47 protein-coding genes, 1 pseudogene and 2 riboswitches (1 of these 50 running past the window's edge) are annotated in these 57,671 nt (G+C 47.1%); of the genes and pseudogenes, 30 read left to right on the forward strand and 18 right to left on the reverse strand.

Annotation, left to right across the window (positions count from 1 at the left end; genetic code table 11):
• From B0181_RS05565 to cobU, 4 genes and pseudogenes are all read left to right on the forward strand, one after another.
• Nucleotides 1–206: pseudogene (locus B0181_RS05565) on the forward strand (IS1595 family transposase); the annotation flags it as partial.
• A gap of 60 nt (nt 207–266) precedes the next feature.
• Nucleotides 267–1,124, forward strand: a complete 858-nt coding sequence (locus B0181_RS05570) for a hypothetical protein (RefSeq protein ID WP_078276525.1) — start codon at nt 267–269, stop codon at nt 1,122–1,124.
• A 64-nt stretch (nt 1,125–1,188) separates the two neighbouring features.
• Nucleotides 1,189–1,833, forward strand: coding sequence for a 2'-5' RNA ligase family protein (locus tag B0181_RS05575; protein WP_078276526.1), 645 nt, complete (start codon nt 1,189–1,191; stop codon nt 1,831–1,833).
• The gene (gene cobU, locus B0181_RS05580) at nt 1,830–2,345 is read left to right on the forward strand and encodes a bifunctional adenosylcobinamide kinase/adenosylcobinamide-phosphate guanylyltransferase (RefSeq protein ID WP_078276527.1); all 516 of its coding nucleotides are present in this window, start codon (nt 1,830–1,832) and stop codon (nt 2,343–2,345) included. The genes B0181_RS05575 and cobU overlap by 4 nt, the downstream gene beginning before the upstream one ends.
• Before the next feature lie 129 nt (nt 2,346–2,474).
• Here the strand turns inward: cobU and truD are convergent, their stop codons facing one another.
• Nucleotides 2,475–3,629: a tRNA pseudouridine(13) synthase TruD gene (gene truD, locus B0181_RS05585; RefSeq protein ID WP_078276528.1), complete on the reverse strand. Its 1,155-nt coding sequence runs from the start codon at nt 3,627–3,629 to the stop codon at nt 2,475–2,477.
• 314 nt (nt 3,630–3,943) lie between these two features.
• Here truD and metH point away from each other — a divergent pair, with 314 nt between their 5' ends.
• The 7 genes from metH to B0181_RS05620 all read left to right on the forward strand — a co-directional run bounded on the left by metH (nt 3,944) and on the right by B0181_RS05620 (nt 15,706).
• Complete coding sequence (gene metH, locus B0181_RS05590; RefSeq protein ID WP_078276529.1) at nt 3,944–7,711, forward strand: methionine synthase; 3,768 nt, start codon at nt 3,944–3,946, stop codon at nt 7,709–7,711.
• A 113-nt stretch (nt 7,712–7,824) separates the two neighbouring features.
• Nucleotides 7,825–8,313, forward strand: coding sequence for a hypothetical protein (locus B0181_RS05595; RefSeq protein ID WP_078276530.1), 489 nt, complete (start codon nt 7,825–7,827; stop codon nt 8,311–8,313).
• A 169-nt stretch (nt 8,314–8,482) separates the two neighbouring features.
• Nucleotides 8,483–8,632: a hypothetical protein gene (locus B0181_RS12080; protein ID WP_158078937.1), complete on the forward strand. Its 150-nt coding sequence runs from the start codon at nt 8,483–8,485 to the stop codon at nt 8,630–8,632.
• 48 nt (nt 8,633–8,680) lie between these two features.
• Nucleotides 8,681–10,519: an acyl-CoA dehydrogenase C-terminal domain-containing protein gene (locus tag B0181_RS05600; protein WP_078276531.1), complete on the forward strand. Its 1,839-nt coding sequence runs from the start codon at nt 8,681–8,683 to the stop codon at nt 10,517–10,519.
• A 165-nt stretch (nt 10,520–10,684) separates the two neighbouring features.
• Entirely contained in the window at nt 10,685–12,460 is a 1,776-nt protein-coding gene (locus B0181_RS05605) for an acyl-CoA dehydrogenase C-terminal domain-containing protein (protein ID WP_078276532.1), read from the forward strand.
• A gap of 389 nt (nt 12,461–12,849) precedes the next feature.
• Nucleotides 12,850–15,156: a site-specific recombinase gene (locus B0181_RS05615; protein WP_078276534.1), complete on the forward strand. Its 2,307-nt coding sequence runs from the start codon at nt 12,850–12,852 to the stop codon at nt 15,154–15,156.
• A 163-nt stretch (nt 15,157–15,319) separates the two neighbouring features.
• Nucleotides 15,320–15,706: a DUF6636 domain-containing protein gene (locus B0181_RS05620; protein WP_078276535.1), complete on the forward strand. Its 387-nt coding sequence runs from the start codon at nt 15,320–15,322 to the stop codon at nt 15,704–15,706.
• Nucleotides 15,707–16,311: 605 nt separating this feature from the next.
• On the opposite strand, the gene gcvP is transcribed toward B0181_RS05620, so the two are convergent.
• The 5 genes from gcvP to gcvT form a co-directional block, all read right to left on the reverse strand.
• Nucleotides 16,312–19,167: an aminomethyl-transferring glycine dehydrogenase gene (gcvP, locus tag B0181_RS05625; protein WP_371829195.1), complete on the reverse strand. Its 2,856-nt coding sequence runs from the start codon at nt 19,165–19,167 to the stop codon at nt 16,312–16,314.
• Nucleotides 19,168–19,335: 168 nt separating this feature from the next.
• Entirely contained in the window at nt 19,336–19,716 is a 381-nt protein-coding gene (gene gcvH / locus B0181_RS05635) for a glycine cleavage system protein GcvH (RefSeq protein ID WP_078276538.1), read from the reverse strand.
• Between the two features lie 154 nt (nt 19,717–19,870).
• The gene (locus B0181_RS05640; protein WP_078276539.1) at nt 19,871–20,449 is read right to left on the reverse strand and encodes a hypothetical protein; all 579 of its coding nucleotides are present in this window, start codon (nt 20,447–20,449) and stop codon (nt 19,871–19,873) included.
• A 17-nt stretch (nt 20,450–20,466) separates the two neighbouring features.
• Nucleotides 20,467–20,727 carry a hypothetical protein gene (locus tag B0181_RS05645; RefSeq protein WP_143821577.1) on the reverse strand — a complete coding sequence of 87 codons (261 nt, stop codon included), beginning with the start codon at nt 20,725–20,727 and terminating at the stop codon, nt 20,467–20,469.
• A 144-nt stretch (nt 20,728–20,871) separates the two neighbouring features.
• Nucleotides 20,872–21,972 carry a glycine cleavage system aminomethyltransferase GcvT gene (gene gcvT / locus B0181_RS05650; protein WP_078276541.1) on the reverse strand — a complete coding sequence of 367 codons (1,101 nt, stop codon included), beginning with the start codon at nt 21,970–21,972 and terminating at the stop codon, nt 20,872–20,874.
• A gap of 104 nt (nt 21,973–22,076) precedes the next feature.
• Nucleotides 22,077–22,219, reverse strand: a riboswitch (glycine riboswitch).
• Nucleotides 22,220–22,236: 17 nt separating this feature from the next.
• Nucleotides 22,237–22,373, reverse strand: a riboswitch (glycine riboswitch).
• A 5-nt stretch (nt 22,374–22,378) separates the two neighbouring features.
• Here gcvT and B0181_RS05655 point away from each other — a divergent pair.
• The 7 genes from B0181_RS05655 (at nt 22,379) to B0181_RS12085 (ending at nt 25,372) form a co-directional block, all read left to right on the forward strand.
• On the forward strand, nt 22,379–22,591 hold the full coding sequence (locus B0181_RS05655) for a hypothetical protein (protein ID WP_078276542.1): 213 nt from the start codon (nt 22,379–22,381) through the stop codon (nt 22,589–22,591).
• 70 nt (nt 22,592–22,661) lie between these two features.
• Entirely contained in the window at nt 22,662–22,982 is a 321-nt protein-coding gene (locus B0181_RS05660; protein ID WP_078276543.1) for a YcgL domain-containing protein, read from the forward strand.
• Between the two features lie 143 nt (nt 22,983–23,125).
• Nucleotides 23,126–23,629, forward strand: a complete 504-nt coding sequence (locus B0181_RS05665; RefSeq protein WP_078276544.1) for a hypothetical protein — start codon at nt 23,126–23,128, stop codon at nt 23,627–23,629.
• Nucleotides 23,630–23,914: 285 nt separating this feature from the next.
• A complete protein-coding gene (rpsF, locus tag B0181_RS05675) occupies nt 23,915–24,316 on the forward strand; it encodes a 30S ribosomal protein S6 (RefSeq protein WP_078276546.1) in 402 nt (133 codons plus the stop codon).
• Between the two features lie 17 nt (nt 24,317–24,333).
• A complete protein-coding gene (rpsR, locus tag B0181_RS05680) occupies nt 24,334–24,561 on the forward strand; it encodes a 30S ribosomal protein S18 (RefSeq protein WP_049235696.1) in 228 nt (75 codons plus the stop codon).
• A 16-nt stretch (nt 24,562–24,577) separates the two neighbouring features.
• Complete coding sequence (gene rplI / locus B0181_RS05685; RefSeq protein WP_078276547.1) at nt 24,578–25,054, forward strand: 50S ribosomal protein L9; 477 nt, start codon at nt 24,578–24,580, stop codon at nt 25,052–25,054.
• 141 nt (nt 25,055–25,195) lie between these two features.
• Complete coding sequence (locus B0181_RS12085) at nt 25,196–25,372, forward strand: hypothetical protein (protein ID WP_158078938.1); 177 nt, start codon at nt 25,196–25,198, stop codon at nt 25,370–25,372.
• Nucleotides 25,373–25,499: 127 nt separating this feature from the next.
• On the opposite strand, the gene B0181_RS05695 is transcribed toward B0181_RS12085, so the two are convergent.
• Together B0181_RS05695 and B0181_RS05700 are read right to left on the reverse strand one after the other, a co-directional pair.
• Entirely contained in the window at nt 25,500–28,136 is a 2,637-nt protein-coding gene (locus B0181_RS05695; RefSeq protein ID WP_174900344.1) for a lipase family alpha/beta hydrolase, read from the reverse strand.
• Nucleotides 28,137–28,475: 339 nt separating this feature from the next.
• On the reverse strand, nt 28,476–29,303 hold the full coding sequence (locus B0181_RS05700; RefSeq protein ID WP_242620098.1) for a tetratricopeptide repeat protein: 828 nt from the start codon (nt 29,301–29,303) through the stop codon (nt 28,476–28,478).
• Nucleotides 29,304–29,433: 130 nt separating this feature from the next.
• Here B0181_RS05700 and B0181_RS05705 point away from each other — a divergent pair, with 130 nt between their 5' ends.
• Nucleotides 29,434–29,628 carry a hypothetical protein gene (locus B0181_RS05705; protein WP_078276549.1) on the forward strand — a complete coding sequence of 65 codons (195 nt, stop codon included), beginning with the start codon at nt 29,434–29,436 and terminating at the stop codon, nt 29,626–29,628.
• A 159-nt stretch (nt 29,629–29,787) separates the two neighbouring features.
• Here the strand turns inward: B0181_RS05705 and B0181_RS05710 are convergent, their stop codons facing one another.
• Complete coding sequence (locus B0181_RS05710) at nt 29,788–31,119, reverse strand: MFS transporter (RefSeq protein ID WP_078276550.1); 1,332 nt, start codon at nt 31,117–31,119, stop codon at nt 29,788–29,790.
• A 481-nt stretch (nt 31,120–31,600) separates the two neighbouring features.
• On the opposite strand from B0181_RS05710, the gene B0181_RS05715 reads away from it, so the two are divergent.
• Together B0181_RS05715 and B0181_RS05720 are read left to right on the forward strand one after the other, a co-directional pair.
• Complete coding sequence (locus tag B0181_RS05715) at nt 31,601–34,849, forward strand: autotransporter assembly complex protein TamA (RefSeq protein ID WP_242620099.1); 3,249 nt, start codon at nt 31,601–31,603, stop codon at nt 34,847–34,849.
• A 242-nt stretch (nt 34,850–35,091) separates the two neighbouring features.
• Nucleotides 35,092–40,158, forward strand: a complete 5,067-nt coding sequence (locus tag B0181_RS05720) for a translocation/assembly module TamB domain-containing protein (protein WP_078276551.1) — start codon at nt 35,092–35,094, stop codon at nt 40,156–40,158.
• Between the two features lie 127 nt (nt 40,159–40,285).
• Here the strand turns inward: B0181_RS05720 and hemP are convergent, their stop codons facing one another.
• Complete coding sequence (gene hemP / locus B0181_RS05725; RefSeq protein ID WP_242620127.1) at nt 40,286–40,447, reverse strand: hemin uptake protein HemP; 162 nt, start codon at nt 40,445–40,447, stop codon at nt 40,286–40,288.
• A 423-nt stretch (nt 40,448–40,870) separates the two neighbouring features.
• On the opposite strand from hemP, the gene B0181_RS05730 reads away from it, so the two are divergent.
• From B0181_RS05730 to B0181_RS05750, 5 genes are all read left to right on the forward strand, one after another.
• Entirely contained in the window at nt 40,871–41,947 is a 1,077-nt protein-coding gene (locus B0181_RS05730; RefSeq protein WP_078276553.1) for an NUDIX domain-containing protein, read from the forward strand.
• A gap of 106 nt (nt 41,948–42,053) precedes the next feature.
• Nucleotides 42,054–42,470, forward strand: coding sequence for a hypothetical protein (locus B0181_RS05735; protein ID WP_078276554.1), 417 nt, complete (start codon nt 42,054–42,056; stop codon nt 42,468–42,470).
• Nucleotides 42,471–42,611: 141 nt separating this feature from the next.
• Complete coding sequence (locus B0181_RS05740) at nt 42,612–42,893, forward strand: SH3 domain-containing protein (RefSeq protein ID WP_207384360.1); 282 nt, start codon at nt 42,612–42,614, stop codon at nt 42,891–42,893.
• Nucleotides 42,894–43,116: 223 nt separating this feature from the next.
• Entirely contained in the window at nt 43,117–43,404 is a 288-nt protein-coding gene (locus B0181_RS05745) for an SH3 domain-containing protein (protein ID WP_078276555.1), read from the forward strand.
• 160 nt (nt 43,405–43,564) lie between these two features.
• Nucleotides 43,565–44,908, forward strand: coding sequence for a glyceraldehyde-3-phosphate dehydrogenase (locus B0181_RS05750; RefSeq protein WP_078276556.1), 1,344 nt, complete (start codon nt 43,565–43,567; stop codon nt 44,906–44,908).
• Nucleotides 44,909–44,992: 84 nt separating this feature from the next.
• Here the strand turns inward: B0181_RS05750 and B0181_RS12260 are convergent, their stop codons facing one another.
• From B0181_RS12260 to B0181_RS05765, 3 genes are all read right to left on the reverse strand, one after another.
• Entirely contained in the window at nt 44,993–45,238 is a 246-nt protein-coding gene (locus B0181_RS12260; RefSeq protein WP_207384359.1) for a PIN domain-containing protein, read from the reverse strand.
• Nucleotides 45,239–45,384: 146 nt separating this feature from the next.
• On the reverse strand, nt 45,385–45,600 hold the full coding sequence (locus tag B0181_RS05760) for a hypothetical protein (protein ID WP_078276557.1): 216 nt from the start codon (nt 45,598–45,600) through the stop codon (nt 45,385–45,387).
• 97 nt (nt 45,601–45,697) lie between these two features.
• Nucleotides 45,698–46,225: a GNAT family N-acetyltransferase gene (locus tag B0181_RS05765; protein WP_078276558.1), complete on the reverse strand. Its 528-nt coding sequence runs from the start codon at nt 46,223–46,225 to the stop codon at nt 45,698–45,700.
• A gap of 227 nt (nt 46,226–46,452) precedes the next feature.
• Here B0181_RS05765 and B0181_RS05770 point away from each other — a divergent pair, with 227 nt between their 5' ends.
• The 3 genes from B0181_RS05770 (at nt 46,453) to proB (ending at nt 49,566) form a co-directional block, all read left to right on the forward strand.
• Nucleotides 46,453–47,043 (forward strand): hypothetical protein, encoded by a 591-nt coding sequence (locus tag B0181_RS05770; RefSeq protein WP_078276559.1) that lies wholly within the window; start codon nt 46,453–46,455, stop codon nt 47,041–47,043.
• A 135-nt stretch (nt 47,044–47,178) separates the two neighbouring features.
• Nucleotides 47,179–48,390, forward strand: a complete 1,212-nt coding sequence (gene cgtA / locus B0181_RS05775; RefSeq protein ID WP_078276560.1) for an Obg family GTPase CgtA — start codon at nt 47,179–47,181, stop codon at nt 48,388–48,390.
• Nucleotides 48,391–48,453: 63 nt separating this feature from the next.
• Nucleotides 48,454–49,566 carry a glutamate 5-kinase gene (gene proB / locus B0181_RS05780; protein ID WP_078276561.1) on the forward strand — a complete coding sequence of 371 codons (1,113 nt, stop codon included), beginning with the start codon at nt 48,454–48,456 and terminating at the stop codon, nt 49,564–49,566.
• Nucleotides 49,567–49,661: 95 nt separating this feature from the next.
• On the opposite strand, the gene B0181_RS12265 is transcribed toward proB, so the two are convergent.
• The 5 genes from B0181_RS12265 to B0181_RS05805 form a co-directional block, all read right to left on the reverse strand.
• The gene (locus tag B0181_RS12265) at nt 49,662–51,554 is read right to left on the reverse strand and encodes a hypothetical protein (RefSeq protein ID WP_174900345.1); all 1,893 of its coding nucleotides are present in this window, start codon (nt 51,552–51,554) and stop codon (nt 49,662–49,664) included.
• A gap of 375 nt (nt 51,555–51,929) precedes the next feature.
• Nucleotides 51,930–53,189 (reverse strand): lipid-A-disaccharide synthase, encoded by a 1,260-nt coding sequence (lpxB, locus tag B0181_RS05790; RefSeq protein ID WP_078276562.1) that lies wholly within the window; start codon nt 53,187–53,189, stop codon nt 51,930–51,932.
• A gap of 145 nt (nt 53,190–53,334) precedes the next feature.
• A complete protein-coding gene (locus B0181_RS05795) occupies nt 53,335–54,186 on the reverse strand; it encodes an enoyl-CoA hydratase-related protein (protein ID WP_078276563.1) in 852 nt (283 codons plus the stop codon).
• 183 nt (nt 54,187–54,369) lie between these two features.
• Complete coding sequence (locus B0181_RS05800) at nt 54,370–55,077, reverse strand: Smr/MutS family protein (RefSeq protein WP_078276564.1); 708 nt, start codon at nt 55,075–55,077, stop codon at nt 54,370–54,372.
• A 240-nt stretch (nt 55,078–55,317) separates the two neighbouring features.
• Nucleotides 55,318–56,412: a 3-deoxy-7-phosphoheptulonate synthase gene (locus B0181_RS05805; protein WP_078276565.1), complete on the reverse strand. Its 1,095-nt coding sequence runs from the start codon at nt 56,410–56,412 to the stop codon at nt 55,318–55,320.
• A gap of 668 nt (nt 56,413–57,080) precedes the next feature.
• Here B0181_RS05805 and B0181_RS05810 point away from each other — a divergent pair.
• A protein-coding gene (locus B0181_RS05810; RefSeq protein WP_078276597.1) for a polyprenyl synthetase family protein crosses the window boundary here: on the forward strand, nt 57,081–57,671 show its 5' portion. Its footprint extends 399 nt past the window's final position; 591 of the gene's 990 nt are visible here — the first part of the coding sequence; it begins with the start codon at nt 57,081–57,083; the stop codon falls past the right edge of the window.

Raw genomic sequence — 57,671 nt, forward strand, 5'->3', positions numbered from 1 at the left:
CAAAAGAATTTGTTCACAAAAATGATGTTAAAAACCACATCAACGGTATTGAAAACTTCTGGAACCAATCTAAACGCATTCTTAGAAAATATAATGGCATTGACAAGAAAAACTTCCATCTTTTTATCAAAGAATGCGAATTTAGATTTAATTACGGCACACCATCACAAAAGCTAAAAACTTTAAGAAAATGGTGTGAAATTTAGGGCTAATCTAGTACAGCCCCTTTATTTTTCAACCTTAATTCATACCAAAAGTGGTGCGTTATGCTAGATAAATCAGAACTGCTGAATATGTATCCTGTCATCATGACTCCCAGTCATGATGGTAAATATTTTTATAATTACACCTTATCTTTATTGAACCTTGTGCATAAAGCGACCTCCATGGGCATGAATATACAAGTGGCACTACAGCGTGGTGAGAGTCTCATCACCCGTGCGCGCAATAACTGCGTGGCGGAATTTATGGCAAATCCTGAGTGGACGCATTTGTGTTTTATTGATTCAGATATCGGTTTTTCGCACGATGCGTTTTTCCGCTTATTGCTTGCCGACCGTGATGTGGCGGCAGGCGTGTATCCGCTAAAAAAGGAAGACTGGCCAAAAGATGGCTTGCCAAAAGGCATGACCCAAGAGCAATTTAACACGCAGTACGCACATTACACGGTCAATTATGACCGCCCTGATCCTGAAATTCACATCAATGTGGATAAAGATGGGTTCTTATCCATTGACCAAGCGCCGACTGGTTTTATGGTGATTAAGCGTGCGGTGTTTGAAAAGATGATGAAGGCTTATCCTGAGCTGGCGTATCGTCCTGATGATGATTACAGTAAAGACCAAGGCTTTCATTACCGCTTTTTTGACTGCATGGTACACCCAGAAAGTAAGCGCTATTTGTCAGAAGATTATCATTTTTGCTATCTGTGGCAGCAGCTGGGCGGTGAGATTGCGCTGGACGTATGCTCAAATCTTACCCATCAAGGCGCAAAAGTATACACAGGCTCGTTTGCCAACAGTTTGGTGGAAAATTTAGCGCGTGCCATCACCAGTCCAAAAGGCATAAAAATGCACTTAAATTTAGAAGCGCCGCTCACCCCAAATGAGCGTATTGGCGGATAATGGTTTGATTTGCCAATGCTTTAGTTAGTCTTGCCATCAAATCGTAAAAATTCACCCAAGCACCATGCCAAATTCCAAGCAAGATTTTAGCTTAAAAGATGCACGTCTGACGGCAAGCGCAGCGGATTTTAAGCCTGATGATTTTACCGCTTGGCATAAATCACGCACACGCTTTGGGGTGTGGTATGCACTCATCGATGACGCAGGCGTGCAGCATTGTCAAAAAATGCAGGCGCAGTTTGATAAATGGTTGCACCACGATTACCGTCGCCAATTTCACATCACGCTGTTTGTTAATGGTTTTTATGTGCCAAATGCGCAGAGTTTTGATGAAGTGGATGATACGCTCATCACACGGCAGCTTGCTGCATTACACGCGCAAAATTTAGCGTCTTTTGATGTGCCAAGCGTGGGCGTGGGTGCTTTTATGAACAGCCTGCATTTGCGCTTGAGTTATCATCATAGCTTTGATGTCATTCGCCGCACACTTGCTGCCACGCACGCAGAAATCTCGCCCAGTGAGTATGTACCGCACATCACGCTGGGGCTGTATCGTGGGCGGTTTTTGCTTGATGATGTGCTAAGCGACATTTGCCGTACGCTCACACCGCAGGCGACTTTTAGCGTGCGTGCGCTGATTTTTGGCAGCTATGATCCGTGTGATTTACAAGGCGTACTCACCCCGCATTTTACGCTGGAGCTTTCATGATACATCTGATTTTGGGCGGCGCACGCTCTGGCAAATCACGCCACGCCGAAACCTTGGCAAAAGCCAGTAACAAAAAAGTCATCTATATCGCCACCGCTCAAGCCTTTGACGATGAAATGCACGTACGCATTAGCCATCATCAAAATAGCCGCCCAAAGCACTGGCAAACGCTAGAAACGCCCATCAAACTTGCCGAAACGCTGACAAAGTGGGGCGATGACGACTCGGTACTGCTGGTGGATTGCTTGACTTTATGGCTGTCAAATCTGCTTTTGGCAGGCGATGATGTGTTTGAAAGTGAAAGCCAAGCCTTTTTGGACGTGCTGGCAACCTACCAAGGCGAGCTGATTTTGGTGAGTAATGAGACTGGGCTTGGCGTGGTGCCGATGGGCGAGCTGAGTCGCAGGTTTGTTGATGAAAGTGGGTTTTTGCACCAAAAACTTGCGCAAATCGCCGATGAAGTCGTCTTTTGTGTGGCGGGCTTACCCATGATGCTAAAATCCGCAAAATAAGTGTGTCTTTGCGCCAGCTATTTTGACTTTGATGATGTAATAACTATAATTTTAAAAAACAATTCGTCTGGTCGGTTTGTTTAAAATACTTGCAATAATTCCTTGTTTTTATTAAGGTAATCTTAATAATTATCCATCATTTCCCACCGCTGCATTTTCACAAATCGCATCTATCACCACAGTCGCAAAGCTGCCCTTTGGTAGGGTAAATTCCATAAATAGCGTGCTGTCGTCTTGCCATTGCCACGTCAAATCTTGCAATAAAAGCCGTGTGGGGCGACGTGCGCTTTTCACACCAACTTTTAGCAATCCTTTGGTGAGTGTGGCGAAGCATTCTTGGCTGATGATGCTATTTTCAAGCTGGGCGCAGTCTTGGCTGGCAAGGCTTTCACCTGTGCCAAAAAGGACAGCAGTAGGGTGAATGTCGTTACTTTCTATGCGTGCGTTTAGTTCGGCAAGGTCTGCGCTCGGGTCGGTGAACAGTGAGCCTGTACCGTTTAGATTGAATACATCGCCAGCCATGGCTTTATCCCACACACCAAGGCGTACACGCTCACCAAGCATGGCGTTAAATAGTGCACTTCTTGCTGCAGAAATGTACAGCGCATGGCGTTCACGGTCTTTTTTGTGCGGTTTGTAAGGCTTGTCTATGGCGATGAGTTTGGCGAAAAATTGCTCGGCTTTGGCGATGTTTGCGCCATCATTGCCAAAGCGCTGCTCGCCAAAATAATTCGGTACGCCTGTGTTTTTAAGCCTGTGCAGTCTGCCATCAATGATAGATTTTGCGCTTGCGTCATTGCTGTAATTGTGCTGAATGCAGCGCAGAGTAATGCCAAAGCGGTTGCTTCTGTGTGAGCCGCGCCCAAGTTTTTTATTGTGCCAACACTGCCGCAGAACTTGCAGCGATTCACCATCATTTAGGCGATTTGTCGTGCCGCTGTCTGGATTTTCTGAATTTTTATTATTTAGAAAATCTACAAAATTACACTCAGGAAGCGCGCCTGTGGGAATGCGCAAGCTGAACCATTGGCGAGTGATGGCGTGGCGGTCTTTTAAGCCGCTAAATCCCACATCACGAACAGGGATATTCGCCCATGCGGCAAGCAATTTGGCGACGTATTGGGTGTTGAGTCCTGTTTTTTGGACGTAGAGCCATAAATGTTCGCCTTGATTGGTGGGCGTGAATTCAAAGTTTTCGGTAACTAAAAAATCCTGCGGCGTGCTTTTTATCACGGCATGGCTGATGACGGCAGGGGTGGGCTGCGGCTTGGCAAAATGGGTCATAAGACTGGCTTGGTGTAAATTTGAGTATTTTTGAGTATTGTAGCACGGATTAAAGTTTTGTGATAATCAGGGCTTTGTGATAGATAATTATGGCTGTGATAATTGCGGTGTTGTGATGAGTGTGTTCTGCGATTGTGCTGATTATTGGTTGTGCTTTGTCAAATTTACAGATTTAGCGCCTTGAAAATTGAATTGACGGCAATTTCAATTTAAAGCCATGCCAATTTAAGACAATCCGAATTTAGAACAAAAATTTAGCCCAAATCTGTGCTAAAATAAGGGCATTTATTTCTATCTTAATTAAAAAGCACGCTATGAAACTGGACAACACCCAAACCACCCACGCACCGCACGACCCTGCCAATTTTGCACTCACTGCACCAAGCGTTTTGCCATTTGCTGAAGCGCAAAAAACCGCCAAAGCAAGAATCACTGCCGAACTTGATAAGCGCATTTTGATTCTTGATGGGGCGATGGGGACAGAAATTCAAAATTATAAACTTGCCGAAGCGGATTATCGCGGTGAGCGTTTTGCCGATTTTCATCGTGAAATTAAGGGCAATAACGACCTACTAGTGCTGACCCAGCCTGACATCATCACCGACATTCACCGCTCGTACTTAGAAGCTGGTGCGGACATCATTGAGACCAACAGCTTTAACGGCACGCAGATTTCCCAAGCTGACTACGCCATGCAGTCTTTGGTGGTGGAGATTAACCGTGAAGCGGCGCGCCTTGCTCGCATTGCGTGTGATGAGTATAACGCCAAAACGCCAGACAAGCCTCGTTTTGTGGCAGGGGTGCTGGGCCCAACGTCTCGCACTTGCTCCATTTCGCCTGATGTCAATGACCCAGCGTATCGCAACGTTACCTTTGATGAGCTTGCCGATAATTACCGTGAAGCGACTTTTGCGCTCATTGAAGGCGGTGCGGATATTATTCTGATTGAGACGATTTTTGACACGCTCAACGCCAAAGCGGCGATTTTTGCGGTGCTTGGGGTGTTTGCCGACATCGGTTTTGAGTTGCCGATTATGATTAGTGGTACGATTACTGACGCATCAGGACGCACGCTGTCAGGGCAAACTGCCGAAGCCTTTTATAATTCAGTGCGCCACGCCAAGCCAATTTCCATCGGTCTAAACTGCGCTTTGGGTGCGGACGCCCTAAAACCGCACATCAAAACTTTGTCAGACGTGGCAAGTATGTATGTGTCTGCGCACCCCAATGCCGGCTTGCCCAACGAATTTGGCGAATATGATGAAACCGCCGATGAAACCGCTGGTATGCTGGACGGCTTTGCCAAAGATGGGCTGCTTAACATCGTGGGCGGCTGCTGTGGTACAACGCCTGCGCACATCAAGGCGATTGCCAATGTGGTGGCAAAATATCCGCCACGCAAGCTGCCTACCATTGCGCCTGCTTGCCGTTTGTCTGGGCTTGAAGCCTTTAACATCACGCGTGATAGCTTGTTCGTCAATGTGGGCGAGCGCACCAACGTTACAGGTTCTCGCAAGTTTTTACGTCTGATTAAAGAAGAAAAATACGCAGAAGCCCTAGATGTGGCGCGCGACCAAGTGGAAGGCGGTGCGCAGATTGTCGATATTAACATGGACGAAGGCATGCTTGATTCTAAGCAGGCGATGATTCATTTTATGAATTTGGTGGCGTCCGAGCCTGACATCAGCCGTGTGCCTATTATGATTGACTCGTCCAAATGGGACATCTTAGAAGAAGGTCTAAAACGCACGCAGGGCAAGCCTGTTGTCAATTCGATTTCTTTAAAAGAAGGCTATGATGAATTTGTAGAAAAAGCACGACTGTGCCAGCGTTATGGTGCGGCAATTATCGTCATGGCGTTTGATGAAGTGGGGCAGGCGGACACCGAAGCACGCAAGATTGAGATTTGTAAGCGTTCTTATGACGTGCTGGTCAATGACGTGGGTTTTCCGTCTGAAGACATCATTTTTGACCCAAATATTTTTGCCGTTGCCACAGGCATTGAAGAGCATAATAACTACGGCGTGGATTTTATCAACGCAACCAAATGGATTACGGATAACCTACCAAACGCCATGGTGTCAGGCGGTGTGTCAAACGTGTCGTTTTCTTTCCGTGGCAATCCGATTCGTGAAGCGATTCATGCGGTGTTTTTGTATCACGCCATCAAAAACGGCATGACGATGGGTATCGTCAATCCTGCCATGCTTGAGCTGTATGACGACATTGAAATCAACGCCAGAAATGCCATTAAAGATGTGATTTTAAACCGTAATCAAGGCGAAAGCGGCAATGACGCCACCGAGCATTTGATGGAAGTGGCGCAAAATTATCAGCAAGGCGCCAAAGCCAAAGACGATAAGGCGGATTTGGCGTGGCGAGAAGAGTCGGTTGAAAAACGTATTGAATACGCACTGGTCAAGGGCATCACCACTTTTATTGATGAAGACACCGAAGAAGCACGCCAAAAATACCCACGCCCGCTTGATGTGATTGAAGGGCCTTTGATGGACGGCATGAACGTGGTGGGCGATTTGTTTGGCGATGGCAAGATGTTTTTGCCGCAGGTGGTAAAATCTGCCCGTGTGATGAAGCAGGCGGTGGCGTGGCTTAATCCGTACATTGAAGCCGAGAAAGTCGCTGGCGAGTCTAAGGGTAAAGTGCTGATGGCAACGGTCAAAGGCGATGTGCATGACATTGGCAAAAACATCGTGGGCGTGGTGCTTGGCTGTAATGGCTATGAAGTGATTGACCTTGGGGTGATGGTGCCGTGCGAGAAGATTTTACAAGTTGCCAAAGATGAAAACGTGGATGTGATTGGCTTGTCAGGGCTGATTACGCCAAGCCTTGATGAGATGGTGTACGTTGCCAAGCAAATGCAAGAGCAGGGCTTTAATTTGCCGCTGCTTATCGGCGGTGCGACCACGTCAAAGGCGCACACAGCAGTGAAAATTGAGCCAAATTATCAAAATGACATCGTGGTTTATGTGCCTGATGCGTCTCGTGCGGTGGGCGTGGTAACGACTTTATTGTCTCAAGAAAAACGTGGCGAGTACATTGATGAAATTCGTGCGGAATACAGCCAAGTGCGTGAGCGTTTGGCAAGCCGCAAGCCTAAAGCCGCCAAGCTCAGCTATGCTGAGAGTGTAGAGCTTGGTTTTAAGGCGGATTGGGAAAATTACACACCGCCTGCGCCAAATACCATGGGGCAAGTGGTGCTGGACGATTATCCACTGGAAAATCTTTTGCCGTACATTGACTGGACGCCGTTTTTTATTTCGTGGGGCTTGGTGGGTAAATATCCGAAGATTTTTGATGATGAAATTGTGGGCGAAGAAGCCAAAGATTTGTTCGCCAATGCCAACGCCATGATTGATAAACTCATCAAAGAAAAGCTGGTAACTGCCAAGGCGGTGATTCGTCTGGAAAAAGCCAAACGCATCGCCCCTGACACGGTGGTGGTGTATGACGACAAGGGTGATGTTACGCATCATTTTGAGCATTTACGCCAGCAGTCGGATAAAGCCAGCGGCAAGCCAAATTATTCGTTGGCGGATTTTATTTCGCCAAATGGTGATGATTATTTGGGCGGATTTACCGTATCTATTTGGGGTGCAGAAGAGTTGGCGGACGCTTATAAGGCAAAAGGCGATGATTATAACGCCATCATGGTGCAAGCGGTGTGCGACCGTTTTGCCGAGAGTTTTGCCGAGCATTTGCATGAATTGGTGCGTAAAAACTACTGGGGTTATCAAGCGGACGAAAATCTTAGCAATGACGAGCTGATTCGTGAAAAATACGTTGGCATTCGTCCTGCGCCCGGCTATCCTGCCTGCCCTGAGCATACCGAAAAAGGCAAGCTCTTTGATTGGCTGGACACGACAAAGGCCATCGGCACTTATCTGACCGAAAGCTACGCCATGTATCCGCCGTCGTCCGTGTCGGGCTTTTATTATAGCCACCCTGAGAGCACCTATTTTAACGTGGGCAAAATCAGCAGCGAGCAAGTGGAAGATTACGCCAAACGTAAAGGCTGGGATTTGGCAACGGCACAAAAGTGGCTGAATCCAAACTTGGAGTAAGGCGTTGTAAAAGGCGTGTTGTATTTATGTAGCTTTCATTGGGCTTTGCTTGCACGCTTGGCGCTTTTATGATGTAATGGCGCAGATTTTATTGATTTTCATTGGAGAATACAATGTTTAAAAAATTGCTGTGCGCAGCGTGCGTGCTGGCGGTGAGCGCGACTGCGGCGAATGCCACAGCCGAAGTGTCTGAGCCCGTTCAAACAACTGACCTAACAACCAATGTTGATGTTGCTAATGCCGCAAGTCATGCCCAGTGGATTCAAGTTACTGGAAATGAAGTGGTTAATGTGCATATGTCGCCACAATTTATTGCCAAACTTTCAGAAGATCAGCAAGATAAGCGTGTAGAAGCATTGAGCGTCATTGAATACACAAAGAATATAGAAACGATGTCGGCAGGCGATTCGGCAAGTCTGACTTATGTCTACGATTGCGATGCACGAACAGCTGGCGTTAAACACTTTATTGAGTTGTCCAATTCAGGTGTGGTAAGAAATATTGTCAATGTGGCAGATCATGAAATCAAAATGCAAAACGTTGTGCCGCGCTCTTTGGACGAAGCACGCCTAAATTACGCTTGCTCGCAAATGGGCTGGTAAATTTGGCGGTATTTGCAAGAATCATCTGCGCAAAAATTATCCGCATAAAAACCATCTGTTTATAACAGGTGGTTTTTATGTTTTTGTGGGGCTAATTAAGTGGTGAGTGTGGCAAATACGCCTGAAAATTTAGAATTTATGCCTTTATGCCAAGCAAAATAAGATTGCAATGCCAAAAAATGACTATCCAGTCTGCTGTGCATCTTGCGCCTTGGCAGGCTTTATCTTACATTGGCAAGTATTGATGGGCTTGGTGAGCTGTCTTGAGTTTAGCTGGGATTTGGCTTGGCTAAACGCTGGATTTATCAATTTGCCTTGACCCATCGGCAGTTCATTTTATTCATCATAGACAGATTAAGGAAAATTTATGCAATATACCGCACCACTTCGTGATATTCGTTTTGCCATGCATGAGCTTTTGGATTCTAAGGCGCATTATGCACGCCTAAGCGACCATCAAGAGCTGGACACCGACACGATTAACAGCTATCTTGAAGCGGCGGCGGATTTTGCGCAAAGCGTCATTGCACCGCTAAATCGTACTGGCGACATGGAAGGCTGTCGTTTTGAGAATGGTGAAGTTTATACGCCTACAGGTTTTAAGCAGGCGTATGAGCAGTATTGCGAGCTGGGTTTTCCTGCCATTGCTGCTGACCCTGCCTTTGGTGGCATGGGTTTGCCAACGTCCATCGGTAGTGCGATTAACGAAATCATGGGTACGGCAAACTGGTCGTTTTCTATGTATCCGGGGCTGTCGCACGGGGCGATTGCCACCATCGAGCATCACGGCACGGACGAGCAAAAAGCGACTTATCTTGAAAATATGAACACGGGGCGCTGGTCTGGGACGATGTGCCTGACCGAAGCGCACGCAGGTTCGGATTTGGGATTGATTAAGACACGTGCCGTGCCAAACGCAGACGGCAGCTACGCCATCACAGGGCAAAAAATCTTTATCTCGGCAGGCGAGCACGATTTGACCGAAAACATCATTCACATCGTGCTGGCACGCTTGCCAGACGCACCTGCGGGCACGAAAGGCATTTCGCTGTTCATCGTGCCAAAATTTATCGTCAATGCGGACGGTTCATTGGGCGCAAGAAATGGCGTTACTTGTGGTTCGATTGAGCATAAAATGGGCATCAAGGCATCGGCAACGTGCGTGATGAATTTTGATGGTGCGACAGGCTATCTGATCGGGCCAAAAAACCGTGGCCTAAATTGTATGTTCACCTTTATGAACGTGGCACGCATTGGCACGGCAATTCAAGGTTTGGCGGCGGCAGAATTTGCTTTTCAAGGTTCGCTTACCTATGCCAAAGACCGCACCGCCATGCGTTCGCTGTCTGGTGCAAAAGATGCCGATAAGCCAGCTGACCGCATCATTCATCACCCAGCCGTGCGCAATATGCTGATGACCCAAAAGGCGTTTAGTGAAGGCGGACGTGCGCTGGTGTGCTATTTGTCGCAATTTGCCGATGTGGTGGCGCAAGGTGAGAGCGGCGATGTCAGCGCCAAAGACGTCAAATACGCCGATGAAATGCTGTCGCTACTCACCCCAATCGCCAAGGCATTTTTGACTGAAACAGGCTATGAAGCGGCAAATCTAGGCGTGCAAGTCTATGGCGGACACGGCTTTATCAGCGAATGGGGTATGGAGCAAAACGTGCGTGATACACGCATTGCTTGCTTGTACGAAGGCACGACTGAGATTCAGTCGCTGGATTTGCTGGCGCGCAAGGTGCTGGGTTCGCAAGGGCGCTTGCTGGCGAATTTCACCAAAATTATCCATAAATTCTGCGTAGAAAATGCCGAAAACGATGACGTGGGGCAAATGATTCGCACGCTTGCTAAGCTAAACAAGCAGTGGGGCGATTTGACCAGTCGCATTGCGCTGCAAGGCACGCAAAACCCTGAAGCCATCGGTGCGGCAGCGGTGGATTATCTGTACTTTAGCGGTTATGTAACGCTTGGTTATCTGTGGGCGCGTGCGGCGGTGCTTGCCAAGGCGAAACTTGCCCAGCTGGACGATGATTTGTCAGCGGATACATCGCTGCATTCTGAATACGGCTTTTATGACGCAAAAGTGAAAACGGCAGAGTTTTATTTTGCTAAGCTCATGCCGCGCACAGCCGTTCATGTGGCGCGCATCAATAGCGGTGAGAGCAGCTTGATGGCGATGGATATTGAGCAGTTTGCGTTTTGATGGTTTGGGTGTGAAAATTTGAATTAAGTATTTGAATTGAATGTTTAAATCAAATATTGATAAACTGGCTAAAATCTTATAAAGTACGAATTTACCAACAATTTTTAGATTTTAGCCAGAAAAAAGCCAAAGTATTTCAATCATTGATTTTAAAAGGAAGTAATTATGACTTTGCAGTATCATGCGCCATTAGATGAAATGCGTTTTACGCTCAAAGACGTATTTGACGCGCCAAAATTTTGGCAAAGTACGCCAAAACTTGCTCACGTTGATGAAGAAACGGTGGACATGATTTTGGACGAAATGGCACGGTTTAGCAGCGAAGTGCTGCTGCCGCTTAACCAATCTGGCGATGACGAAAGCGCACAATATTTGGGCGATGGCGTGGTAAAAACGCCAAAAGGCTACAAGGAGGCCTTTGCTGCTTATGCCGAAGCAGGCTGGATTGGGCTTGGTGGCGATGAGCAATATGGCGGTCAAGCCATGCCAAAGATGGTTACCATGCTGACCGAAGAAATGCTGTTTGCCACCAACCAAGCTTTTGCGCTGTACCCAAATCTGACCGTGGGCGCAAGTCTGTGCCTGATGGCGGCAGCCAGCGATGAGCAAAAGGCGCTGTATTTGCCGAAGCTGTACTCTGGCGAATGGGCAGGGACGATGTGCCTAACCGAAGCGCACGCTGGCACGGATTTGGGAATCATTAAGACCAAAGCCGTACCAAATGCGGACGGCAGCTACGCCATCACAGGTACGAAAATTTTTATCACAGGCGGTGAGCATGATTTGGCGCAAAATATCGTGCATTTGGTGCTTGCCAAATTACCCGATGCACCAGCAGGTTCTAAGGGGATTTCGCTGTTCATCGTGCCAAAATTTTTGGTGAATGCTGATGGTTTGATGGGCGAGCGCAATGCGGTGCAGGCAGGCTCTATTGAGCATAAAATGGGCATCAAGGCATCGGCAACGTGCGTGATGAATTTTGATGGCGCAACGGGCTATCTGGTGGGTGAGCCGAACACTGGGCTTGCGGCGATGTTTGTGATGATGAATTATGAGCGCGTAACCATGGGGCTGCAGGGTCTTGGCGCGAGCGTACTGGCTTATCAAAATGCTTGCGCTTATGCCCAAGATCGCTTGCAAGGGCGTGCGGATACAGGCGTAAAAAATGCCGATAAAGTGGCGGACAGCATTATCCATCATGGCGATGTGCGCCGAATGCTGCTAAACGCCAAGGCAAACAGTGTGGCGGCGCGTACCTTTGCGATGTATGTGGCACGCCAGTTGGACGAAGCCAAATTTGGCGAAAATCCAGAGGCCAAGGCGGCTGCCCATGCGAAAGTTGCGCTATTAACCCCAATCGCTAAGGCGTTTTTGACCGACCGAGCTTTTGCGGCGGCGGTGGATTGCCAGCAGGTGTTTGGCGGACATGGCTACATCAAAGAATGGGGCATGGAGCAAATCGTGCGTGATGTGCGTATTTCGCAGATTTATGAAGGCACGAACAGCATTCAGGCGCTGGATTTGTTGGGACGTAAGACCGTCAAGGATAATGGCGCAGCGATGTTTGCTTTCATTGACGAAGTACGCACGGCAGCAGCGGCATTACAAAGCGAGCATAGCATTAAAGAAGCGACTTTAAATGCTGCCAAGCGAGTGCAGGATTTGACCGAGCATTTGCTGGCAAGTGCTAAGAGCGACCCAAGCGCCATCAATGCTTGTGCGGTGGATTATCTGGGCGCGGTGGGTTATTTGTGCTATGCCTATATGTATGTGCTGATTGTGGCAGCAGCGACGGATAAGACAGGCGAGTTTTATGCTGATAAGCTCAAACTGGCGCAGTATTTTAGCGAGCGCAACCTGCCGCAGCTGTACGCCCATGCCGACATGGCGCAAGCAGGCTCAAAGTCCATCATGCAATTTGACGCAGGCTTTTTCCAGTAGTTTTGTTGGTTTGATGGTGTTTTGACTTGTAAGCGTAAGGTGCGCGTAAAAACCGTACTTGCTAAAACCGCATTTATCAAAAACACCAAAACAAAGCACGCTCTTGATGGGCGTGTTTTTGTTTGCCTTTTCAGACTTAAAAATTGGCTGCATGATTTGAATTCTGGACAGATAAGGGATTTGCCAATACAGCTTGTCAAGGAATGTTTTCACTGTGGTTTATTGTCTGATTTCTTATTAAACCCTGCTTTTTGCAGGGTTTTGTGCTAAAATGGTGCGTTTGACGCTGGATTTTCTATACAATTTTACAAAATCCAAGACAAGTTTTTCAAAATAAAATCTATAAAAACAAACAGTTATGATTAAGACGACAACCAACGGAGCGCAGCATGAAAGGTGAGCTGACGGATTTGCAGCACATTTTACAGCACATCGCCATGCTCAGTGATTTGCCAGAGCCAAGCTCGCTTAAGCGCTTGGTGGGCGCATTGCGTGTGGCGGATGGCGATGAAGAAGCTGCCAACGCCAAGATTGACGAGCTGATTGAAGTGCTGCGTGAAAACCCTGAGTATGGCGCAGGGCTTGCGGCGTTTGTGCTGCGGCTGACCAATCAGTACAACCAAATGCGCCTGTACACCGACACAGGCATTGCGTCTGATCACAGCTTTTCGCACAGCATGAATCGTTTAATTGGTCATCGGTTTTTGCCGCTGCTGCCTGATGAAAATTCGGTGGTGGAGCTTGCCGATTATTTGTTTGATCATCGCAATGATTTGCGCTGGCTGCGCAGCATTAAAGAAGAGCGCTGGGACAGCTTGGTGGAGCTTTTGCGTGTGGACGCCAAGGATTTGGGCTTGGTGGCGACCGCCAAAAACAGCATTCTAAACGCCATCGTGATTTTGTCTTATCGTATCAGCGGCATGGGGCTGCACCCTGATTTGATGGACGCTTATCCACAAATGCTTAATCATTCAGCGGCGTTTGTGGCACAAAACCAAGAAGCTGTGCTGTTTGTCAATCAATACCGTAAAGCGCACGAGCTGGATTCTTTGACAGACGTTAAGCCTGAAGAAGACGTCAGTCCTGCGCCGCTTTTGGTGATGCTTGAGCAGTGCGAAAACATCGTTACCAATGTCAGAAAGCGCATTTATAAAACGGGCATTTCCATTCGTGTTACCAATATTTTGGTGCGCCTTGAGCAAAGTTTGCACCGCTTGGAGCTTTTGATTGAGCTGGTGACGGATTCGCAAAAACGCCGTGATACTGCGGTGGTGGAGCTGATGGGGCAGGTGGCTTATACCGCCAAGACACGTTATAGTTTTGGGCGTTTGATTGAAAACAACACCAAACTTTTGTCGCGTAAAGTTACCGAGAACGCCAGCCGTGTGGGCGAGCATTACATCAGCACCGACAAAGCAGGCTACCGCAAAATGTATAAAAAAGCGGCGATTGGTGGCTTTTTTATCGCATTTATGGCGACGATTAAGATTCTTGGCTCACGCTTGGTGCTGGCACCGATCGGCAATGCCTTTATGAACAGCATGATTTATGGCTTGGGCTTTGTGGTGATTCACATTGCGCACGGCACAGTGGCAACCAAGCAGCCTGCGATGACGGCAGCGGCAATCGCCTCCACCATCTCAGAAGGCAAGGGTTCTGGCAGCCGTAAAACGCAGCAACTCACCAAGTTATCCGAGCTGATCGTGGATATTTTGCGCACGCAATTTGTGGCGATTTTGGGTAACATTTCCATCGCTATGCCGTTGGCGTTTGCCATTGCTTATGGCTGGCTGCATTATTATGGCGTGCCGATGATTGACGGCAAAAAGGCGGCGCATTTATTGCACGACCTAAATCCGTTTGAGTCGCTGTCTTTACCGCACGCAGCGATCGCAGGCGTGTATTTGTTCTTATCGGGACTCATCAGCGGCTATTATGACAACTTGGCGGCGTACAATAAAATCGGTGAGCGTTTGCGCCGTCATCGATTGTTGTCGTATTTGATGCCAAGCACTTGGCAAACCAAGCTGGGCGATTTTGTGGAAGCGAACCTTGGCGCCATCATGGGTAATTTTATCTTTGGTTGCTTTTTGGGTAGCACCGCCACCATCGGCTATATGCTTGGCTTGCCGCTCGATATTCGTCACATCGCCTTTGCGTCCGCAAACTTTGTGCATGGGTTGTTTTACTTATCACCTGCTGATTTGACGTGGCAATTGGCGCTCATTTCGTTCATCGGTGTGCTGCTTATTGGCATGGTGAACTTGATGGTGAGTTTTTCGCTGGCGTTATTTGTGGCGCTGCGCTCTAAAGAAGTGGAATTTTTTGAGTGGAAAAAACTCAACGGCTTGGTATTTGCGCACTTTTTGGTGCGTCCGTTTGACTTTATTTTGCCGCGCAATGAATCGGTGAAATACTCGCAGATTGACAGCGAAGGGCGTGTGATTTACGAAGACACGCCAGACGAAAAAGAGCCGCAAACGCGCGTGCTGTCGGATAATTATGTGGTGCGCCGTTTGGGCATTCTGGGCAAGAAAAAAGATAAGGAAAAGGAAAAAGAAGCGGAGAAGGCTGCCGATGTGCCAGCCGAGCTTGCCGAGCAGACGGACGGCAAATCTGAGCAAAAAAGCGAAGATTATGCAGGCGCAACCAATCATTTGCCTAAGCCTGATAAGCCACCGAAATTACCGAAGTGATTTTTATCTGAGCTAAACACCAAAACCACTGCTTTTATTAGGCGGTGGTTTTTGTTGGTTTGTAAAAATTAAAGCGCAAAATGCCAAATTTCGCTTGATTTTGCGGGGGGGGGGGTGAGCTATACTAGCTGATGTGATTTGTTGTTTTTATTAAGGAGTTGTTATGAAAAAAGTATTGGCGGCTTGTGGATTATTGCTCAGTTCTACGGCCTTTGCTGGTTTCGGTGCTGATTCGGAAGCAGCGTTTAACTTTCAAACGCCAAGCGGAAATATTTATTGCGTTGGCGATGAGTATGGCGAAGAAAGTTTTATTTTGTGTCAAATTGCTTCTGTGACCACAGGATATTTTAACTATGGCGTTAATGCGCGCCGCTCGTATGCGAATGTGGTAACCAACTATGCATTTAGTGAAAATCGTGCCACCTTGGGTTATGGTCAAACCGTGCGTGGTGGAGTATGGTCTTGCACCAGTCAAAAAACAGGCTTAACGTGCAAAAATAAAAAAGGCAACGGATTTTTCCTGAGTCGCAAATCTCAGAAAAAATGGTGATTTGACGAATTTGTGTATTGAATGAATTTTTAAAGCAAGCAGCAAGGACTGCAGGTTGTTAGCATAAGCATAACCCAACATTCTGTGCGGTAAATTTTATTCTAAACGTTGGATTTTTATTCCGTTTAGTTCAACCTGCATTTTAAGCTAAAAAACCGCCCATGGTTCGACAAGCTCACCACGAACGGTTTTTTCATTTATGGTTTGATGCACTCACCATGAATGGTTTTTTAATATCCCATGTATTTTCTGTTCATTTTTAGTTTGCCAAAGGGTAAAAGCTGTAGGCTGGGTTAGCGTAAGCGTAACCCAACAAATTTAAAGACAGCTTCTTAAATTTGTTGGGTTTTTACTCCGTTTAGTTCAACCCACATTTTAAGCTAAAAAACCGCCCATGGTTCGACAAGCTCACCACGAACGGTTTTTTAATTTACGGTTTGGCGTGTCCGCCACAAACGTTTTTAGGGATAACTCATTGAATTTGTTGGGTTTTCGTTTCACTCAACCCAACCTACATCTCACCACCTAACTCAATTTTTACAAACCCATAAAAAACCCAGCCTTTGAAAGACTGGGTTTTTTAGTTGGCTTTAAGAATTTATAAATTACTCTTCATAATTCTCAATGCTTGGGCAAGAGCAAATCAAATTCTTATCGCCGTAGACATCGTCTACACGTCCCACGCTTGGCCAGAATTTATGCGCACGCACATAATCCAGCGGGAATGCGGCATAATCACGGCTATAAGGACGCGCCCACTCATCGGCAGTTACCACGCTTGCGGTGTGTGGTGCGTTCACCAGTGGGTTGTTGTCGCTTGGATATTTGCCAGCTTTAACGTCCAGAGCTTCTTGCTTGATTTGTTTTAAAGCAGCGATAAAACGGTCAAGCTCATCAATGCTCTCAGATTCAGTCGGCTCAATCATCAGCGTACCAGCAACAGGGAAGCTCATCGTTGGTGCGTGGAAGCCGTAGTCCATCAGGCGCTTGGCGATGTCGGTCTCGGTGATGCCAGTTTCTTCTTTTAGCGGGCGAATGTCAATGATGCACTCGTGCGCCACATAGCCGTTTTTGCCTGTGTACAGCACTGGGTAGTCGTCAGACAGTGATTTGGCGATGTAGTTGGCATTTAGTAGCGCACGCTTGGTGGCTGACACCAGACCATCACCGCCCATCATGGTGATGTACATCCATGAGATTGGCAAAATGCTGGCTGAGCCATAAGCCGCTGCTGAAACTGCAGTTTGACCGTCTTTGGCATTAAACACACCTGTTACGCTGTGGCTTGCGATGAATGGCGCAAGGTGCGATTTTAGACCAATCGGACCCATGCCCGGGCCGCCGCCGCCATGTGGGATACAGAAAGTTTTGTGCAGGTTCATGTGTAGCACGTCTGCGCCCACGTCTGCAGGCTGCATTAAGCCCACTTGAGCGTTCATGTTCGCACCGTCCATGTACACTTGACCGCCGTGTTTGTGAATCAAATCACAAATATCACGAATGCCTTCTTCAAACACGCCGTGCGTTGATGGATAAGTAATCATCAGCGCGCCCAGATTTGCCGAATGTTCTTCGCATTTTTTCGCCAAATCGTCCAAATCCACGTTGCCGTTGTCATCGGTGGCAACCACCACCACTTTCATGCCCATCATCTGTGCGGTAGCAGGGTTGGTGCCGTGCGCTGAGCGTGGGATCAGGCAGACATTGCGGTTGGTTTGACCTAGGCTTTCATGATAACGGCGAATCGCCAAAAGACCTGCGTATTCACCAGATGCACCAGAGTTTGGCTGCATACTGATTTCATCAAAGCCTGTGATGGCTTTCAGCTGAGTTTGCAGGCTGTCAATCATTTCAATGTAGCCTTTCACTTCATCGCTTGGCGCAAATGGGTGAACGTTGGCAAACTCATTCCAAGTAATCGGCAGCATTTCGCTCGTGGCGTTTAGCTTCATGGTACAAGAACCCAGCGAAATCATGCTGCGGTTCATCGCCAAGTCTTTGTCTTCCAGCGATTTTAGGTAGCGCAGCATTTGATGCTCGGTATGGTAGCTGCTGAAAGTTGGGTGTGTCAAGATGGCGTCTGTGCGATTTAGATCGCCAAGCACGTTTTCAGCGGTGTCAAGCGCACCTGCTGCACCGAAAAATTCGCACAGTTTGGCAAAGTCGGCTTGCTCGGTCAGCTCGTTAAACGCCACAGATAGGGCGGTTTCGCTGGCACGCCACAGGGTGTAGCCGCTGTCTTTGGCGGTGTTATAGATGCTGTCGGCTTTTGCTTTGTCGCCACATTCTACATACACGGTGTCAAAAAATAGGTCGTGCTTGACGGTGAAGCCAGCGCCTTTTACCGCTTTAGCAAAGGCGACCGCCAATGCGTGAATGCGAGTGGCGATGCGTTTTAGACCTTCGGCACCGTGGTACACTGCGTACATGCCTGCTAGGTTGGCAAGCAAAACTTGTGATGTGCAGATGTTTGAGTTGGCTTTTTCACGGCGAATGTGCTGCTCGCGTGTTTGTAGTGCCATGCGTAGGGCGGTGTTGCCTTGTGCGTCTTTTGATACGCCAATGATACGGCCGGGGGCAGAGCGTTTGTCTTTGTCAGCAAAGGCGAAGTAAGCGGCGTGCGGGCCACCAAAGCCCATTGGAATGCCGAAACGCTGCGTGCTACCAAGGGCGATGTCTGCACCCATTTCGCGTGGTGATTTTAGCAGTACAAGGCTCATGATGTCCGCAGCCACGATGGCGTACGCGCCTTTTGCCTTGACTTTGGCGATGATGTCGGTCAAATCCACCACATCGCCTTCTTTGCCCACATATTGAAAATACGCACCGAAATATTCGCCGCTTTCAGCCGTGGCAAAATCGCCCACCACTACGTCAAATTCAAAATATTTGGCGCGCGTACGAATTACGTCAAGCGTTTGCGGATAAGTGCGCTCGTCCACAAAAAAGACGTTTGATTTAGACTTGCTCACACGCTTTGCCATTGCCATTGCTTCAGCGGCAGCGGTGGCTTCGTCCAGCAAACTTGCGCCTGCCAAGTCCATGCCTGTCAAGTCAATGCACACTTGTTGGAAGTTTAGCAAAGCTTCTAGGCGACCTTGGGCGATTTCGGCTTGATAAGGGGTGTAAGCGGTGTACCAGCCCGGATTTTCTAGTACGTTGCGCTGGATAACTGCAGGTAGGCGAGCGGGGGCGTAGCCTTGACCGATGTAGCTTTTTGACACGGTGATGTTATCCGCCATGGTACGCAGTTTGGCAAGCGCTTCATGCTCGGTGGTGGCGTTTGGCAAATCCAGCGCTTTATTTAGGCGCACGGCTTTTGGCACAACTGCGTCCACAAAGCTGTCCAAGTCATTAAAGCCGACTTTCGCCAAGAGTTTATCTTGTCCGTCTTGTCCGCTTTTGCCCAAATGACGCTCAACAAAGGCGTTTTGGTTGAATAGGGTGTTGAAAGTTGTCATAACCATTCCTTATCTAAGTTTGACATAAAACACAAAATTTGCTCGCCAAATGGTGCGGTTTTTGCGGTTATTTTGGTGATCGCGCGCAACATTGGGCGAAAAAACTTGACTGCAAACCGACTCTTGTCAGTTTGCAGTTTTGTCATCGCTGACTTGGCAGGCTTTAAATTATAGACTGCTTTCGTACTCATCAGCCGTCATCAAACCATCATAATCGGCAGGGTTGCTTGGCTTGATTTTAAAGAACCATGCTTTGCCGTATGGGTCTTCGTTGGCAAGCTCTGGGCTGTCTACCAGCTCTTCGTTGATTTCTACGATTTCACCGCTAATCGGTGCGTACACGTCAGACGCTGCTTTTACGCTCTCAACGACAGCGATTTCGTCATCAGCGCTTACTTCCGCGCCCACTTCTGGCAAGTCAACGAACACCACATCGCCAAGTAGGTCTTGGGCGTGGTCAGTGATACCAACGGTGATGATGCCGTCATCTTCAAGTTTTAGCCATTCGTGGCTGGCGACGTATTTTAGATCGCTTGGGATATTGCTCATGGGGTTTTCTCCTTTGAGTGGTTAAGGTTAAAATTTAATTGTGTAAAGCTTGTGAGTTGGGTTTGTGGTATAAACTTAACGTAATTTAAGAGTTGTTTGTTTTAAAATGTTGATTTTTTCCTTGCTAACCCAACCGATAATTTGGTGATTGGCGTTAATTTGACAAATCGCACATGATTATTGTTTTACTGCTATTTGTTGGGTGTGCAAAAACTTCCATTTCTGGGTATGGATTATCGCCAGATTCACTATAACCTTTTTTAATGTGGGCTTTTTTGCGCAACACCGCTTGTGCTTTAGAATGCGAGGCATTTACAGTAAAGTAATGTATCTGAACACCTGATCCCATTAACCCAAGAAAGCCGATTTCATCCATAGGCAGTCCATAATATGTGCCTTTGACTTTAATTTTGCTTTGGAATAAATTATCGTCCCAGGTTTGACCAAACTCTTTTCCATTGCTGACAATGGAGATGTTTTTTGTTACAGCTGCGCGATATTTGGCTGGCAAAATCAGTTTTTGGGGCTTGTATACGTTTTTGTTTTGCTTCTGGTAAGCGTTGTCCCAATGATCGTAATCTGGAGTTAGGCTCCTGAAGAGATTTTCATTGCTTGGGGTGAAATCACATCCATTTTCCCAGCTTTTAAAAAATGGCGTCCAATCAGGATTGGTATTCGCAAAAGCTGGCAATGATAGTGCGCTCAATAATAAACCAATCGCTAGTTTTTTCATTTTACACCTTCTTAAAACTAAAACCAAATCCCAACAATGCCGCCTGCAATCACCGATAAAATATAAGCCATGCTTAGTATGGTATCTGCTTTTTGCGGATTGACCTGTGTTTTTTGGCAAAGATATTCAAACAACCACACGCCACACACTAAAAATATAAACGGCGTGAAAAATTTATCTTTTACCACAGGATTGTCGCACATTAATGCCATAATCGTATATGCCATGGCATAAGCAAAGGCGATACTGATAGCATTGTTGCTTTTATTTTTTGTCATTGCCGCACCCAATCTTACTAGGTCAAGCAAAGCAAAACCCAATAACTTTAAAAATTCACTTTAAAATACTGAGTTTTGCCTTGCCAGCCCAACCCGTAAGCTGAGCGTTTTATGCAAATTTGCCAAAATTACAGCAAGATTGGCTTAGTCAAACTGCTTCTCACCATTTCTTACAAACGGCAATTTTAGCACACGCACGTCCACTTCTTTGCCGCGCATGATGACTTTGGCGGTGTCGCCTGTAAAGTCAGCTGGCACACGAGCGATGGCGATGGATTGTTTTAGACTTGGGCTAAATACGCCACTGGTGGTTACGCCATTGCCTGCGTCTGTTACCACTTCCATGCCATCACGCAGCACACCACCTTTGCCAGTTTGTAGTAAGCCTACTTGCTTGACTTTCACGCCAGCATTTTTTAGGGCAAGTAGGGCGGTTTTGCCGATGAAATCACGGCTTTCGTTTTTCAAATCTACCGTCCACGCCATGCCAGCTTCTAGTGGGCTGACGTCATCGTTCATATCGTTGCCGTATAGGTTCATGCCAGCTTCCATGCGCAAGGTATCACGTGCGCCCAAGCCACACGGCGCAACGCCTGCCGCTGCCAAGGCTTCGAAAAATTCGTCTGCGGCAGTGGCTGGCAAAATCACTTCCACGCCATCTTCGCCTGTGTAGCCTGTGCGTGCCACAAACCAATCATCGCCCAAATCCACGCCCACAAATGGTTTTAGGGCGTTTACTTTTTCTGCCCAGTCAGGCTTGATAGAAAGCAGCTTTTCAATGGCTTTTGGACCCTGCACGGCAATCATCGCCACATCAAAGCGTGGGGTGAGCGTTACGCCAAATTCTGCGCCAACTTTGGCAAATTGAGCAGAGTCTTTTTCACGAGTTGCGCCATTTGACACGATGCGATAGGCGGTTTCGGCTTCGTTCATGCGATACACAATCAAATCGTCAATCACGCCGCCATTGTCATTGAGCATGGCTGAATACAGTGCCTTGCCCACAAAGCCAAGTTTGGCAACGTCATTGGCAAGCAGTTTTTGGAAAAAGGCTTTGGCGTTATCGCCTGTTACGTCTGTAACCAGCATGTGCGATACGTCAAACATGCCAGCGTCAGTGCGCACGGCTTCGTGTTCGGCAATTTGCGAACCGTAATTGACCGGCAGCTCCCAGCCGCCAAAATCAATCAGCTTGCCGTTAAAGTGTAGATGTGCGTCATATAAAGGGGTGCGTTGTGGGGTCATGGCGTGTTTTCCTTATAATGGGGCGCGCGCAAGTGGCGAAAAATGCCCAAAAATATCCAGTCATCAGCGATATCCTAATCGCTCATGATGACAAGTCAATGAAAAACACCCCATCTGTCCTGTTACCTGAGATTTTCGTCAAGCGGCACAAGTCGCCAAACCTACCGCTTGTCTTTTTCCCTTCGGTGGTGCGCCTGCCAAATCGGTGGAAAAATTTGCCAGCTGCACGCTCTCCAGAGTGGTTAATTTGCCAAGTGCGGCAAATTAAGTTTTTCAGTCCGTTTACCTGAGCGATTATAAGGGGTACATTGCGCCTTCGGTGATTGCTGGGCTATTCGTTTGCCAAACGATTTGTGCAAAATTTGATAAGCCTAAGAACAATTCTCTCCTGAAAAACGATACTATTATGAAAAAAAATGCTACAATTTACAAGCAAAATTTTTACAAAATTGCGATTTTTAGCGTTGGCGATGATTTTTGGATTGATTTGAGCAAAAGGTGTGTGATGAGTGGCTGTTGGTTTATTGGCAATTCATCAGCAAATCACCTTGATAAATTTAACAAAATTTTGATGAATTTTATGAAATCAAAATTGATACAAGTTAAAATAAGTGCTTGATAAACATCAATCAACATCACCAGCATAAAAGCGTTTTTAAGGTTAAAAAGTAAATTTTAGGTAAAAAACCATGCACTGCGACATTTATAAATTTCCCAAAAATGAAGATTGGTATGTGTACATCGCACGTCCAGATTACCCAAATGACACCGATGAACTCAAAGATTGGTTTGCGGTTTTGCCCAGCGAAATCCGTGCCAAACTTGGCTTGGGGCAGTTTGTCATGCACTTGGATTTAGCAAGCAAAGAAAAACTTGCGCGCGCTGACATTGAAGAAGTCAAGGCTAAACTTGCCACACAAGGCTACTATGTGCAAGCGCCGCCAGCGGATATTTTGGCAGCTCAAGCACTTGCCAAGGCAAAGGCTTTGCAGGATAAAAAGTACGATTGATGCGCTTACCAGCTGATGGTTGCCGCTTGATTTGTTGTTTGAACGATGGGGCGGATTGGCGTGTTTATGTGCGTTTGATAAATTTACAGCAATCTTTGCTAAGTTGTGCTAAAATAAGCCGACTTTATTAGAATTGGCATTTTATGGACTGGTTAAAAAATTTATTCAAAAACCTACCGCTTGATGACATCAGCGACCGTTTGGCGGGCTTTTTCATGTGGTGGGCAGAGCTGGTAAAAGACGTGCCAGACACGCAGTTGCCGCTGATTGTCTATGCTACTGGCGTGGCGTTGGTGCTGGTGCTGTGGCTTTTTGTCATGTGGATTTTGCCGCGCCCATTTAAGGGCATGAGCTGGGCGATGGTGGCGGCATTTTTGCTAGCGCCGGGTTCGGCAGCGGGCGATTCAGGCGAGATTGCACCTGCGATTGTTGGGGTGTTTCATGCCTTAATGCTAAAAGATTTCGCCCAAGCGGTGTCGGCATTTTTACCAATTTTGGCGGTGTTTGCTGCCTTGCTATTTTTGGGTGCGATTTGGCAAATGCTGCGCAGCGTGATGGAAGCAAGTTTTGCCAAAACTGCTGAAACTGCGCGCATTCAAGAGTTAAAGCGTCTGAATGAAGAACAGCAAAGCCAGCCAAATCCATGACAAATTGATATTCATGATAAACTTACATTCATGATAAACTTACATTCATGATAAGTTCATGAAAATTCACGATTGACAGCTTGGCAAGCGTTTTAAGATGTTTGCCAAGTTTTGTACGATTTACGCACAACAATTTATACACAAACCAACAAACAAAATCCTTGTTTTTTGCTTTTGATGTGTGTATAATGTGCGCTTTGTTAAATGATGAGCTTGTCTTGTCGCTTTTCAATCTCCTTGCTGTCATGGCATCATGATGGCTGTTTTAATCCGTAGGGAGTCCTTATGAGACATTATGAAGTGGTGCTTCTGGTTCACCCAGATCAAAGCAACCAAGTTGCCGACATGGTAACTAAATACCGTTCTATCGTGGAAGAAAACGGTGGCGCAAACCATCGTTTGGAAGACTGGGGTCGCCGTCAATTGGCTTACCCAATCAACAAAATCCACAAAGCGCACTATGTGCTTTTGAACATCGAATGTAACGACACTACGCTAGCTCAGCTAGAAGAGTTGTTCAAATACAACGATGCGATTATCCGTAGCCTTGTTATCCGCCGTGAAAGCGCTATCACTGAGCAATCACCTTTGGCTAAAGAAGCTGAAGACAAGCGCACTCGCAAAGCCAACCGCCGCAATGACGTTCGCACCGAGCAAGGTGAGAGCGAAGCTGCTGACAGCGAATAATTTTAAGGAGATATATCATGGCACGTTTTTATCGTCGTCGTAAGTTCTGCCGTTTCACCGCTGAAGGCATCACGCACATTGATTACAAAGATGTAGAATTGCTAAAACAATACATCAGCGAAAATGGCAAAATCGTTCCTAGCCGTATCACTGGCACTTCAAACAAATACCAACGTCAGCTAGCTGTTGCTATCAAGCAAGCTCGCTACTTGGCATTGTTGCCATACACCGACAACCACAAGTAATTAACGGAGAAAAATCATGCAAGTTATTCTATTACAGCGTGTCGTTAATCTTGGCAAGTTGGGCGAAACCGTTGAAGTAAAAGCTGGCTACGGTCGTAACTACCTAATCCCACAAGGCAAAGCACTACCTGCAACTGAAGCGAACATCGCTAAGTTTGAAGCGCGCCGTGCTGAGCTTGAAGCCCTAGAAGCTAAAGAGCTAGAAGCTGCACAAAAACGCGCTGACGCATTGGCAGACGTAAACGTAATCATGCGTGCGAAAGCTGGTGATGAAGGCAAGCTATTCGGCTCTATCGGTACTCGCGACATCGCAGACGCTTTGACTGCTTCTGGTCTAGAAGTAGATCGCCAAGAAGTGAAACTGCCTGAAGGTCCATTCCGTCAAGTAGGCGAATACAAAGTAACTATCCAACTTCATCACGACATCTCTGCTGAAATCCTAGTAAGCATTCTGTCAGAAGACGGTCAAGTTGCTGACGCAGACGAAGAATAATTCACATTATTCTATAAGCCCCAAGGCTATTAGCTTTGGGGTTTTTTTGTTTGTGTAATGATTTTTAAGATAAGGGTAATTTTCTTGTGGATAAGCTGGTTTTATACCAAATTTACACCAAATTTACACCAAGAAATGCACATGAAATTACCTAAGATTATTAAGCATGGTAATAAATACCGTGTACAATTTACGAAAGATGGTCAGAGAATTACCATCAGTAAAGATACTTATGAAGCGTGTGAGAAGGCTTTGATTGTTAAGTTTTTTGATATAGTGCTTTTGGTGCGAGTGGTCAAATTTACAGTCGTTACATGAAAATCCCTAAACACTTGGCTTGGGGATTTTTGTTTTGGGCTTGGTTTTTGAGTTTGTTTTTAGGGTTTGGATTGGTTAAATTGCCGTAATTTTAACGCTTAACAGTAAATAAACTGCACCAAAATCATCATTCGCTTGGCAAGCTGATTGGTGCGTTGTTTTGCGCAGCGGTTTTTATATCGTCAAGCAAATCGTCTTGCAAGTTGGTTTTTGTTTTGTCTTTTGATTGCTTGTCATGAGCCGTTTCATCGCTAAAACCGTCAGAATGATTGCTCAAATCGCTGTTAAAATCTTGTTCTAAATCACTGCTCAAATTATTTTCTAAGCCATCTTGAATTTCATCAAAACCGTCTTGAGCGTTGTCAAAATTACTTGATGGAATTGGCGAAGTTGATGATTGATTTTGAATGGGCGAGTCGTCCGTTTTGGTGGTTTGGCTTGGTTTTTTATCGGTGGTGCGATTGTCCGTACCGCCATCTTTGAGATGATTGTGCAAAATGCGGCGCAGTTGCAAGATGGTTTTTGGGTTTTCGTGGGCGTTGTGTCCGCCTGTGATGATGGTTTCGCTGGCAGCACCTGCTAGGTGTGAGCTGCTAAACGGCACAATGCCATCTGACAATCCTGCGCCAACCATATCGCCTGCGCTGTGAGCTTTGCCGTCAATTTCCTGCCCTGTGTGATTGCCAACAATGGTGTGGTAGCGCACGCCATCGCTGATTTGCACGTCTTTGGTCAGTGCAACAAACGATGAGCGATCCGACAGCTGACTTGCGCCATTTTCCAAATACAGCGAACCCAGCAGCGAAGCATCGCCATTGTCGGCATTGGTGAGAATGTCGCCTGCTGCTTTGGTGAGATTTAATGGCAGGCTGATGATGCGTCTGGCGGCGCGGGTGAACCAGCGGTCAGCATAGTCCGTTCCACGAAATGGCGCAGAGATAAAGACGGCTTCGTTGATTTGCGGCAGGGCATGCAAGGTGAAACGCTCGTCAAATTCTTGACCGTATTGTTGCGATAACAAAGTAGCGGTAAATTTGCTGTGCGTTGCTGTATTGCCCGTTTCACTGTTTTGGGCGGCGTCAAGTTCGTTTAGCTTGATGAGCAAATCATCGTCTGACACCAACATTCTGGCAATCACGCCGCCCATGCTGTGCCCAATCAGCACGCCTTGTTGGCTGGCGCGCGCTTTGCCTGTTGGGTCGGTTTGCTTGAACGCTGCATCAATCAATCGCCAAATTTGATAGCGGTTTTCTAAGATGGGCAAGTTGGTGGAGTACGCCACTTGCCACACTTGATAATTATTACGCAGTACAGGGTCGGCAAGCAGATTATTGGTGAGATTGACCCAAGTCGTTGGGCTAGAAGCCAATCCGTGCAGCATGATGATGACTTGCTGCTCAGGATTGTAAGGCGAAAGCATGAACAGCTCAGGCAAGGCGGCTTCATCGCTGGTAGAAAGCATATTCAGCAGGCTGATTTGCTGTAGATTGTTTTCGCTCAGCCAAGTGGCGTAAGTGGCGGAAAAATTCGCCATCAGTGGATAATCTTTGCCCAGAATTGAGATATTTTGGGTTTTATAAGGGTTAAAAAAGTAGGTGTTGAAAGTGCGAGTGGATAGTACATCATCTAGCGTGTCGCCTTGCGGAACGATGACGCCTGTCAGCAGCAAATGCCCCATGTTATGAATGCGTGTGGCGGGGTCGTCTTTGGTGTGCAAGGGCTGCGCTGGCGTTTGGCTTGTGCTTTCGCTGGTTTTGGTTTGTAGGGCGTTTTCAAGGGCGTGTTTGACGCTTTTGGTTTGTCGTCCTTGCAGTGAGCCGACAAATCCCACGCCAAGCCCCGCGCGCGTGCTGGTTACTTGCAGATTTGCCAAGCGATTGTCATAAATGGAGATTAAATCACTTAAAACGTGTTCATCGCCACGATTAAGATTTTGCAGATAATATGGGTCGTTGGCGATGGCAAGATTGAGCGTGTACGCCGTATCGTCCTTGCCTGTGTGCAGCGATGAAACGATGATTTGGTCGTGCGTTTTGTCGTGCGTGTAGCGGCGTTCGTCTTTGGCGTTGGCGAATGCGCCGTCTTGCTGTTTGTAGACTTCGCCGATTAAGGCGTTGATTGCCAAGTGATACAAATCTTGCGCTTTGATGTCGTTGTCTTTGACGAGTGCATTGCCTTGGTTTGTGCGTGCGGTCAAGCTGTCAAAAAACAAATACGCATAGCTGTAGCGAATGGTGTCATACAGTGCGCTTAAGTATTCTCGGCGGCAAGCGTGGTGTTCGGCTTGTAGGCGTGCCAAGACTTCTGGCGCAAGCGGTGCATTGGCATAATAAGGGTCAATGGGCGCACGGTCTGGCGCAAATTGGCAGCGGTCTTGACTTGCCAAATGCAGGGCGCGCGTGTAGCTCATTTCAGCCAAGAGAGCGAGTACTTCTTGGTCAAATTCACCAGAGAAAAATGCGCTTTTTAAGCCGTCCATGCACGCTGTCCAATCCGCCACGCAGTCATCTTGGGTCAAGCCTGCCGACAATAAGATGGACTGGGTAAGATTGCTGACTTGCGCAGCGGTGGTGATGTTGCTGCGTGTGGTTTCAATCACGCGCGCCTGCACTTGCTTAGGCGGAGTAAGACTTGCGCAGCCTGACACGCCAAGCACAGACAGCATGGCAGCGCATAAGGCGAGATTGGTGCGTTTGAAAGTTGGACGCTTGAAAGTTGGACGCTTGAAGGTCGGTCGCAAGGGATTTTTCACGGTGTTTTTCATGGCGATTTTATAAAATTGAATTGACGGCATTGTACAATAAAGTTTGCCAAAAATAAAATGCGCTATGAATATGGCAGGGGGAAAATTAAAAACCGTGCAGTCGGTTTGTTTTTAAATGGCGGTTTTTTTGGTTGTAAAGTTGTGTTTTTTCTTTCCAGTTATGAATTGACAGCCAGCTTATAAATTATTAAACCAACTTACCAAACCAACTTGCCAATCAGCAAAGCTCTATTCACCAAAACTTTATTTTAAAAAAGCAAAAAAAATCCGCAAACGGCTGCTTGCGGATTTTAGATTTATCGTGTTGGTGTTGGCGAGACTGCATTCGCCAAACGCAAATTAACGATAATGTTTTAGATTGATGTTGTTATTGGCGATGCGCCAGATGTAATAACCGCCATTCTCCACGATTTTTACTTGCTCGGCAATCTGTGCGTTGTCAGGATTGGCGGCTTGCAATTTTTTCAAACGGTTTAGCGCGCTGTCTTTTTTGTCGGTCAAAAGGTCAGACTGCGCAAGGCTTTGCTCGGCTTCTAGTGAGCCTTGAGCCGCTGCTTTGTCTAGGTATTTTTTACCTTCTTCAAAGCCGCCACCTTCAGACAGCATGATGCCAAACAGCAAATTGGCTTCTACGTCATTTGGCTGCATTTTTAGCGCTTTTTGCACATGATTTGCCGCGCGCACCGAATAATCTGTGCCAGCGTTTAGGTTGCGCGCGATGCCGTTTAGCTTGGCGGCGCGCATCAACACATCAAAAGATGCGTCAGGCGCATTGGCAAAAGGCTCGATCCAGTCAGACAAATGCTTGGCGTTTTGGGTGGCGAGATATTCGGTGGTGGCATTTGGGAAATTTGGCGGATAGTGGCGTGCGTTTGGCGACACATCAGCGATGAACTCGTCCATCAAGGTGGTGTCAAGCAGCTTTGTGCCTGCGGTGTTGGCAGGGGTCAGCACGGTGTCAATCACTTCCACATTTGCCAGCTGCACTTTTGGCGTTGGCAGATTGCGCACCGAAGTTTTTAGCAAGTCGGCAGCGTCTGAATAAGTAACGGTGGTGGTAATCTCGCCACGCATGGCAGGGCTTTCGTAGCGTACGGTGTTGGCGTGGGCGGTCAAGCTGCCAAGCATAAGCGCAAGAGCAAGCGTGATTTTGGTGCGTGTCATCATGAAAAATCCTGTAAAACTGTCAGAAAAAGTGCGCAAAATTTACCCTAAGATGGGCAATTTTGCAAGCGGTTTTTCAAAAGGGTTGGTGGATAATTTATAAAACTTTGGTTTAAAGCTGTGGTTTAAAATTATGGTTAAAGCCGTTGTTAAAATTGTGATTAAAATTTGGACTAAAATTGCGATAAATTTTTTAAGAATGATAACAGATTATTATTTGCACTGTGGTAAATTTTTATGGGCTTTTGCGCCAAAAGATTTCTGTAAATTTGCAAATTGTAATTTTGTGTTGTTAGCGGATTGTCAGTTTGGCGGTGCTGGTCGTTAAGAATTGCAATTTGTGCCAAAACTTGCACTAAAACTTACACCGAAACGTGTGAAAAAACGCCCTTGAAATCTTAGTTGCCAGTCGTTTTAATTTGTGCTTTGAAAGATGTAACTGCTCAAATTTACGCTGGTTTTAATTTACGATTTCAAGGGCGGATATTTACCAAATCATGCCGTCATCTTGCGCCATTTGCATACTGTGTTCGTATTGCTTGAGTTTGCGGTACAAAAACACGCCAAACAGCGCATTTAGCACGCCCGTGATGAAAAATAGCTCAGGCAAATCAAAGCCAAGCACGGTCAGTACTAAGATGGCGAAAATTGCCGAGCCGACCATAAAAATGGCGTTGAAAATGTTATTTGCGCCAATCACGCGCGAGCGATGGCTGACGGGCGCATAAGCCTGCATAAAAGCGTACAGCGGCACGATGTACACACCGCCAGAAAGACCCAGCAAAAACAGCGCGGCGCACACTTGCCATACGCCATCAAACGCCAAAAGCTCAGCAATGCCAAAGCCTGCCGCATTGGTGCTGGTGATGTCAAGATTGTGCAGCGCAAAGTACAAGCCGATGGCAAAAATCGTCAAACCTGCAATGCCAAAGGGCAAAAGGCGCAGGCTGACTTGGTTTTTGGTGAGCGTCTTACACAGCAGCGAGCCGATGGCGATGCCCACCGAAAACAGCGTCAAAAGCAAAATCACCACGCTTTCGTTGCCATGCAAAATCACTTTGCTAAATTCTGGCGTTTGCGTCAAGAAAGTTGCGCCATAAAACCAAAACCAGCTGTTGCCCAAAATCACAAAAAACAGCAGCGGCAAACTGCGCAAATAACGAATCAGCGACAGTGTGGTGCGCCCAATGTGATAATCCACGTCAATATCGGCAGCGTGCGGTGGCGTGTGCGGCACAAATTTAGCACTAATAAAGCCCAGCACGGCAATCAGCACCGTGGCAGCGGCAAGCCAATAAGTGGCGTTTGACAGCTGCGTTAGCACGCCTGCCGCCATCATACCCGTCAAAATCGCAAGGCTTGTGCCCGTCTGAAATAAACCATTTGCGCCAACCAATTCGTCTTTTTTCATCGCTTCTGGCAAATAGGCGTATTTAATCGGCCCAAAAAAGGTGGAATGTGTTCCCATCAAAAACAGCGCCACAAACAGCAGCCAATACCATTCAAAAATAAAGCCAACCGCTGCAAACAGCATGATGACGATTTCTAAAAGTTTAATGCCTTGCGTCAAGCGAGATTTTTCGTATTTATCAGCGATTTGCCCAGCGAGTGCCGAAAATAAAAAATACGGCAAAATAAACAGCATTGCTGCAAGGTTGTTGAGCAGGCTGACCGCCATGCCGAGCTTAGCAGCAGCGGTGTAGGTCAGCACCAAAATCAAGGCTTGCTTGAACACATTGTCATTGAACGCCCCTAAAAACTGCGTAAAAAACATGGCGCTAAAGCGGCGGTGCTTAAATAAAGAAAACTGAGAAGCCATAAAAAGGTTTCCAAAAATGATTTGATGTTATTATAAATTGGGTTTTGCCACGCTACCGCACAAAAGATGGGAAAAGATGTATTTTAAATCTTGGTTATAAACATCTGCTTACAAATTGATGAATGAATTGGCGAAGTTTTGCTTGGGATTTGTCATTCATGCTGCGCCCATCAGCTTGGCAAGTGCGCAATGTTTGCTATAATAGCAAGGTTTAGGCTTGGCGTGAAGTTTTGATACAAATGTTTACTAAAAATTTGGCATGGCGCATCTGGGAAATGGCATATTATTGAGTGCGATTGTCATTTGTGAAAAATTTGCGATTTTGTCATAAAGTCGGTAAACTTGTAAAAATGGTGTGCCTGTACGGTTTTGTGGTTTTATTTGGCTTGAGCTTAGCTGTGGCTTGAATTCGATTTGGGCTTAAATTTGGCGTTTTGCGCGGGTTTGGTTTTTTGGCTTTAGGTTTATTATTGTTGATGTTATGAAAACACGTCGTTTGACACCCTTGATTGATGGCGAGATTGCAAAGATGAGCGGCATTGGCGCGCGTCATTTAAAACGCAGCACGCTTGCGCTGTCTGTCTTTGCGGCGGTGTCGCTTGCCTGTGCGCCTGCGATGGCAAATGATGGGGTGAATGATACTCTTACGTCAAATGACGGCAAGGCTAACGCTAAAATTCATGCCAAAAATTCAGCCAGTAATCTGGTAAATAATCCAGCAACCAATCCAGCGGATAACACCCAAGTCGCCATTCAAAAAACAACTCAAGAAGCCACTCAAACAACTACCCAAGAAAACACCGAGCCATTACAAGATTTTCGGCTGTACACGCCAGAGCAGATTGAAAACCGACTAAAAGCGGCAAGCCAAGACGGCAGTTTTTATCGCACGGCGGATAATGCTAGGCTGGGTGATGACACAGAGTTGCCATCTGTATCAAATTTGCCAGCTGTGCCAAACTTGTCAAGCGATGCGGCAGGCGTGATGAGTGCTGAAAGTCGCACGAACTCCGTGCAAATAAAGCAGCAGTTAGAACAACCAGTAGAGCAGCAATCCACACAAGCAGAACAGCCACAAACGCACATTTTTGAAAGCAGTGCGCCCATTTCACGCATTGGCAGTACGGACGCACCGCTTGGGCTTGACGTGGCGGCAATTACCGAAATTCCCACGCCTGACACGCTGACAACGCTTGGCGTGGCTGATGAAACATCGCAAACTGGACTAGACCCAAACGCCTACATTCCAAACTATGAGCGCACCAACGCACAAAAAAGCGAACCTGTCATAGAAGTGGACGAAATTAAACAAGATGGCGTGCTTAAAAAACTGTACGACCGTGTGTTTAATGATGGCGTGAGCAGCGTGCCAAAATTGGGCGTGCATTTTTATACGGTGTCTGATGAGCCAAATGCGCAGGCGAATGCAGAAAACTTGGGCAATTCGGATAATTCGGACAGCTTAATCAAGCTAAAACGCAGCGAACTCAAACAAGAACCGTACGCCAACATCAAAGCCGCGCTTGGTGAGATGACGGCAGACAGCGTGGCGGATTTTCGCAGTGCCTTGCCACGCCTTGCCCAAGCAGTACGAGCAGCGGCGCGTGCGGTGGGTTATTATGATGTGCAAATGCGCATCGCCAAGGCAGGTGCTGGCGAAGTGAACATCATCATTGATGATGTGGGCGAGCCTGTGCGTGTGGCAGCGCAAGTGATGGAAGTGCGTGGCGATGGCGCACATGATGAAGCGTACCAAGAAGCGGTGTCAAAAGCGATTTTGCAAGAAAATGACGTGTTTAACCACGGCAAATACACCCAAAGCAAAAGCGCCATTGAAGATGTGAGCGGTGAGCATGGCTATTTTGATGGACGCTGGCTGAACAGCTCAGCGGACGTGGTTTTGCCTGACAACATCGCTGATGTGAGCTTGGTGTATGACACAGGCACGCAGTACGAATTTGACAATGTGGTGTTTTTCACCTTTGATGATGAGACGCGCGAGCTGACGACCGATCCAGATAAATTGCCCGTCAAGCCAGAATTGCTTAAAAAACTGGTAACTTTCCAGATGGGCGATGCGTACAATCGCACCACCACAAGAAATCTGTCCAACAGCCTTTTGGCGACTGGCTATTTTAATGCGGTGAATACCGAAATCATCTTGCCATTGCAAACCCAAGAAGAAAACGGCATTGCTTTTGAGTCTGCGCGCGATAAAACAGGCAATCAGGCAAGTGCTAACGCTGACAGCAGTGCGCAAAATTTAGACTCTAATTTGGGCGTAAATTTGGGCATGAATTTAGACGCAAATTCAAACGCAAACCAAAACACCGACCCAAATTCAACGTTGCCAGATGGCGCACAGATGGTGGATTTGGGCGATGGCGTGAGTGCGATTGCGTCGCCCATTGAATTTAGCACATCGCAAGTCATTCAAGACAAGCTGGCTTTGGTGAGTAAAAAAGCCACGCAGTTGTATAATTCGCCAGACGACCGCTTGCTTGCCATTGACAGCAGCAGTAAAAACACCAGTATTCTTGGGCGAATCAGCGATGCGGTAAGCCATGTGGCGAAGATGATTTTGCCTGATGAATCTGGCGATGAATTGCCGCAGCTTGACGGTGAGCCGCCAGTGCTTGCCAACAAAAAAACCGCACAGCAGGTTTATGAAGATAAAAAAGTGCCGCTGTATGTGTTTGTGATGGCAGATAAACCAAGAGACGCACAAATCGGTGTGGGCTGGGGCACGGACACAGGCGCGCGCTTAACCACCAAATTTGAGCATAATTTGGTGAATCGTAATGGCTTGCAGATTGGCTCTGACATTCGCCTTTCTGAAGATAGAAAAGGCGTGGATTTGTACGCTTCTCACCCTTTGACACACCCTTTAAACGACAAGCTCAACGCCACGCTCAGCTATGATGATGAGACGATTGATAAAGGCGAAGGCAGCTTTGATTTGCGCTCACGCACGCTCAAGCAAAGCATTGGGCGTAACATCGTCAATGAAAATGGCTGGAATCGCAGTTATTGGCTGCGTTATCGCTTGGACGAGCTGGAAACTGGCGCGCCGATTGAGTCTTGGGGTGATTTGCCTGTCAAATTCTTGGACGGCAAACCTACTCAAGAAGCCGTGCTGCTTGGCGGCTCACTGAGTAAAACGGTGGCGGATAATTTAGCCAACCCAATGCGTGGCTATCGGCAGTATTATTCGCTAGAAGCAGGCTCACGCCAGCTGATGAGTGATGCGGACATGGCGATTGCGCGTGCTGGCATTGGCGGTGTGTACAGTTTTGGTGATAATGCTTATGGCAAAAACCGCGCCCATCAGCTGATTGGCAGCGTGAATGCTGGCTATTTGTGGGCGGATAATTTTGATGACGTGCCTTATAAATTGCGCTTTTTTGCAGGTGGCGATCAGTCGATTCGTGGTTATAATTATGAAAGTTTGTCGCCTTTATCGTCAAGCGGCTATCTGACTGGCGGTCAGGCGTTGGCGGTGGCAAGCGGCGAGTACAATTACGAAATCATGCAAGATGTGCGCCTTGGTGTGTTTGCTGATGTGGGCAATGCTTATGATAAAAACTTTAGCAACGATACCAAAGTCGGTGCAGGCGTGGGCGTGCGCTGGGCTTCGCCTGTGGGGCAGGTGCGAGTAGATGTGGCAACGGCTGTGGGCGAAAAAGACAATCCGATTAAATTGCACTTTTTTATAGGTACACCGTTTTAATGTTTGATTTTGTAAGCTTATCAAAGGGCTAAAACCTTGATGGCGTGATGTGCTTGCCGTTCGGTTTTGATTGAGCGCAACTTTTTGAACAGCTGTTTTAAACGATTGCCACCCAAATAAATATCAAAAATAAAAACCTTGGCGCAAATTGACAAGCGGCTTGCTGGTATTTGCTAGATTTGCCAAAACTTGTCAAAATTTGCTAAAAAATTAGCCAAAATAAAGGATTTAGTGAGTATAACATGACGCAGAGTGATTCACCGAATACAAACACCGCAGACCGCACGAAGTCTGTGGCGAATACGCCTGCGTCTGTGTCTGACAATCACACCGAAGACGCACAGCACGCCAGTCCAAATATCGGTTCAAATACCAGTTTAAACACCAATCCAAACGGCAAACCGCCTAAAAAACGCTCACGTTTGCTCGTGTATTTGCTGCGGTTTTTGATTACGGCTTTGGTGGTGTTGGCGCTGATTTTTGTGCTGCTGTTTTATGCGGTTGGCACCGAAGGCGGCACGAAGTTTTTATTGGAAAAAATCGCCCTAGAGACAGGCACGCAGCTAAAATACAGCAAGGGCGATTTGCGCCGTGGCGTGTGGGTGCAAGACGTGGCAATCACCCAAGGTGAAGACATTGAAGTGCGAGTGAATCGTGCTTATGTGCAGCTGGGCTGGCGTGCGGTTTTTGCGCGGCAGGTGCATTTGACGAGTGCGCAAGTTGATGAAGTGGAAGTCATCAATCATAAGCCGTCCACAGGCGAGCCGTTTGATTATGCCACCATTGATTTGCCTGTTTCGCTGCGTTTACAAGACACCAGCGTCAAAAAGGTGCGCTACGCCCAAAAAGGCAGCGAGCCTGTGCTTTTGTACGACATTCACGCCAAGCAAGCGCTGTGGAGCGGTACGGACGTGGAGCTGACGGACGCTGCCTTGACTTATGATGATAATGTCAAAGTGCAAAACGCCACAGGTAAGATTGCTTTGACGGGCGATTATCCGCTGTCGGCAGTGGCGGACGTGTCGGTAAAAGCGATTAACGATGTGTATTTTGACACCTTGAAAGTCAAGGCGCACGGCACATTAAAGCGCACGGCAGGCACGTTTACCAGTCGGTACAATGAGCATAATATTCGTGGTGAATTTGTGGCGCAGGGGCTGGATGCAGGTGCGCCATTTAGTGCCAAATTAGAATTTGATGAAGTGGTGCTGCCTTACGCCACCGAGCAGCACATCACTCTAAAAAACGGCATGATTACTGCCGATGGCGTGATTGAGCGCATTGATTTGCGTATCAATGCCGATTTGAGCGCCAAAGACATTCCAAGCGGTCGCTACCGTGGGCGTGGCGTGGTGTATCATGACGGCATGGACATTCCGCTTTTGGTGGCGGATACGCCAAATGGCGTGCTGAGCGCGCGCGGCTCAATGTCTTGGGCGGACGAATATGAGCTGGATGCGGTGCTAAGCGGTGATGGCTTTTTGGTGCGCAACGCCATGCCTGCTGAGTACAAGGATTACGAAGCCTATTTGCCAAAGACGCTGACGGGCGATTTGGGCGTGCGCTATTTTTATTTGGATAAAAATACCAACGAAACACGCTTTGAATTTGACCTAAATCAAAAAGATGGCGAGCAAATCATTGCCACCATCGCCCAGCCACAAGACAGCGGCGATGCACCGTGGCGCATTGATGCGTCTTGGCGTAATTTGGTGCGTGCTAATGTGCCAGACATTGAGCGCATCAATTCACCGCACGGCAAGGCGAACATCGTTTTGGCAGAAGGACGCACGCACATCAACGCTACGGCAAATATCCGTGAGTTGTCGGCAGCACCGAGCGGTGATTATGTGGTGCAAGCCAACATTGAAAAAGGCGAGCGCATTCATCTGACGGATTTTTCGTACCAAGGCGAGATTGGCGAGCTTGATGGTACAGGCGTGATTGATTTGGCGAGTGTCAGCCAGCCGTTGCGTTGGCAATTTGACATCAATACCCCAAAGCTGATTCCGAATGCTTATTTTGGCAATCCAAACGAAACGCCGATTCATACGCTGGCAGGGCGTGTGGTGGCGCACGGCAGAATGCGCAGCGGCAAAGAAGACACGCACGAAATTTGGCTGGACGATACGGATTTGACCGCCACGCTTGATGATGGCGAGACGGTAGGTTTTTCTGGCACGGGCAAGGCGCTGCTGCGTTTACAAGGCGGTGATGTGCGCCATCTGGACGCTGCGCTTGATGGCAAAGTGCGCCAAAGTTATCTTAGCGATGTGGACATACAAAACGTCAAGGCGCACGCTGTGGGTGATTTGAGCGCACTACAAATCCGCACGCTTGATGTGGCGAGTAACGCAGGTAAAGCACAAGTGAGTGGCAAGCTGTCATTGGCGCAGGGCGTGGATTGGGATTTGAAGGCAAATCTTGATGGCATTGACACCGCCAAATTTGCTGGCAGTGCTGCACCGAGCAAAATCAGCGGTGCGCTTGACACCAAAGGCGGCTATCGTGATGGTAAATTACACCAAGTGCAAGCGAAATTTGACGGCACGGTGGATAATGATAAGTTGCCAAGTGGTGCGCTTGTCTTTGATGTGTCTGGGCATGGCACACGCCTTGACATTACAGAGCTGCACCATTCAGGCGAAGCGGGTGATTTGCAGGCAGCAGGCTGGTTTGACATTAGTAACGGCTATGCGTGGGACATCACGGCTGCGATGAAAAACCTAAACGCAGGCGTGTTTGCTAAGGATTTGCAAAGCGATTTGACAGGCGGTCTGCGCACCCAAGGCAGCTGGCGTAACGGCTCACAAAAAGTGCAGATTGATGAGCTAAATATCCAAGGCGTGCTAAATAGCCAGCCATTTTCAGCAACGGGCACGCTAGAAGCAGACCTTGCTTTGCCAGATGACATCAGTGCTTATTTAAATTCTTTAAAAACTCGCACGCCAAAAAATGCCGATGAGCTTTTGGCAATGCGCAGCCGCCTTGACGATGGCGCACGCCGTACCCAGAGCATCATTCGCACGCTAAATGCCGAGCATCTAAACATCCGCCTTGGCAACAACGAGCTTGCCATGAACGGCACCAAGCATGAGCTGACCACAAGTCTAAACGTCAGCGATTTAAGCCAAATCATTAAAGACGCACGCGGTACGATTAAAGGCGGCGTGATTTTGATGGACGATGGGCGCTCACTGCCGACTTTGTATATTGACGCTGCGGCAAATGGTGTGCGCACGGCAAATTTCATCATTCAAGATGCACGCGCGCTTGGTAAGATTGTCAATTTGGGCAATTCGGACAGCCAGCTGTTATTAGAAGCCAAAAACGTGATTTTGCTTGGGCGAGTGATTAACGCTGTGCGTGTGGATTTTAGCGGCACTGAAAGCCAGCATACTTTGGCTTTAATGACCAAAAATCCAGACATTGAAGCGCGCGCCAAAGTAGAAGGCAGCCTAGACCGTAAAACCATGCGTTATCATGGCATCATTGGTGATGGGCGTATGCAAACGCCGTTTGGTGTGCTGTCTCAGCGTCAGCCAGCCGAATTTGGCTACAGCATTAACGACACCAGCCTACAAGTGGCGGCGCACTGCTGGCAGACGATGAGCCAAAACGGCACAGGTTCTTTGTGCTTGCAAGACACGCTCAATTACACCAAAAACAGCGGTAATGTGAACCTTGTGGTGCAAGACATTGACACGTCTGTGTTTTCGCCGATTTTACCAAGCGACATTCAGTGGTATTCTACGCTAAATGGCAAGGTGCAAGCCACTTGGCAAAATAACGCCAATCCAAGCGTCAATGCCGTTTTGTATTCGGACAATGGACGCATTGGGCTAAATCAAGAAGACGCAGGCTATGTGGAGCTGCCTTATGAGCGTGCGTCTATCATCGCCCAAAGTGTACCGACAGGGCTAAAACTGCGCGCGGACGTGGCAGGCTCGGCAGGGCGTGGCTATGCCGATGTGGTGCTTGACCCTTATAAAGATGGCAAGCCGATTTCTGGTGCGCTTGTCGCCAATGAGATGAATTTGGCGGTGCTGCGTCCGTTTTTCCCAGAATTACAAGCACTGTCTGGCACGGCAAACTTGGCAGGCGGTGTGGGCGGCACGCTGACAAAACCGCTGTTTTATGGCAATGCCAGTCTAAGTGATGGCAGACTTGCCATTGCTGGCTTGCCAGTGAATTTAAATGACATCAACTTGACCGCAAGCATTCGTGGCACGAACGCTGTGCTTGATGGCGGTTTTATGAGTGGCGATGGTAAAGGCGTGCTGACAGGCGAGCTGGATTGGCAGCATAAAACCCAAGCGCGCGTGCGCATTTCTGGCGAAGAGCTGGACATCGCAAGTCCGCCGCTGTTGGTGGCGAAAGTTAGCCCTGATGTGGAAGTCATTGTGCGTCCTGATGAGCGCTATGTGAACGTGCAAGGCGTGCTGAGCGTACCATCGGCAACCATTCGTCCGCCTGAAGCCAGTGCGACCATTACCACCGAATCGCCTGACGTGTCGGTGCTTGACCGCCGTGTGTCTGGCAATGTGGAGCAGATTTTGGCGGTGGTTGAGCCTTGGAACATCAATGCCGACATCGGACTTGATTTGGGCAGTGATGTGTCGTTTCGTGGTTTTGGCGCAAAATTACCACTGGCAGGTGCGCTGCACATCACCCAGCAAGGACAAGGCGCAGCCCAAGCGCTTGGCGTGGTGCAAGTATCACAGCGCACCAAGATTGACGGCATTGGGCAAAATCTTGAGCTAAATTATGCGCAAATTCGTTTTAATGGTGATTTGTTAAACCCACGCCTATCCATTGAAGCAGAAAAAGAAGTGGAAGGGCAAACGGTGGGCGTGCGCATCAAAGGCACGGCAGAAAAACCAGACATCACCGTCTTTAATGACGCAGGGCTGACCGAGCAGCAGGCGATGAGCGCCATTGTAACAGGCAGAATCAGCGAGTCCAACGATTCGCAAATCTCTGAGCAGGGTTTTCGCTCGCAAGTTACCAACAGTCTAGCGGCAGCAGGCTTAAGCCTTGGTTTGTCTGGCACACGCAATCTCACCAACCAAATCGGCCGTGCCTTTGGACTTGATAGCCTAACGATTGACGCATCTGGCAACTCAGACGACACCAACGTCAATGTAACAGGATACATCACGCCAGATTTGTATATCCGCTATGGCGTGGGCGTGTTTAATGCCGAATCCACGCTGTCCATGCATTATCAGCTGACACGCCGCATTTATATTGAAGCGGCAAGCGGTGTGGAGCGCACGGTGGACGTGATTTATCGCTGGAAATTCTAGGATTGGGCTGTAATTTGCCAAGTAAAAACTAAACGCTAAAAATTAAGCGTTAAAAACCAAAAAGCACCACAAATGGCGGTGCTTTTTGGCTTAAAGACGGTTTGTTTTAGGTTTATTGTTTGAAAAATTATTTGGTTAAAATCAAGCGGTTATTGCGCGTCAAACGCAGACGGTATTCTTCGCCTTGATGTTCAATGCGCACTTCTTTGGTGAGCGCAAAAAGATTTTGCGAGTGCAGCGTTGGCAGGCGTGTGTTTTCACGGTTGCTAAAATAGCGAGCGATGGTCATTGTCATGGCAAATCTCCTTTTGTGGGTAAGTCGCCCAAACGCTTGGCTTGGGCGTGCTGGCGTTTAATGGGTGTGCTTGGTGGAGTGATTGTGCGTTATTTATAAAATCACTCTCATCAAGCAATAACTATTATTTACAAACGGTAATAATTATCATTTGTGATAATACTAACAAACTTTTTGGCGATTGTAAATATCAATTTTAAAATTTTGTTGGGTAAATCGTTTGATTTGGGTTGGGTTTTTCGCTGGCCTAGCTTGCAATCCTTGTAAAGAAATCGTAAGTTAGGTTGAGTTTGCGAAAACCCAACGTTTGCAGCGGTACTTATCTATAATTGTTGGGTTACGCTTCACCAACCCAACTTACGATGCTAAAAACAAACAAAACTCTAAAATCAAATTTAAAATACAAAAAGGGCAAATATGAAAGAAATCAACGTGGCGGTGGCGGTTTTGTGCTTTGATGGTGGGCAGTTGGGCGATGAATTTTTGGTCGCCAAGCGGCTCATGCACCAGCATCAAGGCGGTAAACTCGAATTTGTTGGCGGTAAAATCGAGCCAAATGAGACGGCACGAAGCGCTTTGGTGCGAGAAGTGGCAGAAGAGCTTGGGCTTGACATCAGCGCAAATTTGGCTGTGCGCATGGGCGTGATTCGCCATGAATACACCGATGACGCTGGGCGTGCGGATAAAAAAGTTGCTTTGCACGTTTTTAAAGTCATGCTTGATTTATCACAATATAAAACCTTTAAAAATCAACAATTTGGCAAAGATGGACAAGTGCTGTCATGGCTAAGCACGGACGAACTGCACGCCAAAAAAGATGAGTTTCCAGCGGCAAATGCACGCATTTTTGAGTGGCTCAAATTGCCGCAGTATTTGGCGATTTCACAGCCTTTGGCAAATTTTACCAGCGTGCAGCAATGGGCAGAGCATTATGCTAAGGTGTGCGAACATCGCCAAAATGCGCCGCTGTATGTGCGTTTGCAAGCAAGCATAAGCGATGAGCGTGCGGCGATTGAAGCTGTAGCGAAAGTAACGGCTGGCGGAGCGTGTCGGTTGATTGTGCCGCTGTCAAATTTTTTGGCGTATCAGGACAAGCTGTCGCAGGCGGCGCGTGCGCAAATCGTGGCGTTAAAATTAAATCACGATGAGCTGATGACGGCAAAGGCGCAGGATTTGGTGCAGAATTGGGCGGTAGATTTGCCGATTTTGGCAAGCTGTCATGACGCACCAAGCATTCAAAAAGCCAATGCGCTGGCAAGTCTTTCTGTGGCTGAAGGCAGGGGCGCAGGGCTTGTGGCGATTTTGCTTTCGCCAGTTTTGCCGACTGCTACACACCCAGAAGCGGCTGGCTTGGGTTTTGAGCGATTTGGTGAATTGGCAGGGCTGAGCGATGTGCCTGTGTTTGCGCTGGGCGGCTTAAAACCTGATGATTTGGCGCAGTGCCAAGCGTATGGCGCATGGGGCGTGAGCGGCATTCGTGGGTTTGGGGGTTAAATTATTAAAATATTTTTTTATAAGGGCTTTACCCCCCCCCTATAATTTGATAAGATGGGCATGCCGCTTAATCTGTCATCAAATCTGGTTTGTCAAAGGAGTATTTATGAAATCAGCCATGTTTAAATCGTTAGTTTTGGCGACAGCAACTGTAACGATGTTTGCTGCCACGCCAGCTTTTGCAAATAATACAGCAAAAATTAATGTAGTAAAGCGGGTGTACGCAGGCGGTGATGAAATGGATAATTTATATCGTAACGCCACGGGCAATTTACAAAAAGCTATGAATAGCTATTATCGTAATGATTGGGATATTGGTTGTGCTGAAGTAGCTAGCATATTACATCCACAAGACTATGGATCTATTAAATATAGCATGCAGGGTAGTAATGTGGTGCGAGCCAGTTTTGATGGTTCTTCCCATCATTATTTTACCTTGGTTAAGCAAGGTAGTGGCTATAAGATTAGTAATGTACGACATGGTTCAGATAATATGGTGTCGGATATTAAACGTTATTGCTGATAATTAGGCGGTTATGGATTGTTAAAATATAAACCACAACCGCTTAATTGACAAAACAGAGCAAATTTTTCCAAAAGAGCTCTCTTCTTTAAAATTTGGCAAGATGAGCGTGCTGATTATTTGGAAAATTAAGGAGTTTTTGTGAAATCTGTTATTAAATTATTTGCCGCTTCCGCTGTGGGTTTGTTGATGCTCACCAGCACTGCTTATGCGCAATCTTGCCGAGTGGCTGATCCGACTGGCACACCGTTGAATGTGCGTGCTAGTGTTCAAGGAAAGGTTATTGGCAAGCTGCCAAATCGTAAGGTGGTACACGTTTTGGATTATGATTATGACAGCAAAGGCCGTACATGGGCGTATGTCTCTTATGATTCAGGCAGACGTAGCGGCTGGGTGTTTCGTGAGTTCATCGCTTGCTACTGATTCAAAATCCGTTTTACCAACGAAAAAACCCAAGTCGTCTCTTGGGTTTTTTCGTTGGTGGGCGTGCCTGATGATGAAAAATTGATAGCTAAATCACGAATGCGCCAATAAAAAGCAGAAAATCTCATAAAATTCTTTAAAAACCCTTACCTTTTTCTGCATAATTTGATAAGATAGCGCATGAATGAGCCTGATTTGGGTTGTGATACATTAAGGATTTTTTATGAAATTTATGACAAAATTATTTGCCGCCAGCACTTTGGGCGTTATGATGTTTTCTAGTGTGGCTTATGCGCAGTATTGTGAAGTTGCTGACCCAACCAGCACGCTGCTAAACGTACGCCAAGGTGTTTATGGTAAAGTTACCGATAAACTGCATGACGGTCACGAAGTGGACATCATCCGCACAAGCTATGACAAAAAAGGCAAGCCGTGGGTGAAAGTTAGCTATTGGAAAGGCGGCGATTACCGCGAAGGCTGGGTGTATCGCAACTATCTGAAGTGCTACTGACCGACACATTATCAAAATATAAAATATCTCCATTTTTCAAAAAAATAATCCTTGCCAATGCGCCCATTTTGTTTTACAATTTGGGCGTTTTGTTGGTTTATCGGCAGATGAGCCAATGATTTGATTATTCTCACAAGGTTCTTTAAAAGGAAAATTTCCCATGTCAAGCCTGTACGAATCTCATCTTAGCACTCGCAAAACTCAAGAAAATGACGCTGTTGCCCTGATTGTGGCATTGTCAGCACTTGCCAACCGTGGCGTGAACACCCTGTTTTTGGGCAAGCGCATCGCCCTAGACGTGGCAGGCATCATCGCCTTGCATGACGACAATGGCGTGGCACTTGGCGATACTTTGGCATTGGTGCAGGCATTGGTGGCAGCAGACGTGGCAAATACCAGCATTGACATCGCCCAAGCAGTAAAACAAGGCAAAACCGCCACTGATTTCACCAGCGGTACTGCCGCAGCGACAACAGACGTGGTGCTGTACGGCTTTGGTCGCATTGGTCGCATTTTGGCACGCCTATTGATGAGCCGTCCTGCGTCTGATAAGGGCTTGCAACTAAAAGCCATCGTAGTGCGCCCAGCAGGCGAAGGCGATCTTGCCAAGCGTGCAAGTTTGCTTGAGCGCGACAGCGTACACGGCTGGTTCAATGGCTCTGTAGTGGTGGACGAAGCCAATGGCGGCATGATTGTCAATGGCCGCTTTATCAAAGTCATCTACGCAGCCGACCCATCAGAAGTGGATTACACCGCACACGGCATCAATAACGCCATCATTATTGACAACACGGGCAAATGGAAAGATGAAGCAGGTCTTGGCAAGCATTTGCAATCAAAAGGCGCTGCCAAAGTGCTTTTGACCGCACCAGCCAAAGGCGAGATTAAAAACGTCGTTTATGGCGTAAATCACGACACCATCGGCGGCGACACCATCGTATCAGCAGCAAGCTGCACCACCAACGCCATCACGCCAACACTAAAAGTATTGCATGACGCTTTTGGCATCGTAAACGGACACATGGAAACGGTACATGCATTCACCAACGACCAAAACTTGGTGGATAACTACCACAAAGCCGACCGCCGTGGCCGTGCTGCACCGCTAAACATGGTGATGACCAGCACAGGCGCAGCGTCTGCAGTTTCTAAGGCGATTCCAGAGCTAAAAGGCAAGCTGACTGGCAACGCCATTCGTGTGCCAACGCCAAACGTATCTTTGGCAATTTTGAACCTAAACTTTGATAAAGCGGTTGGTACAGCAGACGAGCTAAATGCTTTCATCAAATCAAAAGCCGACAGCCAAGAATGGCAAGAGCAAATCGACTACTCAGACAGCCCTGAAGCGGTTTCTACCGACTTTGTAGGTTCTGAAAAAGTGGCGATTTTTGATGCCGAAGCCACCATCGCCGCCGACAAACGCGCCACTTTGTATGTGTGGTACGACAACGAAATGGGCTACAGCACGCAGGTAATCCGTGTGGCAGAAGAAATGGCGAAGTAATCGCTATTCACCCATTAAAAAAGAGCTGAATTTTTCGGCTCTTTTTTGTTTTTGGGGTTGTGTCAAGTTGAAATGCTTGTTTGGTTAGGAAATGTAAATTAGTCCGTGCTTTTGATATAGGGCGTTTTTATCGTCTTGAGAGATGAAAATAAGGTTTTGTTTAATGCTTTGCCAAATTAGCAGTCTATCAAAAGGGTCTTTGTGTTCTCTGGGTAAAAGATGGTTGGTGGGGATAATGGCGTTATCCAGCGGAAAACAGACTAAAAAACTGCCCAAAATTTCTTGATAAAATTCATCGGGTGTTACGCCTTGTAGGTGTAGTTTGCCCAAAGCGTATTTTATGTTGATTTCCCACAGGCTGATAGGGCTGTAAAAAATTTCGTTATTTTTATCCAGTAATATTTGCTGGACGCGATGATTGATGTTGTCAGGATTGATAAAAGCTCACAACAAAAAATGCGTATCCAATAAGAATTTCACAAAGATTCACCAATCAGTGTTTCATCGTCAATTTCCCAGTCCTTGGCAAAAGTTACGCTGGCTTTATGCGCCAATGTGCCAAGCTGTCTGGGCTTGTCGGCAGAGTTATTCTGAGTAAGTAGATGAATGAGTGTGAATTTTTGCTCGTCATTTAATGCGTGCAAAGTGGGTAAAATGTGCTGCACAGACGGTGGTAAGGCGCTTGCTTGCATAATACTCCCTTATTGGTGAATTTGTTAAGCTGCTTTCATTGTAGCAAATTTGCTGTCTTTTTCAAGAAAATTAGACATTTGCCAATTTTGCCATCAATCACACCACCACCCAATACCGTCTCATGGTGCGTGTGGGTGTGCGCACGGTGTTTTCTAGCACGCCGCCGTTTTTCTCAATCACGCGTGCCGAAGCCAAATTACGCTCATCACAGCAAATCAGCACCTTGTCTAAGCCGATTTTTGGGCAGTATTGCAAGGCGAATTGCAGCATGGTGCTGGCAATGCCGCCGCCCCAAAATTCTGGGTGCGTGCTATAGCCAATGTGTCCGCCCTCACGCAATAAAAACTCATTTAGGGCATGGCGAATACTAATCACACCGACCAGTCGGTTTGTTTTATCAAAAGCAAAAAAGCAACTTTCATCAATCTTAATAAACGAACCGTCTGGCGCAGGCGTGCCAGCAGGCGCATGATAAAAATCCAGCCACGCTTCAAAGCTGTCAAACAGCTCAAAGTACACGCCGTGCAGTCCAAGGTTACGCTCGGCAAAAGCATCCGCAAACGCTAAAAACTGCGCCTTGTCGGCAAGCGTTGGCGGGCGTAAATGTAAAAGTTGGTCGGTCATGGTGGTGAAATTTTGTGATGGGTTTGTGAAGGTTAATTTATCATGAATGGTGGAGAAATGCTATGGGTAATCGCTGTGTTATGCCATTGCTGTATTTTTTAAATCGCTAATAGTATTTGTCATTTTGCATTCTATTTACTGAATTAAATTTTAAATAAAAGCACTTGCAAAAAATCTCGGGGGGGGGGTAAGATAAGGCGTGTTCTAGGTAAATAAAGGTGTATGTGATGAAAACAAAAGTAATGGCACTTGGTATGGCGGTTGCAATGTCGCTTGCAGCTATGGAGTCTCAAGCCAGCTTTTGGGATAAAGTTGGGCAAGGCTTGGGTGTGGTAAATAAAACGCTGGGCGTTATCACTGGTAACACAGCAACCACCGAGAGCCATCGGAGCGACAAAGTCTTTGCAAGAGCATCCGATACTCAGCTTGAGCAGATTGCCAAGGTGGTGCAAACTCGCACAGGGCGCGCAGATATTGACCAAACGCTTAATGAAGCGCAGGATAATATTTTTGAGATGATTTTAAAAGCATCTTGCTCGGATAATTGGAGATTGAATTTTGGCAGAATACAGTCGCCAGAAGAAGAATGGTTAAGCAGAGACGGCGTTGGTTCAAAAATGGTTCACCATCCAAAAGACAGATGTGCAACCGTGCAAAGCATGGGTTCTTTTGCCAAACCTGCAAAAAACATCATAGAGTTTAAAATCATCTACGCTTCGGATATTTCAGGGGAAGCTAATTCTTGTAAGGCGAAGCTAAGAGATCAATATGGCACTGGAGAGTGGCTGGTTTCAGAACATTTTTGCACTTGGAACTAATGTTTGTTACAAAAAAGCGATTGGTATTCAATCGCTTTTTTGTATTTTGCATGAGTAGATGTTGGCTTTATCTCGTTTAGTCAGTAAATTTATGCTACAATATCCGCAATTTAATCAGTTTTTTGAGTATACAAAATGCGTTTTATTGATGAAGCAGTAATCAGCGTCAAAGCAGGCGATGGTGGTAATGGTGTGGTGAGTTTTCGCCGTGAAAAATTTGTCCCAAAAGGCGGCCCTGATGGCGGCGATGGCGGCAAAGGCGGCAGCGTGTACGTTGTGGCGGACGACAACACCAACACTTTGGTGGATTTTCGTTACACGCGTAAATTTGAAGCCAAGCGCGGCGAAAACGGCAGCGGCAAAAACTGTACTGGTAAAGGTGCGGACGACATTTACCTGCACGTGCCTGTGGGGACGACCATCATTGACACCGACCTTGATTTGGTGATTGGTGATTTGACCGAAATCGGGCAAACTGTACTGGTGGCAAAAGGTGGCGATGGCGGCTTTGGCAACACACGCTTTAAAACCAGCACCAACCAAGCCCCAAGAAAAGCTACACCGGGTTTTGCAGGTGAATTTAAAAATTTAAAACTTGAGCTAAAAGTGGTGGCGGATGTGGGCTTGATTGGCTTGCCGAATGCAGGCAAATCCACGTTCATTCGCCAAGTTTCTGCCGCCAGACCAAAAGTTGCCGATTATCCGTTCACCACACTTGTGCCAAACTTAGGCGTGGTGGACGTGGGCGTGCATCAGTCTTTTGTGATGGCGGACATTCCGGGTTTGATTGCGGGTGCGTCTGATGGTGCAGGGCTTGGCATTCGCTTTTTAAAGCACGTTGCTCGTACGCGCCGCTTGTTGCACATCGTGGACGTCAAGCCGATTGACGGCAGCGACCCTGTGGATAATGCCAACGTGATTTTAGACGAATTGGCGAAATTTTCTGCCGAACTTTCCAAATTGCCACAGATTTTGGTGCTGAATAAAATTGACCAAATCCCAGAAGATGAGCGCAACGCCGTGTGTACCGACATCGTGGCACGACTTGGCTGGACGGGTATGGTGTTTCGCACCGCAACCATCAGTGGCGAAGGCGTGGACGCCATCAAGCACCATTTGATGCAAGCGATTGAAGATGAGCGTGAGCGTGAAGAAAGCGATCCGATTTTTGCCGAAGAGCAAGCCGAGCGTTTCGCCCGCCTAGAAGAAGAAGTGCGCCACAATACCGAAATCCAAAAAGAAGCCTACCGTGCGCGCCGCAAAGCCGAGCGTGAAGGCGTGGCGGACGATGACGACGACTGGAACGAAGACGATTATGATGTGGCGGTGGAGTATGTGCGTGAATGATTTGCGTACCGCGCACATTTGACGCATCTTACAGCTTGGCAATCTTTTATTTGTGGCAGGATTATGACTTCTTTAAAGCGCATTGTCGTAAAAATCGGCTCATCACTACTCACCAATAACGGACGTGGGCTTGACCGCACCGCCATTTACGAATGGGCGCGGCAAATCGCTGTGTTGCACGCGCGCGGCATTGAGGTGGTGCTGGTGTCTAGCGGGGCGGTGGCTGAAGGCGTGGTGCGCATGAATTTGCCCGAGCGTCCCAAAAAACTTGCCGCCTTGCAAGCCTGTGCGTCCATTGGGCAGATGGGACTGATTGAAACGTGGTGGCAGGCGCTGATTCAAAAAGGCGTGCAGTCATCACAAATTTTGCTTACGCACGATGATTTGGCGCACCGCTCACGCTACCTAAACATCAGCCAAACCGTCAATCAACTGGTGGAATGGCGTGTCGTACCTGTGATTAACGAAAACGACACCGTGTCTTATGGTGAGATTAAATTTGGCGATAATGACACGCTTGGGGCGATGAGTGCCACGATGGTGGGTGCGGATTTGTACATCATTTTGACCGACCAAGAAGGCGTATTTACCGACAATCCACGCACCAATCCTAACGCCAAGCTGATTCAAAGCGAGCGGGCGATGGCGGATTATCTGTTTGATGTGGCGGGCGATGGCGGCAAGTGGGGCAGTGGTGGTATGCTGACCAAAATCCGTGCGGCACGTCTTGCAGCGATGGGTAATTGCCCAACCATCATCGCCAACGGCAAGGTGGAAAATGTCATCACAAGGCTGGCGGATGGTGAAGTCATTGGCACACGTCTGACGGTAGATGGCGCGGATAAACTCATTGCCAAAAAACAATGGCTGGCTTCGCACATTCGCATGAAAGGCACGCTGGTGGTAGATGCAGGTGCGGCAGGTGCGATTGTGGATAAGCAAAAATCACTGCTGCCTGTGGGCGTGATTGATGTGCAAGGCGACTTTGATGCAGGCGACGTGGTGGAAATTGTCAGCCCTGACAAGGTGCGCATTGCGGTGGGGCAAGCTGGTTTTAATGCACAGGACGCCAAAAAAATCACCCAGCAGCACACCGCCGAAGTGCTGCAAATCCTAAATCTGACCGACACTGATAAAGCGGTGATGGTGCATCGTGATGAGATGGCGGTGCTGTGATTTAATGTAAATCTTGCAAACCATTATTAAAAGTAAAACCACAAAAAACAAACGCACGACTAAAAAGTGGTGCGTTTGGTTTTTTCGGATTTAGATTATGCGGATTTGCGAACTTGAGCTAAAGTTACTCGATAACTAGAGCGTCTTGAGCGCCAAACTTCTTTAAGCCACATCAGATTTTCATCTTCTGGTGGTTGCTCTTTTGGCTCTTCTTCTTTTAACATATCTTCTAAAACTTGCTCAACACCATCAGAGATCTGATCTAGATTTGGTAGCAAGATGTGCGGTCTGTTTCTGGCAATTTCCTCTACCAATGGTTCAATCAAGTCATTGGCAAAATCATATTGCGATGGAGCAGCGTGCATATCGCGCAGTACATCTATTGTCAAAATACCAGCCAGCTCGTCCAAGATTTGAGTAGCTTCACTTTCAGACAATAGATAATCTTCTGCCAACTGGGTAAATACCTCTCCCAAAATGGCTTGCATTTTTTTGCTGTCATCTTCAATTATGCTGTCCATCACAACAGATGAGACTTTACTAGCGGCAGCACCACCGCCAAGAGAACCTATTATTCCCCCAAGAATCCCGCCAGCGGCTGTGCCAATGCCGGGAATAAAGCTACCCAAGGCTGCACCTGTGGCTACGCCACTTGCCCAGCCAGCCGTACCAGCCGCCACGCCAACTCCTGTATTGATGACATTTTTAAATACTTGTGCGCCTGATACTCTGCCTTGAAACATACGAAATAAATCTACTGATGACAAAACAGTTACGGTAACTATACCAGTAACCGCATTGCCGCGTAACAGCTTGCTGGCACTGGTTTTTGCAGCTGCGCCGTAAACTGGTTTGCTGCCTATACGTACGCTATTTGCGATTCTGGCGGCATTTTGAGCGCCCATTTTCGCAATGATAAAATCAGTGGCGGGTCTTAACGCTTGTACAGCGCCTGTTCTGCCAAGTTGAGCGGTTGCGATGCTGGATATCCAAGTGATACCGCCTACTTTAATGCCTTCATTACAAGCGGTTTTTAGAGCGACATCAAAGTCTTCGCCTGACCACATGGTACGAGCAAAGCAGATGGCGGACGTAATACACATTGCTGTGCCTGCCAGTTTTACACCATTGGCTGCGTCATAGGTTAGGCTTTCAATGGTGCCAAATCTTGCAATATTTCTTGCTTGTGCATAAGTAAAAGGACTTGCTTTGATGGTTTCTTCAGCCATGGTTTCGGCTGTTTGCTGAATTTCGCTTGGTGTCATGTTAGACACATCGATAACCTGTCCTTTTTTGATGCGTTCAATAAAGGCTAGTTTGGCTGATTCAGCAAAGTCTTTCGGTACTTCAATTTGCATAGGCTTGCCATTATCAGCCCAATAGCGAAATTTACCATTTTCAAAACATTCGCTAATGCATTTACTACCACTACTGCAAAATTTAGTTTGAATTTGCACGCCATTTACTAAGCGATCTGCGCCATTTTTTGCATTGTCGCCGCCTACGATTTGTGCATTTTTGCCAGTGGCAGTATCATATAGATGATTGGCTTTTTCAGCTGCAAAACCATGCCCGCGCGACGCATTTAATACCACATTGTCAGAAAAATTTTCAGCCGACATTAGACTGCCTGCTGTCGTGCCCGGAATATGCTCTGCTTTTAGGGCTGCTTGTCTTGATGAGAGATTGGGCGCTGTATCATCAGTAAGATTTCCAGTTGATAGCAAAGAACCTGCAATAGAGCCAATTATTTGCGCTGCTTGTGCTGTTTGTGATCGCTCTGTGCTATCCAAAACCTCTATGATTTCTATTCCGTCAAACAGATCTTTAAGGGTGGCATTTATCCCCTCTTTAAATGTTAAATGGGCGGCAATGCGACCTATAATTTGGTCAACATCTTCGGAATCATACTTGCTTTTAGACACTTCAATTTCACGCAGTACGTCATTAAATCTGTAGCGAATCAAAACCTTTTCTTCAGCTTGCATATAAAACTTCCATTAAGTTTAATTAAATACAATATTAAATTTACAAAAGTACAATCTGTAAAATTTTATACCCATTCTACCCCCCCCTGTGAAAAGTCAAGCGTTTTTTGTGTCAATATTAATTTTCTTTTAATTTAACGCAATACACCGCCAAATAGGTTTGTGTTTTATTGATAAACATTTTGAAAATTCAATGACTTGTGCTGATAACGTATAATCAGTCATCAAACCAACTCATGCAACTTTCTGGAATTGTAAACTGAACAATTAAATCGATAAGCGTGCGGTAATCTAGCAAAGTGAAAAAACAGCAAGCACAATAAAAAGGGCTTAACTTTTACTAAGCTAAACCCTTGATTTTGTTAAATTTTAAGATTAAGTGTGGTTTGATTGCTGCTTGTGATAATGCGCCATGACTGCAGTGGCAGGGTCTTGCGCGCTTAGGTTTCTGGTAAGTTCGCTGAGTTTGGCAAGATTATCCGCCTGCTCACTTTGGCGCACGGCAGCGATGTGGCTGGCGATATTTTTGGGCGTAGCGGCGTGCTGCAAAAGCTCTGGCACGATGGCAGAGCCGAACGCTGGATTGGCATTCGCCAAGATGTTCGGCAAAGAGACGTACGGCACTTTCACCAAGCGTTTGGCGATGGCATAAGTAACAGGCGCAACCTTATATACCACGACCATCGGTGCGTGCAGCAGCATGGCTTCAAGCGTGGCGGTGCCTGAAGCCAGCACGGTAATATCGCTTGCTGCCATGGCGGTTTGGCTGATGTTTAGACCATAAGGTTTGGTGAAATTGCCATCGTCATAAATCACCTGCAAGCGCGCGGCAAGCGCAGGCGTGTGCGTGGCAACGAGCTGCGCCACAAGCTTGGCATGCTCACGGCTAATCACTGGCAACACCGCACAAAAATCCCGCAACTCATCACCGATTGGTGTCTCAAGGCTTAGGCGTTCAAGACTTGCCAAAAGCGTGGGCAAGATGGCGCTGATTTCGCTGGTGCGTGAGCCAGCCATGACGCAAATTTGTGGTGCGTTTAGCTTGGGTGTGTTTGACTTGCCTAAAATACCCAGCGTGTCGTACGGTTTTAGCGCATCTGCCAGCACGGCTTTATCAAAAGGCGGCGTGATTTTATCCAGTAAAGGGTGTCCTACGCAGATGGCAGGGTGCTGGTGCTTGGCATAAACGGGCAACTCAAAAGGAAATAGGCACAGCACCAAATCGGTGGCGGCTTTGATGGTGTGAATGCGATTTTCTCGCCACGCCCAAATGCTGGGGCTGACGTATTGCACGCAGTACACGCCTGTGGACTTAAGTGCTTTGCCAAGTCGCAGATTAAAATCTGGTGCGTCAATGCCGATAAAAATATCAATTTTTTCACGCTCAAACGCCGTCAAAATCTCTTTTTTAGCACGCAGTAAATCAGGCAAATGCTTCACCACTTCCACAAGTCCCATCACCGACAGCCGCGACATATCAATCACCGAAGTCAGACCTGCCTGCGCCATTTCACGTCCGCCAACGCCCACCCAGCGTACGTTTGGGTTTAGGGCGTTCATTTTTTTCATGAAATCTGCGCCAAGTGCGTCGCCAGAAATTTCACCTGCCACAATGCCAATGGTAAGTTTGTTCATAAGTTGCCTAGTGTGTTTTTGCCAAATCTTGAGTTTAAAATTGTGTGTATTGTACGGTTTTTGGGCGTGCTTGGCAAATGCACAAATCATCAAGGCGTTTAGCGTTTATTGAGTGCTGACAGGCAAAAATTGGGCGGATTATTATTTATCCGTCAAACTGGCTAAAATCCGCTGGACGTTTTTCACGAAAGGCGCTGATGGCTTCAAGCAATTCTTTTGAGCGCAGCCGCTCTAAAAATACTTCGCCTTCTTTGTCTATGCACGCCAAAGTTTCGTCTAAGTCTTGGCGCAGCAGGCGTTTGCTGGCGGTGAGCGCACTCATGGGCAAGGCGGCAAGCGCACGCGCGGTATTTTGGGCGTGTTCGTACACGTCAGTGTCATGTGTGATGTGCGAAATCAGTCCGTAGTCTTTGGCGAGTGCTGCGTCAAATTTTTTGGCGCAAAACAGCAGCTCACAAGTGCGCAAATAGCCAATTTGCTGTGTCATTAGCCGTGTCATGCCTGCTTCTGGCGTCAAGCCTAGGCTGACAAAAGGCAGGGCAAACACCGCCGTGTCATCACAATACACAAAATCAGCGTGGCACAAAATTGTCGTACCAATGCCAATCGCCACGCCTTTGATGGCAATGATTAAGGGCTTACTCAGCGTGGCAGCAGCTTTAATAAAACGAAAGGCTGGCAAGGCGGCGTCTTTGATGTCAGACATTTGGCTAAAAGCGATGAACTCATCAAGGTCATTGCCTGCGGTGAAATCTGCGCCTGCACCACGCAAAATCACGTTTTTCACCTCTGGCGAGCGTTCGGCAAATTCCAAAGCGTGCGCCAAGTGTGCGTACAGCTTGCCGTACAAGGCGTTTTTGGCAGCAGGACGGTCAATCATCAAGGTCAAAACGCCAGCGTCCAGCGAAACCTTTAAATGCTCAAATGCCAAGTCATGCAAGTCTGTGCTATCTTCGGTAGAATTTGATGGGGTTTGGGGATTTGGCGCGCTATTCATAAATCGTCCTTAATTAAAAGTTATCCTTGAAACTGGTCGGCTTTTAGCATTAAAAACCAACCAGTCGGTTTTTATCAATTCGCCAAGTTTGGTGGCTAAGTTTTACGGCTAAGTTTGATAAAAAACTGAGCAAAAATCTGGTTGAAAAACTGGGCGAAAATCTAAGCGAAAAATTTAGCGCACCTAAGCGGTTGGCTGTGCTTTATTTTTCTTAAGCAGCACCAGCACCGCACCATTGCCGCCTTCATTGCTGGGTGCAGACACAAACGCCATGACTTGCGGCATTTGACGCAGCCAGCCATTGACGCAGGTTTTGATGATGGCGTCTGCGCCTTTGCCGTGCACGATTTTCACCACAGTTTCGCCATTTTGGCTGGCGATGCGCACCAGTTTTAGCACGGCATTTCTGGCGTCTTCAATGCTTGAGCCGTGCAAATCCACCGCATCGTACCAGCGCAATTTACCTTGCTTGAGCTGCTCAAACACTTTATTTTGCAGGCTTGGCTGCTTGTAGCTTAAAAAGGCTTCGCCCGCCACAGGGTTTAGTAGCGCTTGCATATCAGACAGCGCCACATCGCTAAAATCTTCACCGCCTTGGGCGTTGGCGCGGCGGTACAAGGCGTTGTCGTCCGTTTTATTGACTTTTTGCACCACGCTTTTTTCGTGCTTGAGAGGTTTTACGCCGTGCATGGCTTGCATAAATAGCACCATGTCCTCGCCCACAAGCTCGCTGTCAAATCGTTTGACCTGCTTTTCTATGTGTTTTTTGCTGGGTAGGGCGGTGGTTTGCTCGCCTTTTTCGTCTGCGTGGCTGGCCTTGGTTTTATTGCCACTCATTTGCTTGAGTTCGTTTTGTAAATCTTTGGAAAGTAAGTCTTTAAAAGTTGTCATGATTGTTGGTTGTTTTGTGAATAAATCGGTTGATAAATTGATTGGTAAAATGGTTGCTAATCGCTTGAAAAAATCGTGCGTTTTTTGGCTTAACTTTATCTAAACACCACAAGCGTTTTAAAGTTCATTTTGCAACATTAAGCCTTGATTATCAAGCCTTTTTTATCAAGTTTGGTTTTTAGGCATGAAATAAACGCCGAAAGCGGTGGCAATCGGCGTTGGAGTTGGTTGGGCTAAGTCTTAGCGGTTTGCCAAGTGTGGTTTTACAGCATTGGCAAATTCACGCAAGGTGTCTGCGGTGGCGTCCCAATCTAGGCAGCCGTCCGTTACCGATTTGCCGTATTCTAGCTGGCTTAGGTCGGCTGGAATGTTTTGGCGTCCGCCTTTTAGATGGCTTTCAATCATCAAGCCCATGATGGATTGGTTGCCGTTTTGGATTTGTCCTGCGATGTTTTGAATCACCATCGGCTGTAGGTACGGGTCTTTGCCAGAGTTGGCGTGGCTTGCGTCCACCATGATTTTGCCGTTGGTTTTGCCTTTGGCAAGCTCATCTTCGGCAGCGGCGATGGCGGTTTCGTCATAGTTTGGCTGATCGTTACCGCCACGCAGTACGACGTGGGCGTATTTGTTGCCGCGCGATTTGATGATGGATACTTTGCCATCTGATGACAGACCAAGGAAGCTGTGTCCTGATTTCACCGCTTGCATGGCGTTTACCGCCACCGTCATGCTGCCGTCCGTGCCGTTTTTAAAGCCGACAGGGCAAGACAGACCGCTGCTCATTTCACGGTGCGTTTGGCTTTCGGTGGTGCGCGCGCCAATGGCTGACCAGCTGATTAAATCTTGCATATATTGCGGTGTGTTTGGATCGAGCGCTTCGGTGGCGCATGGCAAGCCTTTTTCGTTCAAGTCCAAAAGTAGCTTACGCGCAAGCCCCAAGCCTTTTTCAATATCAAAGCTGTCGTCCATGTTTGGATCGTTGATTAAGCCTTTCCAGCCTGTCGTGGTGCGTGGTTTTTCAAAGTACACACGCATGACGATGAACAAATCGTCTTTTAGCTCATCGGCAAGCACGGCAAGTTTGTCGGCATATTCGTGTGCGGCTTTGACATCGTGAATTGAGCAAGGCCCAACCACCACCAAAATGCGCTTGTCTTTGCCATCTAGGATATTTTGAATGGTGGTGCGTCCGTGCAGCACGGTTTGATAAGCTGCATCAGAAAGTGGGTATTGTGCTTTTAGTTCGTCTGGAGTAATCAGCGGAATGAATTTTTCAATGTTCACGTCATCAATTTCTGCGTTATGGGTAGCATTATGGATAGTAGGCTGGCTCATGGCTGTTCCTGTTGTCAGTCTCGCTTCGCTTGTCATTTGCTTGCGTACGATTAAATTGTTGCTGTAAAGCAGTTTTTTGTAAAGCACATTATGCACACAAAGACGATACTTGACAAGACGTAATCGCACCGATTTACATAAATTTTTGAAATTTTCTTATAAAAAAGCCAAAATTCATTCCAAATTTTTATGATTACCCATAAAAAACGCAGCGTTTTTTCATTTGTACGCTGGTTTGTATCAGGATTTTTGGGCAATTTATCTAATAAGTGGATAAAGATAGCAAAAGAATGTATAAAGTAACAACTTGCGCATGATAAGCGACCATTTGCAAACTTTATCAAAAATTTATGAAAAAATCGTGAATATTTGCAAGCATTTATAGCATAAAAACTAAAACCAAAAATTAAAACCACCGCCAAAACATTCATTAAAAAGTGCGTGCATTAAAAGGTGCGTAAAATTTCTTTGAAAGAAAAACGCTGTCATTTTGCCTATTTTTTCGCCTTGTGGTATTATGGCAAGATTTTGTTGCGCATTTGCAAAACGTGCGCCGTGCAGTGATAAGTTTGACAAATGATACCGCCAAAATGCAGCAAAACGCTGGCTTGTGTGATGGCGATGAGAATTTTGTAGATTTTAGGTTTGTAAATTTAGTTGATGGGATTATGAGTATGACAACCAGTTATGCCGACATTCAAAGTATCGTGGCGGACGATTTTGCCATCATGGATAAGCAGGTATTTGGCAGTCTTAATTCAAAAGTGCAGCTGGTGATGAAGGTGTCTGAGCACGTCATCAACGCAGGCGGCAAGCGTATGCGTCCTTTGATTACGCTTTTGACCGCGCGAATGCTAAGCGATGTGCAAAGTGCGCAAGCGATGGAGCTGGCGGCAATCACCGAAATGCTGCACACGGCAACGCTTGTGCATGATGATGTGATTGACGCATCTGGGCTAAGACGTGGACGACCAACGGCAAACGCCACTTGGGATAACGCAACCGCTGTTTTGGTGGGGGATTATCTGATTGCCCGTTCGTTTAATTTATTAGTAGGATTTAATAATCTGCCGCTGCTTAAGCTGTTTTCTGATGGCACTTGCGACATTGCCGAAGGTGAAGTTTTGCAATTACAGCATCAACATAATCCTGAAACCACTGAGCATGATTATCTGCAAATCATTGACGGCAAGACATCGCGCCTATTTATGATGGCGACCAAAGGCGCTGCACTACTACAAGGGCGAGATGAGCTTTTG

The organism is Moraxella caviae (assembly GCF_002014985.1).
Taxonomy (GTDB): domain Bacteria; phylum Pseudomonadota; class Gammaproteobacteria; order Pseudomonadales; family Moraxellaceae; genus Moraxella; species Moraxella caviae.

Coding starts and splice junctions, on each gene's coding strand:
- B0181_RS05765 (WP_078276558.1), bottom strand. CDS start 46,225: ATGACCGACCAACTTTTACATTTACGCCCGCCAACGCTTGCCGACAAG.
- B0181_RS05645 (WP_143821577.1), bottom strand. CDS start 20,727: ATGACAAAAAATAAAAGCAACAATGCTATCAGTATCGCCTTTGCTTAT.
- proB (WP_078276561.1), top strand. CDS start 48,454: ATGACTTCTTTAAAGCGCATTGTCGTAAAAATCGGCTCATCACTACTC.
- B0181_RS05730 (WP_078276553.1), top strand. CDS start 40,871: ATGAAAGAAATCAACGTGGCGGTGGCGGTTTTGTGCTTTGATGGTGGG.
- B0181_RS05715 (WP_242620099.1), top strand. CDS start 31,601: ATGAAAACACGTCGTTTGACACCCTTGATTGATGGCGAGATTGCAAAG.
- truD (WP_078276528.1), bottom strand. CDS start 3,629: ATGACCCATTTTGCCAAGCCGCAGCCCACCCCTGCCGTCATCAGCCAT.
- B0181_RS05805 (WP_078276565.1), bottom strand. CDS start 56,412: ATGAGCCAGCCTACTATCCATAATGCTACCCATAACGCAGAAATTGAT.
- B0181_RS05800 (WP_078276564.1), bottom strand. CDS start 55,077: ATGACAACTTTTAAAGACTTACTTTCCAAAGATTTACAAAACGAACTC.
- B0181_RS05660 (WP_078276543.1), top strand. CDS start 22,662: ATGCACTGCGACATTTATAAATTTCCCAAAAATGAAGATTGGTATGTG.
- rpsF (WP_078276546.1), top strand. CDS start 23,915: ATGAGACATTATGAAGTGGTGCTTCTGGTTCACCCAGATCAAAGCAAC.
- B0181_RS05795 (WP_078276563.1), bottom strand. CDS start 54,186: ATGAATAGCGCGCCAAATCCCCAAACCCCATCAAATTCTACCGAAGAT.
- gcvP (WP_371829195.1), bottom strand. CDS start 19,167: ATGACAACTTTCAACACCCTATTCAACCAAAACGCCTTTGTTGAGCGT.
- B0181_RS05735 (WP_078276554.1), top strand. CDS start 42,054: ATGAAATCAGCCATGTTTAAATCGTTAGTTTTGGCGACAGCAACTGTA.
- B0181_RS05750 (WP_078276556.1), top strand. CDS start 43,565: ATGTCAAGCCTGTACGAATCTCATCTTAGCACTCGCAAAACTCAAGAA.
- B0181_RS05615 (WP_078276534.1), top strand. CDS start 12,850: ATGAAAGGTGAGCTGACGGATTTGCAGCACATTTTACAGCACATCGCC.
- B0181_RS05595 (WP_078276530.1), top strand. CDS start 7,825: ATGTTTAAAAAATTGCTGTGCGCAGCGTGCGTGCTGGCGGTGAGCGCG.
- B0181_RS05770 (WP_078276559.1), top strand. CDS start 46,453: ATGAAAACAAAAGTAATGGCACTTGGTATGGCGGTTGCAATGTCGCTT.
- lpxB (WP_078276562.1), bottom strand. CDS start 53,189: ATGAACAAACTTACCATTGGCATTGTGGCAGGTGAAATTTCTGGCGAC.
- B0181_RS05570 (WP_078276525.1), top strand. CDS start 267: ATGCTAGATAAATCAGAACTGCTGAATATGTATCCTGTCATCATGACT.
- cobU (WP_078276527.1), top strand. CDS start 1,830: ATGATACATCTGATTTTGGGCGGCGCACGCTCTGGCAAATCACGCCAC.
- B0181_RS05620 (WP_078276535.1), top strand. CDS start 15,320: ATGAAAAAAGTATTGGCGGCTTGTGGATTATTGCTCAGTTCTACGGCC.
- B0181_RS05600 (WP_078276531.1), top strand. CDS start 8,681: ATGCAATATACCGCACCACTTCGTGATATTCGTTTTGCCATGCATGAG.
- B0181_RS05655 (WP_078276542.1), top strand. CDS start 22,379: ATGAAAAAAAATGCTACAATTTACAAGCAAAATTTTTACAAAATTGCG.
- B0181_RS05710 (WP_078276550.1), bottom strand. CDS start 31,119: ATGGCTTCTCAGTTTTCTTTATTTAAGCACCGCCGCTTTAGCGCCATG.
- B0181_RS05720 (WP_078276551.1), top strand. CDS start 35,092: ATGACGCAGAGTGATTCACCGAATACAAACACCGCAGACCGCACGAAG.
- B0181_RS05705 (WP_078276549.1), top strand. CDS start 29,434: ATGGTTAAAGCCGTTGTTAAAATTGTGATTAAAATTTGGACTAAAATT.
- B0181_RS12085 (WP_158078938.1), top strand. CDS start 25,196: ATGAAATTACCTAAGATTATTAAGCATGGTAATAAATACCGTGTACAA.
- gcvH (WP_078276538.1), bottom strand. CDS start 19,716: ATGAGCAATATCCCAAGCGATCTAAAATACGTCGCCAGCCACGAATGG.
- B0181_RS12265 (WP_174900345.1), bottom strand. CDS start 51,554: ATGCAAGCTGAAGAAAAGGTTTTGATTCGCTACAGATTTAATGACGTA.
- B0181_RS05640 (WP_078276539.1), bottom strand. CDS start 20,449: ATGAAAAAACTAGCGATTGGTTTATTATTGAGCGCACTATCATTGCCA.
- cgtA (WP_078276560.1), top strand. CDS start 47,179: ATGCGTTTTATTGATGAAGCAGTAATCAGCGTCAAAGCAGGCGATGGT.
- B0181_RS05605 (WP_078276532.1), top strand. CDS start 10,685: ATGACTTTGCAGTATCATGCGCCATTAGATGAAATGCGTTTTACGCTC.
- B0181_RS05745 (WP_078276555.1), top strand. CDS start 43,117: ATGAAATTTATGACAAAATTATTTGCCGCCAGCACTTTGGGCGTTATG.
- hemP (WP_242620127.1), bottom strand. CDS start 40,447: ATGACCATCGCTCGCTATTTTAGCAACCGTGAAAACACACGCCTGCCA.
- metH (WP_078276529.1), top strand. CDS start 3,944: ATGAAACTGGACAACACCCAAACCACCCACGCACCGCACGACCCTGCC.
- gcvT (WP_078276541.1), bottom strand. CDS start 21,972: ATGACCCCACAACGCACCCCTTTATATGACGCACATCTACACTTTAAC.
- rplI (WP_078276547.1), top strand. CDS start 24,578: ATGCAAGTTATTCTATTACAGCGTGTCGTTAATCTTGGCAAGTTGGGC.
- B0181_RS12080 (WP_158078937.1), top strand. CDS start 8,483: ATGCCAAAAAATGACTATCCAGTCTGCTGTGCATCTTGCGCCTTGGCA.
- B0181_RS05695 (WP_174900344.1), bottom strand. CDS start 28,136: ATGAAAAACACCGTGAAAAATCCCTTGCGACCGACCTTCAAGCGTCCA.
- rpsR (WP_049235696.1), top strand. CDS start 24,334: ATGGCACGTTTTTATCGTCGTCGTAAGTTCTGCCGTTTCACCGCTGAA.
- B0181_RS05665 (WP_078276544.1), top strand. CDS start 23,126: ATGGACTGGTTAAAAAATTTATTCAAAAACCTACCGCTTGATGACATC.
- B0181_RS05575 (WP_078276526.1), top strand. CDS start 1,189: ATGCCAAATTCCAAGCAAGATTTTAGCTTAAAAGATGCACGTCTGACG.
- B0181_RS05760 (WP_078276557.1), bottom strand. CDS start 45,600: ATGCAAGCAAGCGCCTTACCACCGTCTGTGCAGCACATTTTACCCACT.
- B0181_RS05700 (WP_242620098.1), bottom strand. CDS start 29,303: ATGATGACACGCACCAAAATCACGCTTGCTCTTGCGCTTATGCTTGGC.